The following is a 57,037-nucleotide window of genomic DNA, read 5'->3' on the forward strand; positions in this document are numbered from 1 at the left end:
TGGAGAACATCACGCACGCCGCGCGCACCGCCCCGCCCCGTCGGCTGACCGGCCGGGGCGCTCCGCTCGGGGAGATCTTCTCGCGCCGGCTCCGGTGGGCTCTCGCCGGTGTCGCGGCGGCCGTGGCCGCCCTCGCCGTCGCCTCCTGGCTCACCACGGGCGACGATCCGCTGCACGCCACGTACCTCACCCTGCTCGATCTGTTCGCGATCGGTGACCCGGCGGTCGGCGAGACCCCCGCGCGCCAGATCCTCCAGCTCCTGGCGGGACTGGTCGGGCTTGCGCTGCTGCCGGTCCTGGTGGCCGCAGCGCTGGAGGCGCTCGGCGCGTTCCGCGGCGCCGCGGGCCTGCGCCGCCCGCCGCGCGGGCTGTCCGGCCATGTCGTCCTGCTCGGCCTGGGCAAGATCGGTACGCGCGTGCTGGCCCGGCTGCGCGAACTCGGCATCCCGGTGGTGTGCGTGGAGGCGGACCCCGAGGCGCGCGGCGTCGCGCTCGCACGCCGGCTGCGGGTGCCGGTCGTCCTGGGCGATGTCACCCAGGAAGGCGTCCTGGAGGCGGCCAAGGTCAACCGGGCCCACGCCCTGCTCGCGCTCACGAGCGCCGACACCACCAACCTGGAGGCCGCGCTGTACGCCCGTACCGTCGAGCCGGGTCTCTCGGTGGCGCTGCGGCTGTACGACGACGACTTCGCCACCGCCGTCTACCGCACCCTGCGCGCCGCGCACCCGACCGCGCAGACCCGCAGCCGGAGCGTCTCCACGCTGGCCGCCCCCGCCTTCGCCGGGGCCATGATGGGCCGCCAGATCCTCGGCGCGATCCCGGTCGAACGCAAGGTGCTGCTCTTCGCGGCGCTCGACGTCGCCGGTCACCCCCGCTTCGAGGGCCGCACGGTGGCCGAGTCCTTCCGCCCCGGTGCCTGGCGCGTCATCGCCCTGGACACCGCCGAGCCGGACGAGCGCCGCCCCGATCTCGCCACCGCGCGCGACGACGGCAGCGGCCCGGGGCTGGTGTGGGACCTCCACGCCGGCTACGTCCTGCGCCCGACGGACCGCGTCGTCGTCGCGGCCACGCGCCGCGGCCTGGCGGAACTCCTCGGCCGCCGCCCGGCCCCGCGCGGGACGGCCTGACCGATCCGGGCCGGTCACGCTGCGTACCCACCCGAACGCACTAGCCGACATGCCCGCGGCATCAGCTTCACTTAACGTGGCAGTCAGCTACACAGCGTAGCCGGGGGGCATCAGGAGGAACACCATGGTTCAGAACTACGGCGAAGGCGGCACGCCGAACGTACGCGCCGACCTCAAGGGCATGCAGTTCCCGGCGACGAAGGAGCAGATCGTCGAGCGCATGTCCAAGAAGGGACCGGAGCGCGCGGAGACCGCCAGGAAGCTGCCCGACCGCCAGTACGAGAGCATCGAGGCGGTACAGGCCGAGCTGAAGAAGAACGGCTCCAGCTGACCCACCTCCGGCCGGGCGGCCCGAGCGCCCCGCCGTCGCGTGTGAGCCCCCGCCCGCTCCTGGGCGGGGGCTCACACGCGCGTGCCGGGCGCGGCCTCCCCGGTGGAACCGCCGACGACCAGGGCGTACGCCTCGGCCAGAGAACGGAGCGTCGAGGCCTCCAAGGTGGCCTCGGCGCACTCCTTGATCGACGTCAACAGCGCCGCGCGTGCCTCGAATTGGAGCCTCTGCTCCTTCTCGGAAATCGCCATGCCGGCACCGTAACCCGCGGTCCGGCCGGCCGCACCGGGTCACAGCGTGACGATCGTGGTCTCCGTCGCCTTGACGCTCGTCCATACCGACGTCCCGTCCACGAGGCCGAGTTCGGCGGCGGACCGGGGGGTGATCTCCGCGACGAGGTCGGGGGCGTGGTCCGAGGTGATGAGGACGCGCAGCCTGCTGCCGCTCGCCGTGATCTCCCGGACCGTGCCCGGCCAGACGTTGCGCGGGCTGCCGCTGGGCTTGTCCCGGTGGACGGAGACCGCCTCCGGGGCGATGATCGCGAGGGCGTCGGTGCCCGGAGTCAGGGGGTCCGCGACGATGATCGTCGCGCCGCCGGGAAGCCGGAGGCCGTCGGTCGTGGCCGTACCCGGCCAGGCGTTGCGGCCGAGCATCCGGGCGACCCACGGGGAACGGGGGTGGCGGGTGACCTCGGCGGGGGGCGCGTCCTGGACGGCGCGGCCGTCGTCGAGGACGAGGACCCGGTCGGCGAGCGAGACGGCCTCCACAGGGTCGTGGGTGACGATCAGGCAGACGCCCGCGAAGCCGTCGAGATGGGACCGCAGGGTGTGCCGGACGTGGGCGCGGGTGGTCTGGTCGAGTGCGGCGAGGGGCTCGTCGAGGAGGAGCAGCCGGGGCCGCGCGGCCAGGGCGCGGGCGAGGGCGACCCGCTGGGCCTGGCCCCCGGACAGCTGGGCGGGCCTGCGGTGGGCGAGATGGCCGACACCGAGCCGGTCCAGCCACCGCTGGGCGTCGCGGCGGGCCTCGCCGCGCGGGACGCCATGTGCGCGGAGCCCGTACGCCGTGTTGGCGAGGGCGGTGAGATGCGGGAAGAGGGCGCCGTCCTGCGGGACCCAGGCGACTCCCCTGCGGTGCGGCGGAAGTCCGGTGACGTCGGTGTCGCCGAGCCTGAGGTCCGCGTGGGCGCGTGGGGTGAGGCCGAGAAGCGCGCGCAGGAGTGTGGTCTTTCCCGCGCCGTTGGGGCCGACGACGGCGATGGTGGTGCCCGGTTCGGCGGCCAAGGTGAGCTGGTTGAAGCCGGTGACCTCGGCGTGCAGCGGCCAGCGTTCCTTCGCCCGTACCGCCTCTGCCTGCTCGCCGGCCGGGGGCGTCCCGTCGGGAAGCGCCGAGGCGGCCGGTTCCTCCACCGCCGGTGCGGCGGGGGTGCGCGGCCTCGTACCGGGTGTCCAGCGTCCGCGCAGGGCGATGAGCACCCCCATCGCGATCGCGAGCAGCAGCAGGGAGACGGATGTCGCGGCCTCCGGCTGGTCCTGCAGCAGCAGGTACACCTCCAGCGGCAGCGTCTGGGTGGTGCCCGGCAGGTTGCCCGCGAACGTGATCGTCGCGCCGAACTCGCCGAGCGCCCGCGCCCAGGTCAGCGCCGCCCCGGCGAGCAGTCCGGGCGCCACCATGGGCATGGTCACGGTGAAGAACACCCGTACCGGCGAAGCGCCGAGCGAGGCCGCGGTCTCCTCGTAGCGGGGCCGCAGCCCGCCCAGCGCGCCTTCGAGGCTGATCACCAGGAACGGCATCGCCACGAAGGTCGCCGCGAGCACGGCGCCGGAGGTGTGGAACGGCAGGGTGATGCCGAACGACTCCTCCAGCCACGGCCCGAGCAGCCCGCGCCGGCCGAACGCGAGCAGCAGCGCGACACCGCCGACGGTGGGCGGCAGCACCATGGGCAGCAGCACGAGGGAGCGCACCAGCGCCTTGCCGGGGAAGTCCACCCGGGCCAGCAGCCAGGCCAGCGGCACGCCGAGGAGGAGCGACAGCCCCAGCGACCAGAACGAGACGAGCAGCGAGAGCTCCAGCGCCTCGACGACGCCCGGGCTGGTCAGATGTGCGCCGAGTTCGCCCCAGGGCGTGCGTACGAGGATGCCGACGAGCGGCAGCAGCAGGAACGCGACGGCGATCAGCGCGGGTGCCGCGAGCGCCACCGGGGTGCGGGGGCCGGGCGCGCGGGTGCGGAGTCTTCGCATGGGAGTTCCTGTGCTCGTGGGTGTGGCGTGGGGCTGTCCGGTCCCCCGATCCGGACAGCCCCGTCATGGACGCGCGAGCCGCGGCTCGCGCGCTATGGCTCGCGCGTCACTGCTGTGCGCGTGACGACTGCGCGCGTTACGGCTTCTGGAAGCCGGCGTCCTGGAGGATCTTCTGCGCCTCCGGCGTCGACAGCCAGGCCACGAAGGCCGCGGCGGCCTCGGCGTTCTTGGACGTCTTCAGGGTGGCGGCCGGGTACTCGGCGATGGCGTTCTGCGCGTCCGGGATCTCGACCGCGTCGACCTTGTCCGGCGCGCTGGCCGCGTCGGTCTTGTAGACGAGTCCGGCGTCGGCCTCGCCCAGCTCGACCTTGCTCAGCACGGCGCGCACGTTGGGCTCCTGCGAGACCGGCTTCACCGTGATCTTCTGCGCGTCCAGGATCTTCTTGCTGTACTTGCCGGCCGGCACCTCGGGGGCGGCGAGGACGACCTTCAGCTTCGTGTCGCCGAGGTCCTTGAGCTCGTCGACGTTGTTCGGGTTGCCCTCGACGGTGGCGATGACGAGGCGGTTCTTGGCGATGACGGTCGGGACGCCGGTGTCGGCCTTCACGCCGTCCATGCTCTTGGTGTCGGCGGTGACCAGCGCGTCGGCGGGGGCACCCTGCTTGACCTGGGAGACCAGCTCCTGGGATCCGGCGAAGGAGAACGTGATCTTCGTGCCCGGGTTCTTCTTCTCGTACGCGGCGCCCGCGGCCTTGAACACGTCGGTGAGCGACGCGGCGGCCAGCACGGTCAGGTCGGCCTTGGGCGCGGCGGAGGCGGAGGATCCCGTGGACTTGCCGCCGGTGTCCTTCTGGGTGTTGTCCTTGTTGTTGCCGCAGGCGGCGAGCGGGACGAGGAGCGCGGCGGTGAGAACGGCGGCGGCGGCGCGGCGTCTGGTGAACGTACGGGTCTGGGACATGGGTGGTGAGCTCCTTGCGAGCGAGTCCGGTCGGCTGACGCCGCCCGAGCGGATGGGACGAGAGCCGCGCCGGTGACGGGCGACGCCGCTTGGTGGGGGACGGTGGCCGTGGGGAGTGGCTGTGGGGAGTGGGTGGCGCCGTGGGCCGTACGGATACGGCGGCGCGCGCGGGCCGACTGGCCGGCGGTCCGGTGCCAGCTGCTGCCGGTGGGCCCGTGCTAGCTGCGGTCGATGTGCACGCTGGTCGACTTCACGCGGGCGGTGGCCTGCATGCCGACTTCGAGACCCAGTTCCTCCACGGCCTCCCGGGTCAGCAGCGACACGAGTCGGTGCGGACCGGCCTGGATCTCGACCTGGGCGGCGACGTCGCCGAGCTTGACGGCGGTGACGATGCCCGGGAAGGCGTTGCGCGCCGAGGTGTACGTGCCGTCCTCCTCGCCGATGCCGCCCTGGGCGACCTCGATGGAGAAGGCGGCCAGATCACGGCCGTCGATGAGGCGGCGGCCCGCCTCGTCGCGATGGGTCGCGACGCGGCCGGCGTCCGCCCAGCGGCGCGCGGTGTCGGGGCTGACGCCGAGCAGACGTGCCGCCTGTCCGATGGTGTAGGACTGCATGTGCCACACCGTAGGGCCGTCTGCCTCGCATTTACAACTCATGGAATGAAACTCCATCGCAGATGCCACCCCCTTCAGAGGAACACACAAGCCCAAGATCGTTACCTCGGGTATGCCAGGCGATACGCAGATCGGGACTGGCGCCTGCGATGCGTGCACGAACGGTCGCACGCAGTGCGCCTAGTGTGCGGAGCAACAGCCGGTGAATCCGGCATTCCGCTCAACGATCAAGGCACAGGCACATGAGTCTCAGCATCCGTAACCAGATCCCCGGCACCGTCACCTCCGTCACCTCCGGCGAGGCCATGGCCACCGTCAAGGTCCGTCTGGCGGGCGGCCAGGACATCACCGCCGCCATCACCGTCGACTCCGTCAAGGAGCTCGGCCTCGCCGCGGGCTCCGAGGTCCGCACGCTGGTCAAGTCGACGGAGGTGGCCCTCGCCACCGGCCAGGTCGGCGGCCTGAGCATCCGTAACCAGATCCCCGGCACCGTGGCGTCCGTCTCCACCGGCCCGGCGATGGCCAGCGTCAAGGTCGACGTCGAGGGAGGCGACCTGACGGCCGCGATCACCAAGGACGCCGTGAGCGACCTCGGTCTCGCCGTCGGCACCTCCGTGGTCGCGCTCATCAAGTCCACCGAGATCTCCCTCGCCACCGCCTGAGTACCCGAGGACAGCGCTGACGGGCAGCGCTAGAAGGCCTCGCCCGGCAGCCGGCAGGCGGTGACCCAGATCCCCGTGATCCCGCTGATGTAGCGGGCACCGCAGCGGTCCGAGGGCACCACGAGATGACTGCCGGCCGGGCCGAGGTCCTCCCCGTCCATCCGGGTGGCCAGCAGCACCGGCGCGTCCCCGAAGTCGGCGTCGACCTCCGCCCAGGCCAGCACGGCGTGGTGGCCGTCCCGGCCCGCGACGGCCAGTAGGAAGCGCGCGCGCTCCTTGCGCCGTCGCGGGTCGAAGGCCGGGCGGGCGGCGCCGACGACCTCCCGGAGCAGCGCCCCCTCGAAGGTGTGGTGCTGCGGGCCGTTGACGGCGCAGTCGAAGACGACATCGGCCCGGTGCTGCTGCCAGCCCGCCCGCAAAGCGGCGACGTCCAGCGTGGCCGGGCGCTCCACTTCCCCGCCCAGAAGGAAGGATCCGGCGCCCTCCCCCCGGACGACGGATCCGGCGCCCCCTCCTGGGGCGATGGACCCGGCCTCCTTTCCCCGGACGACGGATCCGGCTTCCCCTCCCGGAGGGAAGGATCCGTTCTCCTCTCCCGGGAGGAGGGATCCGGTGCGTGCGGGGGCGGTACGGGTGCGGCTCATCGGGCTCCCCTGTCGGACGGGTCGGTGCGGCGACTGCCGCCAGAGATACCCCTCCTGCGAGCCGGTTAGCGCCTATCTCCTCGATTTTGTGAGCTTGCTACGAATGCCGCGCTGGCATCTTCGGTTCCATCCTCCGACCGCGCCCGCCGGTCCAGGGCGAGCCAGACGCGGTCCCTGGTCGCCGGGAGTTCGGTGAAGCGGATCCCGGTGGCGTCGCGCAGCGCGTTGGCGAAGGCCGGGGCGACCGGGTTGAAGGGGCTCTCGCTCATCGACTTGGCCCCGAGCGGCCCGATCGCGTCCGACGTCTCCATGAAGTGGACCTCGGTGCGCGGGACGTCGGCGTACTGCGGCAGCCGGTAGCGGCGGAACGCGGCCGTGGTCACCTCGCCCCGCTCGTCCACCCGTACGGTCTCGAACAGCGTCGCGCCCAGCGCCTGGGCCACGCCGCCCTCCACCTGGCCGCGGCACTGCATCGGGTTCATGACCTTGCCCGCGTCCGCCGCGTGCACGCTGCGCAGGATCCTCATCTCGCCGGTGTCCGGGTCGACCGCCAGGCGGAACCACTGCGCGTTGAAGGCGACCGAACGCGGGGAGCCGGTCCAGTGGCCGTCCGCCGCGATCTCGTCGAGCTTGCCCTTGTCGTACGCGGCCTCGTACAACTCCTTGAGGGTCACGACGCGGCCCGCGCAGTCGAAGGCCTCGGCCTCCAGCTTGCACAGGTGCCGGGCGACGCCCGTGTGGCGGGCCGCGAAGGTCTTGAGGCGCTCCGCGAGCGAGTCCGCCGCCAGCATCACGGCCTTGCCCGCCACCACCGTTCCGGCGGAGCCGAAGGCCCCGGTGTCGTGGCGGACCACGTCCGTGTCCGACTGGCGGACCGTGATCCGGTCGACGGTGGTGTTCAGCGCGCCGGCGGTGATCTGCTTGTGGACGGTGGTGGTGCCGTTGCCGAACTCGGCCGTGCCGACCGCGATGTCGTACGTGCCGTCGCGCAGCAGGCTGACCCTGGCGTCGGCGAAATGGCCGCCCGGGGGGCCGGTCGCGATCATCGCGACCGCCGAGCCCGTGCCGGTCAGCCACCCCTCCGGGACGTCCTCGTGACTGCGGTCCTCGGCGATGGCCTTGCGGACGACGTCCATGCACTGCTTCATCCCGTACGAGGCGATGAAGAGGTCCGGCTCGTGGCCGATCGGGGTGACCATGTGGTCGCCGGCGCCGATGACGTTCTTCTCACGCAGTTCGAGCGGGTCCATGCCGAGCTTGATGGCGAGCTCGTCCATCACCGATTCGAGGGCGAAGAGGACCTGGCCCAAGCCGTAGCCGCGGAAGGCGCCGGCCGGTACGCCGTTGGTGTAGACGGAGTACGCCTCCACCTCCTTGTTCGGCGCCTTGTAGACGGCGAAGGACTCGCCGACGCTGTGGAACATCACCGCCGGGCCGTGGTTGCCGTAGGCGCCTGTGTTGGAGAGCACGCGGATGCGCAGCGCGGTGAGGGTGCCGTCGGCCTTGGCGCCGATCTTGATGGTGATCTTGAAGGGGTGGCGGGTGGTGGCACCGTAGAACTGCTCGGCCCGGGTGAACTCGAGTTTCACCGGGCGCCGCAGCTTCAGGGCGGCGAGGACCACGATGTCCTCGGTGAGCATCTCCTGCTTGCCGCCGAACCCGCCGCCCACGCGGCCCGCGACGACGCGGACCTCGTCCTCGCCCAGGTCGTAGAGGGCGCACAGTGCCCGCCGGGTCAGGAACGGCGCCTGGGTGGAGGAGCGGACGGTGATGCGCTCGCCGTCGCCGTCCTCCTTGGGCTCGAAGTACGCCACGCTGCCGTGGGTCTCCAGGCTGGCGTGCTGCACGCGCTGGGTCTGGAAGGTCTCCTCGTGGACGACGTCCGCCTCCGCGTACCCCTTCTCCATGTCGCCGATGGTGTTGTGGACCTCGCCGCACACGTTGTTCTCGGCGCGGAAGATCCCCGATTCGGGGCCCTTGGGGTGGAGGACGGGGGCGCCCGGGAGCATGGCCTCCTCCGGGTCGGTCACGTACGGCAGTTCCTCGTACGTGACGACCACGCGGCGGCAGCCCTCCTCGGCGGCCTGTTCGCTGTCGGCGACCACGGCGGCCACGCGCTGGCCGACGAAGCGGACCACGTCGTCCAGGACGCGGGTGTCCATCGGATCCTCGGTGGGGTGTTCGTGCCTGGCCGAGGAGTACAGCCGGTCGGGGGCGTCGTGATGGGTGAACACGGCGTGTACGCCCGGGACCTGGAGGGCGTCGGTGGTGTCGATGGAGACGATGCGGGCGTGCGGGTGCGGGGAGCGCAGCAGTTTCATGTGGAGCAGGCCGGGCACCTCGACGTCGAAGGTGTAACGGGCCGTGCCGGTGACGACCAGGGGGCCGGCGGGGGCGCCCAGGGACTTGCCGACGGCCTCGCCCGCCTCGGGCCTCTCGGTGTGCTTGACCCCGCGCACGGCGTCCTCGATGGCGCGGTAGCCGGTGCAGCGGCAGATGTTGCCCTTGAAGGCGCGCGGCAGGTCGTCGAGTTTGCCGTCGTCGTGCTCGGTGCCCTGCTCGGCCTGGAGTGCGGCGGTGGTCATCAGGAAGCCGGCGGTGCAGAAGCCGCACTGGAAGCCCTGGGCGTCGAGGAACTGCTGCTGGGCCGGGTGGAGTTCGCCGCCCTGCCGGGCGAGTCCCTCCACCGTCGTGACCTCGCGGCCCTCGGCGCGTACCGCCGGGTAGAGGCAGCTGTGCACCGGCTCGCCGTCCACGTGCACCGTACAGGCGCCGCAGTCGCCCGCGTCGCAGCCCTTCTTGACGCCGAACCAACCGCGTTCGCGCAGGTACGTGCGCAGGCACTGGCCGGCGCGGGGCTCGGCTTCGAAGGGCTGGTCGTTGACCTGGATGCTGAAGCTCATCGCACACCGTCCTGGGGGAGCTGGGTGAGTTCGCGGCGGATCTCCTCGGCGTAGCGGTACGTCATGTGCCGTCGCCATTCGGGCAGTCCGTGGATGTCGTCGAACCAGTCGGCGTCGCCCACGGCCGCGTCGATCGCGGCGCTCAGTTCGCCGCGGTCGACAGGCAGCGGGAACCAGAGCCGGAAGGGCCGTACGGTGGCGGCGGTGATGGTCACCGCCATGGAGCCGTCCATCGGGTCGAGGGTGCCGATGATCAGCGCGCCCGAGCGGCCGAGGCCGTACAGCGACGCCTGGCGGAAGGCCGTACGGCCGGCGAGCGCCCGCGCGGGCAGGGTGACCGAGCGCAGCAGCTCGCCCTCGCGCAGGTCCTTCTTCCCCGCCCCGATGACGAAGTCCGCGGCCTTGACGCGGCGCAGTGAGCCGTCCTGGGCGTGCAGCAGGCATTCGCCGTCGAGCGCCGCCGTCAGCGAGATCATCGGCCCGGCCGGCAGACCGTTGCAGAGGTTGCCGCCGACGGTCGCCATGTTCCAGATCTTGAAGGAGGCGAGGAAGGCCCGGCAGCACTGCTCGATCAGCGGAGCCGCCACCGCGGAGGACTTCCGCCCGAAGCGGGAGAGCTGCGCGATCGTGCACGTGGCCGCGATCTCCACCGATCCGTCGGGGAGCTGCTGGATCGGCACCCAGCCCATCCGGCCGAGGTCCACGAGGCGCCGCAGATGCGGCTGCGGTTCGGAGAAGAGATACGTGCCGCCGCCGAGCCAGGCGTCACCCGGCCGCCAGGGCTCGCGGCGTCGTGCGTCGCGCACGTCCAGCACCGTGTTCAGATCCATGGCTCCCCCATGCGACTGTCCGTTTCGAGTCAGTGAAGCAACGCGGGGCGGGCAGACACGACTGGTGCGCGGCACGGAAAACCACCACGGCCCCCGGGCATGCCCTGGTGAATTCACCAGGAGACCTTCGGGGCGGCTGGCCTGGCATTTACCATGTAGGAACTCACACTCGCCTGGTGAATGTGAGATGCCGGGTGACCTGCCCGGCAGTCGCGCAAGGAGTCAGGGCATGCACGTCGGACATCTACTCCAGCTCGAGAGCCTCGATCTCACCCTGCTGTGGGGCGAGCAGCACCACCTCGAACGGGAAGTCAGCGGAGTCACCGCCACCGACCTGGAGGACCCGGCCCGGTTCCTCCAGCAGGGCGAGCTCGTGCTGAGCGGGCTGGTGTGGTGGAGCCCGGGCGCGGGGCGCCCGAAGACCGACCGCTTCGTCTCGGCGCTGCGCGCGGCGGGTGCCACCGCGCTGCTGGCCGGCGAGGAGACCCACGGCACGGTCCCCGACGATGTCGTGGAGTCCTGTCGCGAGCACGGGATCGCGGTGTTCGCGGTCCCCGCGCACACCAGCTTCCGTGCCATCACCGAGGCGGTCTACCTGCGCCAGTGGGGCAATCTCAGCCGCCGCCCCACCCCGCACTACGCCCTGCCCGAGAACGTACGCACCGAACTCAGCAGGCTCCTCGACCGCGGCGCCGGACCGGACGAACTGCTGGACCGCGCGTTCGCGCATCTGGGTCCGCTGCCCTGCTACCTGCTCACCGCGAGCGGGCGTACCGTCGCACGCACCCCGTCCGCACCCGCGCTCCCGGTCCGGCGCGCCGCCGAGAGCCTCGAAGCGCCGTCGGGCGTCACGCTGCGCGTGCAGGCCGAGAGCAGCCCGTACGACGCCTGGCACCTGCATCTTCCGGACGTCGGCCAGGCCCCGCCGCGCGTCCTGCACGAGATTGCCGACGTCATCGCCCAGCACCGCCACAGCCGCAGTCACGACCGGGGCCAGGGTGGCACGGGCGGTCAGCGGGAGGCCGACCTGCTCATCTCGCTGATCGACGCCCCGTCGTCCCACGTGGCCACGATGGACGGCGCGCTGCGCGCGTGCGGGCTGCCGGCGGAGGGTCCCTACCGGGTGGTGGTCGCCACCCGGAGCTCCGACAAGCAGCACTGGGCCGCCGATGCGCTGGCGGAGGCTCTGCACCACTTCCCCGCATCGCCGTTCGCCCTCTCGCTGCGCTCCGGCGAGGCCGTCGCCGTCCTCCACACCGGTCCCGACGGGAAGCGGCCCGCGCTGGACGAGCTGTGGCCCCTGTTGCACGCCTGCCACCCTGCTCCCCTGCACGCGGGACTCAGCGGCCCAGCCACCGCGCCCGACGGGCTGGGAGCCGCCCTGGTGCAGGCCCGTTACGCCCTCGCGGCGGCCAGGTCGGCGGCCCCGGACAGTGCCCGGGTCACCGCCGTCGAGGACCTGGACTCGCTCGGCTCACTCCTCGCCGGGGTGCCCTCCGACGTCCGGGCGGCGTACAGCGCGCGGACCCTCGGGCCGCTCGGCACGGGCGACAGCGCCTCGCACAGCATGCTGCTGGAGACCCTGGAGGTCTTCCTCGCGCACAACTGCTCCTGGGCGCGGACCGCGGAGGCGCTGCATCTGCACGTCAACACCGTGCACTACCGCGTCGAGCGGATCGAGGCGCTCACCGGGCGCGATCTGTCGCGCCTCGACCACAAGCTGGATCTGCGCGCGGCTCTGATGTGCCGGTGACGGGACAGGCGGTCCCTACGAGTCGGGCGGCCGGCCGAACGGGCCGGGCAGACCGGACGGGCCGGGCAGACCGGACGGGCCGGGCAGGCCGCGCAGGCCCGGCGGACCGAACGGGTCGGACCGGCCAAGTGGGTCGAGCGGTCACGGGAGGTCGACATGGACGTTCGTCGACTTCACCCGGGCGGTGACCGTCACCCCGACCTCGATGCCGAGCTCCTCGACCGACTCCCGGGTCACCAGCGACACCAGCCGGTGCGGCCCGGACTGGATCTCCACCTGCGCGACGATGTCGTCGGCGGTCACCGCGGTGACGATCCCCGCGAAGGCGTTGCGGACGGAGGTGACCACCCCCTCCGGAACGGGGTGCAGCCCCGCCCCGCGTTCCTGCGCGAACGCCGCCAGGCTCACCCCGTCGATGACCCGGTTGCCCGCCCCGTCCCGGTCCATCCGAAATCGCCCGCCGTCCGCCCACCGGCGGACGGTCTCCGAACTCACGCCCAGCAGCTCCGCTGCCTGCCCAATGCTGTACGACGGCACACCCGGAACTCTAGAGGAGCAGCCGCCCGGCCTGTTCGCCCAGCCAGGCCAGCAGGGCACTCACACGCTCGTCGCCGGCGGCCGGGGCGGCCAGCAGGACGTACGCACTGCCGTCGGGCTCGAAGCCGTACGGGGCGAGCAGCCGGCCGGCCTTCAGATCGTCGTGGACGAGCGCGAGCGGACCGATGGCCACACCGAGGCCGCTCGCCGCGGCCTGGAGGCTCAGAGAGAAGTGCTCGAAGGTCTGCTCGGGCGCGGCGGGCAGGTCCGCCCCGGCGCGGGTCGCCCAGTCGTCCCAGGCCGTCGGCCGGGTGCGGGTGTGCAGCCGGGGCAGCCCCGCCAGATCCGCGGGCGAGGAGAGACGGCGGGCGTGTTCCGGCGAGCACACCGGTCCGATGAGTTCCGCGAACAGGGGATGTGCGGGCACGCCCTCCGGAAGCGCGAAGTCGTCGCGCCGGATGGCGACGTCGATGCCCTCCCGGTCGAACGGGACCGGGCCCCCGGAGGCGACGAGGTGGAGGTCGAGCCCGGGGGCGGCTTCGGCGAGCAGGGGCAGCCGGGGGATCAGCCACCGCATCAGCAGCGTCGGTTCACAGGAGAGCACGAGGGGGCGGCCGGGCTCGGCGGCCGCGCGCGCCCGTCTGGCCGCGGCACTCAGCGCGCCGAGCGCGTCGCCGACGTCCCGGGCCAGCGTGCGCGCGGCCTCCGTCGGGACGACCGCGCGGTTGCGCCGTTCGAACAACGGGGTTCCCAGGGCCTGTTCGAGCTGCCGGATCTGCCGGCTCACCGCGCCGTGGGTGAGGTGGAGCTCCGCGGCGGCCCTGGTCACGGAGCCGTGCCGTACGGTCGCCTCGAAGGCGACAAGGGTGCCCAGCGGTGGCAGATCGGCCCACGTCATGTGTGAGATTTTCTCACACATGACGTGAGAGACGGTCGCTTTACATGTCCGGTGCTCTGCCGGGAGGCTGACCGCTCGGAAGGCCCTCCGAAGATCACCGACCCGAAAGGCCCGCACCATGCACGAGGTCAGCCCCGCTCACACATGCGCCTCGTCCCCCGGCGCCGAGAGCGCCGCCGAGGGCACCGCGGTCCCGCGGGTCGCGATTCTGGCCGACGACCTGACGAGCGCGGGTGACGGGGCAGCGCCGTTCCGGGCGGCCGGCTTCCCGGCCCGGATCGGGCTCGCGGACCCGGACGACGTGGCGCGCGCGGGCGGGGTGGCGGCGTTCGATCTGGACACGCGGGGGCGGACAGCCGAGGTCGCGGGCGCGGTGACCGGCGCGGCGGCGCGGGCGGTGGCCGGTGCGGACGTGATCGTCAAGACCGTCGACTCGACGCTGCGCGGGCATCTGGCGGTGGAGATCGAGGCCGCCCTGACCGCGAGCGGGCGTACCACCGCGGTGATCGCACCCGCGTTTCCGGCGCAGCGGCGGACCACCGTGGGTGGCGTACAGCTGCTGGGAGGACGGCCGGTGCACGAGACCGCGTTCGCTCACGACCCCGTCCGCCCGGTGCGCTGCGCCGATCTGACGGTCCTGATTCCGGGTGCGGTACGGGGCGGCGCGGGCGCCCGTCTCGTCCTGGCCGACGCGTCCTCGGACCGGGACCTGGACGAGCTGGTCGCAGCGGTCCCGGACCCCGGAAAGGTGCTGTGGGTGGGGTCTCCGGGCCTTGCCGCGGCGCTCGCGCGGCGCCTGGGTCCGGGGCCCGGGAGCCCCTCCCCCGCGTCTCCCCCGGCCCGGCGGCGCGTACTGGTCGTCGTCGGCAGCCTCCACCCGGCCGGGCGGGAACAGGCGGCGCGGTTCGCCGCGCGGGACACCGGCGCGCGGGTGTGCGTCACGGACCCGGCGGCGGTGGAGCGTACGCGGCGGGAGCTGTCCGGCCGGGGGTGCGCGCTGCTGCACGGTCCCGAGGGGCGTACGGCCCGCTCCGTACCGGACACCCTCGCCCGGGCCGTCGTCGCTCTCGCGGCGCACGACGCCTTCGACGCGCTCGTCCTGACCGGCGGGGAGACCGCCCGCGCCGTCCTTCTCGCCCTCGGTGTCCGGGAGATGGAGCTGCTCGGCGAACCGGAAGCGGGCATCGCGCTCGGCCTGCTCGACAGCCCCCGGCGGCTCCCGGTCGCCCTCAAGGCCGGCGGCTTCGGCGATCCGGACACGCTCCGCCGCCTCGCGGGGCTGATGGGGAGTCCGGAATGACGCCCCCGGCAGGGTCCGGAAGCCAGGCCCCGGTCCTGCTCACCGTGCTGCGCGCCGGGCGCGCACCCGGGCGGCCGCCACCGCCCTGGAACGAATGATTCCGGCCGCTGCCGCGACCACGCAGGCCCTCTTGTCGCTCTCTCGTTTCCCCCGGAAAGTACCTGGCATGGCGATCGTTGTACTGCTGGGAACACTGGACACCAAGGGCGAGGAGTACGGCTGGCTGCGGGAACGCCTGCTGCTGCAGGGAGTCGAGGTGATCGTGGTCGACGCCGGTGTGATCGGCGAGCCACGGATCGGCGCGGACGTTCCGCGCGCCGATGTGGCCAGGGCGGCGCAGGCCGACCTGGCCCGGTTACGCGCGGAGGGGGACCGCGGCGCGGCCGTGACGACGATGGCCCGCGGTGCCGCCGAGACCGTCCTGCGGCTGCATCGGGAGGGCCGACTGCACGGGGTGCTTGCCATCGGCGGCAGCGGCGGGACGTCCATCGCGACCCGCGCGATGCGCGCGCTGCCGCTCGGCGTTCCGAAGGTGATGGTCTCCTCGATGGCTTCGGGCGACGTCTCGGCGTACGTCGGCTCCTCGGACATCACGATGATGTACAGCGTGGTGGACATCGCCGGGATCAACAGCGTGTCGGCCCCGATCCTGGCGAACGCCGCGGACGCCGCCGCCGGGATGGCAAAGGGCTTCGCGGCCGCGTCCCGGGCGTTGCGCCCGGCCGAACTCGCGGCGGGCGAAAGGCCGTTGGTGGCGGCGAGCATGGCGGGCGTGACGACGCCCGGCGTGGACGCGGCACGCGAGCGGCTGACCGAACTCGGCTATGAGGTGCTGGTGTTCCACGCCAGCGGTGCGGGCGGGCGCACGCTTGAGTCGATGGCCGAGCAGGGGCTGTTCGCGGGGGTCCTGGATCTGACGCTCAGTGAACTCGCCGACGATCTGTGCGGCGGCATCCTCTCCGCCGGGCCCGACCGGCTCAGTGCGGCGGGGCGCCGCGGTATTCCGCAGGTCGTGAGCCTGGGGGCGCTGGACATGGTGAAGTTCGGCCCCATCGACACCCTCCCGGCACGGCATCTGCGCGAGCGCGACGTACGGGTGCACAACCCGTCCATCACGGTCATCCGCACGACCGTGCGGGAGTGTGCGGAGCTCGGCACGCTCGTGGCCGCCAAGTTGCGGGACGCGAGCGGTCCGACGGCGGTGTGCGTACCGCTGCACGGTCTGTCCACGCTCGGAGCGCCGGACGGGCCGTACCACGATCCGGCCGCCGACGAGGCGCTGTTCGAAGCCGTACGGGAGGGGCTGCGGGGGAGCCCCGTGGACGTACTGGAATTCGGCACGCACATCAACGATCCGGCGTTCGGCCGCGCCGCGTCGGATCTGCTGCACCGGATGATCACAGAGGCGGGCGCCGCTCCCGCCGTGAGCGCGTAGTCGCGTAGTACCGCACCCTCCGCACGAGAAGGCCCCGACCTGGGTCGGGGCCTTGTGGGGTGCGGAGTGTGTCACCGCACGGAGTGTCACCGCAGAGGACCAGCGCCGGGGCCCGATCGCGCGCTCGCGCGCGTCCGACCCTGCTCCCCCATGCGGTCCATGGCGGTCATCGCCAGGCCGAGCAGCAGAGCCAAGGCGCCGACGATGACGTTGCTGACGATCGCCCGGGTCGTGGCGAAGTCGCCGGCCACGACCCACGGGGAGATGATCGTCCATGCACCGATGGCTATCGCGCACCAGGCCATGGCGTGGGTGCGCTCGTACGCCGTACCGAACCCGCCGCCCATGCACAGGACGTAGGCGACGCCGGTGATCAGGTTGCACACGGCCAGGTTGGTGAGGCCGATGGGGAAGCCGCTGAACCCGACGATCCACGGTGAGGCCGCCAGGTACAGGCCCGTGAGCAGGGCCAGTGTCTCGATCCCCTGAGCCCGGGGCGTGGTGGTCGCCCGTTCGAAGCGGGCGCGCATCTCGGCCAGGTCGGGGTGTTGCTCGATGCTCGGGTGGGTGGTCATCTGGGCGCCTCCTGTCGGAGCCTTTATCTGCCCTTTACTGCAATGTTGTCATGTAACCCGTTTCGCGCAATTCGCGGTGTGGAGGTGGGGGCGATGCGGGCGAGCCCGTTTCGTACGAAGGGTGAGGGACGGGAATCGACACAGCGTTCCCGGGGCCGGTGGCCGTGCCCGGCGGGCCGGCTCATCCGGGGGCCGGGGGCAGCGGCACCCACCCCGCAGCTCACCACCCCCGCCGTCCTCCCCCGTACTCGGGCCCCCGCAAGCGGGTCACCAGGGCGCGGCGGAGGGCGCGGTCCTCGGGGGTTTCCGTGGAGAGGTCGAGCTGGATCGTGTCGACGCCCGCCGCCCGCAGCAGGCCCACCCGCTCCGCGACGCTCTCCGGCGAGCCGACGTACGCCGCGGCGAGGGAGCGGCGGATGTAGGCCTCGACATCCGCCGGGGCGCCGCGTTCGCGGTCGCGGTCGAGTTGGACCGCGTCCGTCCAGCGGGGGCTGTCCGGGCCCGAGGTGAGGCGCAGGGCGTCGTGGGCGATGCGGCGGGCCCGAGCCGAGGCCTCCTCGTCGCTCGGAGCGAGGATGACCGTGATGTGCCGCCAGATCCGCAGCGTACGGCCGTGCGCCACGGCCGCCGACCGGATCGCGGCGATGCGCCGCCGCGTGTCGGGCAGCGGCAGCCGCGGGATGGCGTACACCTCGGCGTGGCGCACGGCGAGGTCGCTCCCCTCGGGCGAGGAGCCCCCGAAGGACAGCAGCTCGCCGCGCGGACGCGGGCGCAGTCCGCACACGGCGTCGCGGACGCGGTAGAACTCCCCCTCGTGGTCGAAGGGCCCCTCCTCGGTCAGGGCGCGGCGGAAGACCTCCAGGTACTCCTCCGCCCGCCGGTAGCGGTCCGCCTTGCCGAGCCCGTCACCGTCGCGCAGCACGTCGGCGTCGCTCGACCCGACGATGAGGTGCGCCGCGGCCCGGCCGCCGGAGAGGCGGTCCAGGGTGGCCAGGGAGCGCGCGGCGACGGTCGGGGCGGTGGTGCCGATGCGGTGGGCGACGGCGATCCGGAGGCGGCTCGTGGCGGCCAGCGCCCACGAGGCCACCAGCCAGGGGTCGGGCCAGGAACTCGACTGCGTCACCAGGGCACTGTCGAGGCCGTCCTCCTCGTTCTCCCGCGCGGTGCGGGCCACGTGGTCCGGGTCGGCGGTGCGCTCACGCGGGTCGGGGGCGAAGCGCAGGGCCTGGCGCTCCTCGGGCGTGCGGCCGGTGACGGGAGCGGCACGGACTCCGCCCCGTATGTCGAGTTCCATAAACGTCATGACTCCTGTCTCGGGTCGCTCCGCTATGCGGCGGGGCCCAGGCGGGCCAGCGTCTCCAGCACCTTGGCGCGGCTGACGAAGACCTCCGGTCGCAGCGAGACGTACAGCTGGATGGTGGTCACACCGGGCCGGTGGTAGCGCAGGATGCGCTCGCGGCACTCCTCGGGCGAGCCGCTGATGAACAGCCCCTCGACGACCTCGTCGGGCAGCGCCTTCTGGGCCCCTTCGTGATCGCCGGCGGCCCACCGCTGGTGCGACTCGCGCAGCGCCTCGCCGTGGCCGAGCCACTCGTGGAACTTGCGGTACGGCTCCCGGTTGAGGATCCACGCGAGGAAGGGCCGGGTGGCGCGGTGCGCGTAGTCGGTGTCCTCGGTGGGACACACGAACACCTTGACCACCAGCTCCTTGCCGGGCGGCTGGGGTCCCACCGCGTCCAGGATCTTCGGTACGTCGTCGGGGAAGAGCAGGTTGGTGACGGCCCCGTCCCCCTCGCCGAAGCCGAGCCGCAGCATGCCGGGGCGCAGAGCCCCGAGGATGACCTTCGCCGGCGGCGAGGGCGGATGCGGCAGCCGGTAGCCGGTGATGGAGAAGGTGTCGAAGTCACCGGCGACGTACTCGCCGCGTAGTGCGCGCGTGACGAAGCGCAGGACGTCCCTGGTGCGTTTGAAGGGTTCGTCGAACGGGATGCCGTTGATGTCGGTGACGTGCGCCGGTACCGACGAGCCGATCCCCAACAGCAGTATGCCCGGGGCGAGTTGGGCCAGCGTGGCGGCGGTCTGGGCGAGCACGGCCGGGCCGCGGGTGTGGACGGGAACGATGCCGGTGGCGATGCGCAGCGTCGGGGACCAGGCGGCGGTGGCGGCGAGCGGTGTGAAGGCGTCGGTGCCGCCGCCCTCCGCGCTCCACACGTCGGTGTAGCCGAGCTCCGGCAGCCGTTCGATGATGAAGCGGTGCTGGTCGATGGTGAGTCCGGGCAGCGGGAGGGTGATTCCCCAGTTGGGCCGGTGTGTCGTCATGACGCCATCCACACCGTCGTCAGGTCGAGGAACCAGGCGCGTGCTTGCCGACCGGGAGGTCTTTGGTCCAGCGGAACCGGACTCGGCCGATCTTTGGCAGGTTGACCACGCCCCACCGTCGATGCACGCGCTTGATGTTCAGATCTCGTCCCTGAGGGATGTCCACCGACATGAGGGACCGGAAACGGCCCTTGAAGTTCGGTGCGTCCGCCCGGCCGTCCCAGCAGTGCTTCCATGCCTGGAAGTACGTCTTCAGTACCGCCTGGGCGGGCTGCGCGGGGAGGATGGCGAGGAAATCGAGATCCTTACGGGCCTGGCGTATCGCGGCGTCCGCGTTCGCGAGCGTGCGCTCATCCTTCGGCATCATCTGCCACCAGGCGTGCAGCAGGTTCCACATGGTGCGGGCCGCGTGCGCCTGATCGTCAGCCGTCAACACCTCGGCAGGCGACAACGCAAGCCGGGCACGGTACCCGAACTGACGCTTGACCCTGGTGTCTTGACTCACAATCACAAGCGAATCATTCGGTTTATGTCACCACGGTGGAATCCCAATCCCGATGTGCGTACCGGCCGACACGTCGTCCACAACTTGCACGTCCACTTGGTTTTCGTCACCAAGTACCGGCGGGGCGCCTTCACCGACGCCATGCTGACAAGATGCGAAGAGATCATGCGGGAGGTGTGCGAGGACTTCGAGGCCGAGCTGAACCAGTTCAACGGCGAGCACGATCACGTGCACCTGCTGGTGAGCTATCCGCCGAAGGTCCAGCTCTCCAAGCTGGTCAACTCCCTCAAGGGCGTCTCCGCCCGGCTGCTGCGCAAGGAGTACGACACGCACGTCCGCCGGTACCTGTGGGGCGGGCGTTTCTGGTCCGGCTCGTACTTCGCCGGATCGTGCGCAGGGGCCCCGCCCGCCGCTGTACGTCAGTACATCGAGCAGCAGCAGCGCCCCGTAAGCTGAGGTCAACAGTACGGCCCCATGCGGACGTGCGGGTCAGAGCAGTTCCGGGATGCGCTTCACCCTGCCGATGGCCATCGCCCAGAACGCGGAGCGCCAGCCCGCCGTGCCCGCCAGCAGTCCGCCGAGCGGTACGCCGACGACCTGTCCGCAGGAGAACAACGCCATGCCGAGACCGAGCGCGCGGCCCCGTACCCGGTCCGACGAGGTCTCGGCGATATGGGCCCAGATCGCGGGTCCGGCCGCCGCCGCGGCCAGCCCGGCCACCGCCCGGGAGACCACCAGCAGGGTCGGCCGGTGGAGAGGGCGGCGGCGGCGTTCGACACCACGAACAGCACCGTCCCGGCGAGCAGGGCCCGGCGGCGGCCCAAGCGGTCGCCGAGCAGCCCCAGGAAGGGTGCGCTGATCGCGTACACGAGGACGTACGCGGTGACGCTGGACGCCGCGGCGGCCTCGCTGACGGCGATGTCGTCGGAAATGGTCGGCAGGAGGGGAGAGACGAGGAACGTCTCGGTCCCGAACAGGAACAACAGCGCGAACACGCCCGCATAGCGCAGCCGGTCGAAGCCTTCGCCGTGCCGGGTCTTGCCTGTCTCACTTGCGGGGGCGTCGGAGACGCTGCTCAAGCGGATCACCACCTTGTCGAGCGACGGTCGGTATGGACCGGGCCATCGTCGGCGGGCCGCGCGGCGCCAGCCAGACAGGCGTTCATCCTGTGATCCCGGCTCACAGGCTGGGGGGTGTCCGGTGGATCAGGCTGGATCAGCGAGCCCAGCATGATCCACCGGACGCCCCCTGGGGAGCCGGGGAAGTATTGCGGCGGCCCAGGCCCAGGGGTAGACCGGGGCCGCCGGGGGCCTCCGAGGGGTGGCGGAGTGCCCGAGGAACACCGTGGGGGTCGACGAGAGGAGGTGTCGAAGTCCCGGGTGGTTCACGTGCAGTAAATATATATACCGCGCAGTAGGCAAGTTGCATGAAAAATTTCATGCACGCTGTCAGCGCGATGGCACGCACCGTGTTCGAAGGACGTCCGGTGACATGCCGGAACGTCCCGGGAATCGGTGCCGGAGGAGGAACTCAGTACTCGAGGAAGAAGTCGTGCTGCTCGGCGGCCTGCTCGTACTTCTCCAGACGCAGCTGCGTGCGCTCGGGGTCGGCGTCGGCCATGGCCTGGAGGATGGCCGCCGACAGCACCCCCGGGGCGGCGTACGAGTCGAAGACGAGACGCGATCCGGTGCCGGCGGTGAACGCCACATCGGCCTCCTCCACCAGCGGCCCGAGGGTGAGGTCCGTGATCAGCGCGACGCGCAGGCCCGTACCGCGCGCGGCCCGGACCGCCGCCAGGGTCTCCTTGGCGTGTCTGGGCATGGCGAAGGCGAGCACCCAGGTGCCGCCCGCCTCCCGCGACTGCAGGAGCGCGTCGTTGGCGACGCTGCCGCCCCGGGACACCAGGCGTACGTCCGGATGGATGCGCCTCGCCGCGTACGCGAAGTACTCGGCCAGCGAGACGGAGATCCGCAGGCCGAGGATCGTCAGAGGTACCGACCTGGCCAGTTCCCGGCCGAGGTCGAGCAGCTGGTCGGTGTCGGCGAAGACGCGCCGCAGGCTCTCCAGGTTGTCGATCTCGGCGTCGACCGCCGCCTGGAGCTCGTTGCGGCGGTCCTGCTCCCTCGTCGTGTCGGGGGTGCCGGCGACGGCGCTGAGCGCGATGGGCTGGAGCGCCTCCCGCAGCGCGGGGAACCCGCTGAGGCCGAGCGAGGTCGCGAAGCGGGTCACCGACGGCTGGCTCACGCCCACCCGTTCGGCGAGGTCCGTGATCGACAGGAACGCGGCCTCGGTGAGGTGGTCGGTGATGTACTGCGCGATGCGCCGTTGCGCGGGCGACAGACGGTGGCCACCGAACAGGGCGCGGACCTGGTCCACGGGGGCCGGCCCGTCGTCCGCGTACCGCTTTCCCGGCGTGATCGCGGACGCCTGCGCGCGCGCCTGCTGATCTGATGGCACGGCGTGCCTCCTTCTCGTCCCCATCGTCCTCAACTTAGCCCACTCGCCGTTGTCCGGCGGGTCAGGTTCAGCCCGCTGCGGGGATCGAAGAGGTGCGTACCGGAGGTGTCCACCCACAGCTCGGCCCGGCTCCCCTGGCGGATCCTGGTCGCGGGGGCGATCCTGGCGACGATCTGTCCCGCCCCGCCACCCGTCCCGGTCGCTGCCCCGGTGCCTGTCCCGTCGAGGCCGGAGTCGGCGGCCAGTTCCCTCAGTTCCGGGGTGACGGCCGGCTCCCAGCCCTCCCCGGTGAGGTACGCGTAGACGTCCGAGCCGAGGGACTCCAGTACGTCCACGGTGGCGGTGAACCTCGTCCCCGCCGGGCCGGCGTCGACCAGGGCGCCGTCCTCGAACGCCTCGGGCCGCAGGCCCACGACGAGCTCCCGCGGCGCGTGCGCCCGCTCCAGACGGCGGCGGACCTCGTCGTCCAGCGGGAGGTCGCCGATCGCCGTGCGCAGCGTGTTCTCCTCCAGGGTGGCGCGCAGGAAGTTCATGGCGGGTGAGCCGATGAAGCCCGCGACGAAGAGATTGACCGGCTCGTCGTACAGGTGCTGAGGGGCCCCGGCCTGCTGGACGACGCCGCCGCGCAGCACGACCACCCGGTCCCCGAGCGTCATGGCCTCGGTCTGATCGTGGGTCACATAGACGGTGGTGGTGCCGAGGCGCTGCTGGAGCCGGGAGATCTCGGTGCGCATCTGGACGCGCAGCTTCGCGTCCAGATTGGACAGCGGCTCGTCCATCAGGAAGGCCTGGGGGCTGCGGACGATGGCGCGGCCCATCGCGACCCGCTGGCGCTGGCCGCCCGACAGGTTCGCGGGTTTGCGGTCGAGATGCGCGGTCAGGTCGAGGATGCGGGCGGCCTCCTCCACCTTGCTCCGGATGGTGGCCTTGTCGACCTTGGCGAGGCGCAGGGCGAAGCCCATGTTGTCCCGCACGCTCATGTGCGGGTAGAGGGCGTAGCTCTGGAAGACCATGGCGATGTCGCGGTCCTTGGGCGCCTTGTCGTTGACGACGCGACCGCCGATGCGCAGGGTCCCCTCGGTGATGTCCTCAAGTCCCGCGATCATGTTGAGTGTCGTCGACTTACCGCAGCCGGAGGGCCCGACGAGGATGACGAACTCCCCGTCGGCCACGGTGAGATCGACGTCCCGTACGGCCACGGAGCCGTCGGGGTACCTCTTGGTGATGCCTTCGAGCACGATCTCGGCCACGGGCCGGTCACCCTTTCCCTTCAGCCTTTGACGGCCCCGGAGGTCAGTCCGGCGACGATGCGCCGCTGGAACAGCAGGACGAAGACGACGATCGGCACGGTGATCACCATCGCGGCGGCGGCGATCGAGCCGGTCGGCTGCTGGAACTGGCTGCTGCCGGTGAAGAAGGCGATCGCGGCCGGGACCGTGCGCGCCGTTTCCGTCGAGGTCAGCGAGATCGCGAAGAGGAAGTCGTTCCAGCAGAAGATGAAGACGAGGATCGCGGTGGTGAACACGCCGGGCGCGGCCACCGGCGCGATCACCAGCCGGAACGCCTGGGCGGGGGTGGCCCCGTCGACCTTGGCCGCCTTTTCGAGGTCCCAGGGGATCTCCCGGAAGAAGGCCGAGAGCGTGTAGATCGCGAGCGGGAGCGAGAAGGTCATGTACGGGATGATCAGCCCCGGCCAGGTGTCGAAGAGGCCCAGCGCGCGTTCGATCTCGAACAGCGGGGAGACCAGGGAGATCGGCGGGAACATCGCGATGAGCAGGGACATCGCGATCAGCAGCCGTTTGCCGGGGAAGCGCAGCCGGGCGATGGCGTAGGCGGCCATGGTGCCGAGGACGACGGCGATGGCGGTGGCGATCAGGGCGATGCCGATCGAGTTGACGAGGGCCCGCGTGAATTCCGAGGTCCGGAAGATGCCCCGGTAGTTCTCCAGGGTCCATTCGGACGGGATGACGCTTCCGTCGTTCAGGGTGGCGGGGTCCTTGAAGGAGAGGGCGGCGATCCACCAGACCGGGAACAGGGCGTACCCGATGACCACGATGTTCGCGATCGTCCAGCCGGTGAGCCGTCTCCTGTCCCCCATCAGCGTCCCGCCTCCCGCGATCCGGGGGCCGCGGCCCCGAAGAGTCCGACGAAGGCGAAGGCGATCAGGCCGACGCAGAGGAAGATCAGTACCGAGACCGCCGATCCGATGCCGAGGTTGAGCGCGGTGAACAGGTTGTCGTAGCCGAGGATGGAGACCGAGCCGGTGCCGTGGGAGCCCGAGGTCAGGACGTAGACGCTGTCGAACACCCGGAAGGCGTCCAGGGTGCGGAAGAGCAGGGCCACCAGGATCGCGGGCTTCATGAGCGGCAGGGTGACCAGCGCGAACCGCTGCCAGGCGCCCGCCCCGTCCACCATCGCGGCGCGCAGGGTCTCCTCGGGCACCAGGGCGAGTCCGGCGAGCAGCAGCAGGGCCATGAAGGGCGTGGTCTTCCAGACCTCGGCGAGGATGATCAGACCGATGGCGGGCCACTTCTCGGTCAACGGGGCTTCGCCGGCCGGGAGGAGGGCGGCGAGGTAGCCGGTGCCGGGGGTCCAGGCGTACTGCCAGGAGAACGCGGCGACGACGGTGACGATGCCGTACGGGACGAGGACGGCGGTGCGTACGGTCCCCCTGGCGACGAGGGTGCGGTGCATCACCAGGGCCAGTGCCATGCCGAGGACGAGTTCGACGGCGACCGAGACGACGGTGATGAACACGGTCACCCAGAACGCCTCCCACCAGAACGGGGAGGACAGGACGGCGCCGTAGTTGCTCAGCCCCACGAACCGCGCCTCGGCCGGGAAGCGCAGGTCGTAGCGGTGCAGGGAGAGGTGGACGGCGTAGCCGAGCGGGTAGGCCGTCACGGCGAGCATGGCGAGGACGGCGGGTGCGCACAGTGCGAGGCCGAGTCTGCGCTCCTGGCGTGCGCCCGCGGAGAGCTTGGCCGGTCGGCTCATGGGATCAGCCCCTTGGACCGCAGGGCGTCCTCGGTCTGGCGGCCGATGGTGGCGACCGAGCGGCGCGGTTCGATGGCGGCGGGCGGGGAGAGGGTGTGGGAGATCACGATGGAGACGTTCTGGTACGCCGGGGTCTGGGGGCGGACGCTGGCGTTCTCCAGGGCGGCGAGGACGGTGTCGGCGAAGGGGTAGCTCTTCTTGAACTCGGGCTCGGAGTACAGCGCGCGCAGGGTGGGCGGCAGGCCGCCGTCGACGGCCGCGGTGATCTGGTTCTTCCGGTTGCGCAGGCAAAGGGCCGCCTCGAACGCCTGCTCAGGGCGCCGGGAGTGGGCGCCGATCGCGAGGTTGATGCCGCCGATGGTGGGTTTCGCGGCGCGGCGGGCGTCCACGCGGGGATACGGCGCCCAGCGGAAGTGCCGGAACAGCTCGGGGTTGTTCGACCGCATCGACGGATACACGAACGGATAGTTGAGTTCGAAGGCCGCCGTCCCGGACTCCATCGCCAGCCGGTTCTGATCCTCCATCTGGTTGGGCAGGGAGGGGTCGGCGGCGGGTGACACGGCCAGCTCGCGCATGACCGCGGCCGCCTCGACCGCGGGCGGTCCGAGCGCGGGGGCGGTGGCGGTGGCGTTGAGGACGGAGCCTCCCGCGCTCGCCACGAGCGTGTTGAACCAGACCGTCAGGCCCTCGTACTGCGCTCCCTGGATCTCGACGTGGTGGGGTTTCCCCCGCTCGGCCAGCTCGCGGGCCATGGCCAGCATCCGCTCCCAGGTGCGGGGCGGCTCGGGTACGAGATCGGCGCGGTACCACAGCAGCTGGACGTTGGTGTTGTACGGGACGGCGTACAGCGTCCCCCGCCAGGTCGCCGAGCGCAGCGGGACCTCCAGGGTTCCCACGCTGGCTCCGGCGCGGCTCGCGCCGGTCCACGGCAGGACCCACCCGGCTTCGGCGAACTCCGGGACCCAGGTGACGTCCAGGCCCATGATGTCGATCGCGTCGTCCCCGGCGGCCAGCCGGCGCACCAGCTGCTGGCGCTGGCCGTCCGCGGTGCGCGGCAGCTTGTTGTAGACGATCCGGTAGCGCCCGCCGGAGGCGCGGGTGCAGCTGCTCGCGGCGCTCGCCAGCGCTCCCGAGTCATCCGGGAAGTTGTACCAGTTGAGCACGGTGGGGCCGGTGCGCTCGGACCCGCACGAGGTCAGCAGCGCCGCCAGCAGGGGCAGCACGGCGAGGCACCGCGAGTACGTACGCATCACGTCGACCGTAGCCGCGGGGGCCGCGCGGGCGGCCGCGACGGGGCGGCGGCATCGCGGCACGGCCACCCGAACGGCCGGGGGTCGGCTCACACGAACGCGCAAGGAGAGACGCAAGGGGACGATGCACGCGGAATAGGCCATTGCCGGTGAGCCCTGAGTGACGTCGCACGCACGCTCGGCGACGGGCCGCGGCAGAGGGCCCACCCGGCCGCCATCCGGCGCATATGCCGGAACCGGCGTGCGGACGGGGGCCGTTCGGCACCCGGGCCGGGCCCGTCTGTTTCGCGCCGGGGCGCGGTCCGCGGGGACACAACGGGGCAGACGCGGCGCCCGGCGGTCTCCTAACCTCCGGGGCCATGCGCATCACACACCTGAGACGTTTCGGCCTGTCCGCGATACTCGCCTCCGCGCTGGTCTGCTTCGGCATGACGCAGCCGGCCGCGGCCGAGACCCCCGATCTGAGCTTCACCGTCGACCAGGCCACCTCGGCCCCCGGCTCGACGGTCTCGCTGACGATGACCCTCACCAACAACCAGGCCACGGACGTCTGGTTCGTGTACCAGTCGGTCCAGCCGACGTGGCCCACGACGCAGCGCAAGGACCTCAAGTACAGCTTCGTCTCGTGCACTTCCGAGGGCGCTTCCTGCACGGGCACGGGCACCACGGGGCTCGGCGTGAACTACGAGATCCCGCTCGCCCCGGGAGCCAGCCGCACGGTCACCCTGACGTACCAGATCGCCGCCGACTCCGGCTGCAACGGCAACATCGGCTTCTACTCGTACCTCTACTACGAGTACAACAACGGCCAGAACGTGAAGGACGGCATCTACAACACCCCGGAGACCAGGGTGACCTGCCCGGCCCCGGCCCCGGCCCTCTAGCCGGCCACCGGACCGGCGGTGGTGGACCCCACCGCCGCCGGACTGGCCGAAAATCGCGGCCGCCCGGTCCCGCAGCTTGTCCGAACCACTGATGACCGCAAGCGTTTACCCTCCGTACCCGCACGGTCTCACCTCGTACGGAGAACCGGTGGCCCCGTCCGGCCCCATCCCGACACGTACGCTTTTCCGTCAATTTTCACGGTAGGCACACAGAAACCACACGCAGACAGCACTATGTGACGGGTAAGGGCACAACAGCGCGGCGCTCCACGCGAGCGGCCGCGCCGTTGCGCTGGGGGGGTTATGGGGAGGGACTTCACCGCATGAAGCGGACCCGCGCGAAGCGGAGCTCACGTACGACCGCACTCACCGTCGGAGCGCTCATCGTCGCCCTCGGCATACCGACGGCGGTCGCGGCGCCGGTGCGGGCCGAGGACCAGACGCCCCGCGTCGAGCTGCGGGTGCTGGTGGTGTCCGACGGCGGCCCCGCCACGGACGCCATCGCCGCCGAACTCGACGGCGCGGGCACGCCGTACACCGTCGTGGACCTCGGCGCCCCGGGCCGCCCGGTGATCGACGCGACGTTCCTCGCCGACACGGTCGACGGCCGGCCGCGCGCCAAGTTCCAGGCCGTCGTCCTGCCGAACGACGATCCGTTCCCGGCGGGCTCGCCGGAGATGGCCGCCCTCGTCTCGTACGAGAAGACGTACGCGATCCCGCAGGTCGACGCGTACACGTACGCCAGGCCGCAGGCCGGGCTCGAGTACCCGCTCACCGGTTACTCCGGACCCCTGGACGGCATCACCGCCCAGGTGACGGCGGCGGGCAAGGCCGGGCCGTTCGGCTACCTCGACAACGCGTTCACCTTCGAGAACAACGACCCGGCCGTGAACGAGAGCTGGGCCTTCCTGTCCCGCCCGCGAGCGGGCGCGGACTTCACGACGTACGTCGAGGCGCCGGCGCCCGGCACGACGACCAAGGGCTCGCTCGTCGGCGAGTACCGGCACGACGGGCGCCGCGAGCTCGTGGTGACCTTCGTGTACAACCAGCACCAGCGGCAGTTCAGGCTGCTCGCGCGCGGCATCGTCGACTGGATGACGCAGGGGGTGCGCCTCGGCTCCTCGCGCAACTACTTCTCCGTCCACGTCGACGACGTGTTCGCCGCCGACGACCGCTGGGACACCGCGCTCAACTGCACCCCCGGTGACGTGGACTGCCAGCCGGGCCAGGGCACGCCGAACCCGATCAGGATGACGCCCGCCGACGTCCGCACCGCCGCAGAGTGGTCCCGCGCCCGCAGGTTCACCCTGGACTTCGCGTACAACGGCGGCGGCAGCGTCGAGCACCGGGAGGACAACGGCGGGGCCGACCCCGCGGCGGACCAGCTGATCGCCGACCGCGACGCGTTCCGCTGGATCAACCACACCTACGACCACCCCTACCTGGGCTGCGAGCAGGACGTCAGCGTCGTCCCGTGGAAGTGCGCCACCGACGCCGGCGGCGCTACGCGCTACGTCGGCCGGGCCGAGATCTCCCGGCAGATCGCCGAGAACCGGCAGTGGGCGGAGCGCGCGGGACTGCCCCTGGAGAACGGTGAGCTGGTCACCGGCGAACACTCCGGCCTGAAACTGCTCCCGCAGCAGCCCGAGGACAACCCGAACCTCGCCCCGGCGCTCGCAGACAACGGCATCACCTGGCTCGGCTCCGACAACTCCCGCGATCCGGTGCAGCGTCGGGTCGGATCCGCGCTGACGGTGTCCCGCTACCCGATGAACGTGTTCTACAACGTGGGCCGGGAGGCGGAGCAGGTCGACGAGTACAACTGGATCTACACCCGCCGGGCCCAGGGCGGCAGCGGCATCTGCGAGGACCTGTCGACGACGACCACGTGTCTCGACGCCCCGCTGGACCCGGCGACCGGCTACACGGACTACATCGTGCCGCTGGAGACCCGGATCGCGATGGGCCACGTGCTGGCCAACGACCCCCGGCCGCACTTCATCCACCAGTCGAACCTGGCCGAGGACCAGATCGCCTACCCGGTCCTGGACGCGATCCTCAACCAGTACGCCACTCTCTACGCGGACAACACCCCCCTGGTGAACCTCCGGATGAAGGACATCGGCGCGGAACTGCGCGAACGCGCCGCCTGGAACGCCGCGGTGAAGTCCGGCCAGGTCACCGCCCACCGGATCGGCGACTCCGTGACCGTCACGGCCCCGGAGGGCATCGCGGTGAACGCCACCATGCCCACCGGGACGACGCACGGTACCGACGCCTTCGGGCAGCCGTACGCGGGCACGGTCTCGGGCCGGGTCTCCCCGGCAGCCGGGCAGAACGGCGTGACGCTGGACCTGCCGTCCGCCCCGGCGGCCGGGGCGGGCGGAACGGTCTCCACGACGGCGGACACCGGCGCGCGAGGCGCGGCCGCGCCGGGCGCCCCCGTGCCCGCCGGGGTCGTGACGCCGGTGCTGCCCGGCGCCGCCCAGCGGCGCTGATCCAGGCCGCGCACCAGCTCATCGCGAGGACGCGGGTTCCGTACGCCGGCAGGCGTACGGAACCCGTCGCTCCCCTCCACACCCTTTCTGCCGTGGAGCCCATCCATGCACGTTCAGTACCGCGCGCCGCGCAGTGGCGCCGCACGGGTCACCCTGCTCACCGAAGGCACCTACCCGCACAGTCACGGCGGGGTGAGTGTCTGGTGCGACCAGCTGGTGACCGGGATGCCCGATATCGATTTCGACGTCATCGCGGTGACCGGGACCGGGCGTGAGTCCGTGGTCTGGGAGCTGCCGCCCCATGTGGCCGAGCCCGTCTCGGTGCCCATGTGGGGTCCCGCTCCCGCCGGTTCACCGCCGCGCGGGCGGCGGGAGCGGCGGCTGATGGCCGCGTACGAACGGTTCCTGACCGCCCTGCTCGACCCGGCCGCCGAGGACGGCTTCGGCCCCGCGCTGTACGAGATGGCCCGCGCGGCGCGGGACGGGACGCTGAGCCCGGCCCTGCGCGGCGACCGCGCGCTGCGGGTGCTGACCGCCGTGTGGAACCGGCCCGGTCTCGAGGTACGCGAGGCCAGGCCCAGCCTGCACGACGCGGTCACCGCGACCGGGCTGCTGGAGCACGCCCTGCGCCCGCTCGCCGCCCGCCCGCCCGAGCAGGGCGTGGCGCACGCGGTCAGCGGGGGCGTCGCCGTGCTGCCGGGTCTCGCCGCGCTCGAACTCCACGGCGTGCCCCTGCTGTTGACCGAGCACGGGGTCTATCTGCGCGAGCGCTACCTCGGCTACCGGACGGCCCCCTACCGCTGGCCGGTGAAGGCGGTGCTGCTCGGCTTCTTCCGGCTGCTCGCGGAGGAGACGTACCGCCGCGCGGCGCTGATCACCCCCGGCAACCGCTACAACCGGCTGTGGGAGGAACAGGGCGGCGCCGACCCCCGCCTGATCAGGACGGTCTACAACGGCGTCGACCCGGCGGCCTTCCCGCCCGCCGGTCCTGAGCCGGCAGCCCCCACCCTCAGCTGGGCGGGCCGGGTCGACCCGATCAAGGACCTGGAGACCCTGATACGGGCGTTCGCGCAGGTCCGCGCCCAAGTCCCGGGGGCCTCGCTGCGGTTGTTCGGCGGGACTCCGCGCGGCGGCGAGGCCTATCGCGAGCGCTGCGAGGAGCTCGCCGCGTCCCTCGGCCACGGTGACGCGGTCACCTTCGAGGGGCGGGTCGACGACATCAGGGACGCGTACGCGGCGGGCAACGTCGTGATGCTCTCCAGCATCAGCGAGGGCTTCCCGTTCACCCTGATCGAGGCGATGTCGTGCGGCCGGGCCACCGTCTCCACCGATGTGGGAGGGGTGCGGGAGGCGGTCGGCGGGACCGGACTCGTCGTACCACCGCGCGATCCGGGCGCCATGGCCGCGGCCGCGCTGGAGCTGCTCGCCGATCCGCCGCGCCGCGCGGCCATGGGCGAGGCGGCCCGGCTGCGCGTGATCGAACAGTTCACGCTCCGTCAGACCGTCGACACCTTCCGGGCCATCTACCTCGAACTGTCCGTCCGCGGCGGCTCCCCGCTCGACGGCCCGCTCAGCCCGGACCTCGCGGGCGATACGGCCCTGAGGAGCGTGGCGGGATGAGCGGCCCCCTGCCCCTCGCACCCGACGGCGGCCAGGGCGACACGCTGGCCCTGCGGCTGGCCGCCGACGCCACGCTCGCCCTGCGCGTGCCGCCGGCGGCCGACGATCCGGTGGACCGGCTCGCCGCCGAGCTCGCCGACCGGATAGGCCCCGCGGTGCACGCGTACGAGGTGGCCGCGCTGCTGGAGTCGGAGGGACTGACCGGTGAGCAGATCCAGGAGCGCTACGGCCACCGGGACCTCTTCTCCCTCGCCGCCGACCTGTACCGGCGGGTGCCGCGCAGCTTCCCCGAGCCGCCGCCGGCGGCCGATCCCTGGGCGCCCGACCATGTCCGGTGCGCGCTGCGCGGGGCGCTGTTCGCCCTGCCGGGGCTGGCGTATCTGCTGACCGGGCGGCTGTGGCACAGCGAGCAGGGCGTGTACGCGCTGGTCGCGGCAGGGCTGCTGTCCTGGGCGTGGGGGCAGGGCCTGAGCCACCGCGCGTATCTGCGGCTGGCGGCGGGGCGCCGGGAGGCGGGCCGGACGCTGCTCGTCGGCGCGGCGGCCGGTGCCCTGCTCGCCTCGGCGGCCGGGGTGGCCATGGCGGGGGCCGGGCCGGCGGCGCTGTTCGCCGTCGGACAGTCGCTGTACCTCGCGGCGGCCGGGGTGCTGCTGGTGTGCGGGAGGGAACGCGTGCTGCTCGCCACCCTCACGCCCCTGCTCGCGGGTGCGGCGGTGCTGCCCTGGTGGGACCCTGGGGTGGTGCTGCGGATCGGGCTGCCAACGCTGACGGTGCTGATGTCCGCCGCGGCGGCGGGACACGCGATCCGGGGCATGCTCGGGGCCGACGCCGCACCGGGCGCTGCACGGCCACGGTTCCGCGACTCGCTGCCGTACGGGCTGTTCGGCCTGGGCGCGGGCGTCCTGGTCGTGTTCGTGGGCCGGGAGCAGCCGCTCGCCGTCATCGCGCTGACCCTCAGCATGGGCCCGGCGGAGTGGCTGCTGTACCGCTACCGGGGTCTGTCGGTGGCGGGGCTGCGGGCGACCGCGACCGGGGCCGCCTTCCGGCTGCGGTCCGCGCGCACCCTGGCGATCTGCCTGGGCGCGTACCTCCTGCCGCTCGTACCGGCGGCGCTGCTGACCGGGGCACGGCCCGCCCCGCTCCTGACCGTCGCGGGTCTGCTGTGGACCGCCCTGCTGCTCCAGGCGTTCGGCATCGCCTGGCCCCCGGCCACGGTGACGCTCGCCGCGGCGGCGGGCGTGGGCACGGCGGCCCTCCTGGGCGGCGGTCCGCCACCCGCACTGGCGCTGCTGCTGTGTTGCGGTGCCGCTGCCGGGCTTCTCGTCGTCGGTGTGCTGTGGCTGCTCGGCCGCCCTACCGCACACGCCTGATCACCCCCTGATCACACACCTTCTTTGAAAGGACCGTCAGTTGACATCCGCACCGCTCGCCGCCGTCACCGGAGCCGAGGGCTTCATCGGCTCCCATCTGACCGAGGCGCTCGTGACCTCCGGGCACCGCGTGCGCGCCATGGCGCAGTACAACTCCTTCTCCTCCTACGGCTGGCTGGAGACCCTGGCACCCGAGATCCTCGACCAGGTCGAGATCGTGCTGGGCGACGTCCGTGACCCCGGCTCGGTCCGCGCCCTCGTGGACGGCGCCGACGCGGTGTACCACCTGGCCGCGCTGATCGCGATCCCGTACTCGTACCAGGCCCCGCACAGCTACGTGGACACCAATGTCACGGGCACGCTCAACGTGCTGGAGGCGGTGCGGTCGCTGGGCACCCCTCGCCTGGTGCACACGTCCACGAGCGAGACGTACGGGACCGCGCGGACCGTGCCCATCACGGAGGACCACCCCATCAACACGCAGTCCCCGTACGCCGCGTCGAAGGCGGGCGGGGACCGGCTCGCCGACAGTTACCACGCGAGTTTCGACACGCCGGTGGTGACGCTGCGTCCGTTCAACACGTACGGCCCCCGGCAGTCGATGCGGGCCGTGATCCCGACCGTCATCGGTCAGGTGGCCGCCGGTTCGCGCAGCATCACGCTCGGCGATCTGCGGCCCACCCGGGACTTCACCTTCGTCAAGGACACCGCGCAGGCGTTCCTCGCCGTCGGCACCGCCCCGGCCGAGGCCGTGGTGGGCCGGACCTTCAACGCCGGTACGGGCGGCGAGATCTCGGTGGGTGACCTGGTGCGGCTCGTCGGAAAGGTGATGGACGCCGACCTCGACGTGACCGAGGACGAGCAGCGCATCCGGCCCGCGAACTCCGAGGTGATGCGCCTGGTCGCGGACGCCACCCGGCTGCGCGGGGCGACCGGGTGGGCGCCGGAGCACGACCTGGAGCAGGGCATCGCGCGGACCGTCGAGTTCTTCCGCGACCCCGCGAACCTCGCCCGGTACAAGACCGACATCTACAACATCTGACCGCGTCACCGACCGTCCACAGCTACTGACCGCCGTACCCACAGGGGGCTCCCATGCACGCAGTGATACTCGCCGGAGGCAAGGGCATCCGGCTGCGTCCGTACACCACCGCGCTCCCCAAGCCGCTCGTGCCGATCGGGGACCAGCACGCGATCCTGGAGATCGTGCTGCGCCAGCTCGCTTCCGCCGGCTTCACCAGCTGCACCATCGCGGTCGGCCACCTCGGCCAGATCATCCGCGCCTATGTCGGCAGCGGTGAGCGGTGGGGGCTGAGAGTCGACTACGCCACCGAGGAGAGCCCGCTGGGCACCATGGGCCCGCTGCTGACGATGACCGACCGGCTGCCCGAGTCGTTCCTCGTGATGAACGGCGACATCCTCACCGATCTCGACTACGCGGACGTGCTGCGCCGGCACCGTGACTCCGGCGCAGCCCTGACCATCGCCACGTACGCGCGCAAGGTGCGCATCGACTTCGGGGTGCTGACGACGGACGCGGGCAAGGTGGTGGGCTTCGCCGAGAAGCCCAGCATGGACTACCGCGTCTCGATGGGCGTGTACGGCCTGTCGCGCGACACGCTCGCCGGGTACACCCCGGGGCTGCCGCTCGGCTTCGACGAGCTCGTGCTGGACCTGCTGAAGACCGAGAACCCGCCGCACGCCTACGAGTTCGACGGCTACTGGCTCGACATCGGGCGGCCCGACGACTACGACCGGGCCAACGCCGAGTTCACCACCCAGAAGTCACTGCTGCTCAAGGGAGCCTGAACACCTCATGCGCATCCTGGTCCTGGGCCACACCGGGTATCTGGGCGGGCACGTCATCGAGCGGCTGCGCGCCCTTGACGGCGTGCGGCCGGCCGGCGGCGGCCGCTCCCCGGCGTCGGAGTTCCGCGCGGACCTCGCCACAGCCGACACGGGGCGGCTGGCCGAGGCGCTCGCGGACTTCTCCCCCGACGCGGTCGTCAACTGCGTCGGGGCCGTGGGCGGCGACGCGGTGACGCTCGCCGAGGTCAACGCCCGCGGGCCCGCCGTGCTGTGCGCGGCGCTGCGGGAGGCCGCGCCCGGGGCCCGGCTGGTCCATCTGGGTTCGGCCGCGGAGTACGGGGCGACCGAGCACGGGGTACGGGTCACCGAGGCGGCCCCCACCCGGCCGGTCGCCCCGTACGGCGCGACCAAGCTCGCGGGGACGGTCGCGGTGACCTCCTCCGGGCTCGACGCCGTCGTCCTGCGGGTGGGCAACCCGGTCGGGCCCGGCGCCCCGGCGCAGAGCCTGCCCGGCGGCACCGCGCTGCGGCTGCGCCGGGCGGGCACGGGCGAGGACGCCGTCGTCCGCTTCGGGGACCTGTCCGCGTACCGCGACTTCATCGATGTACGGGACCTGGCCGAGGCGGTCGCCCTGGCCACGACCGCCCCCGGTCCGCTCCCCCGCGTCCTGAACATCAGCGGCGGACGGGCGGTGCCGATCCGGGCGCTGGTGCACGGCCTGGTGGAGGCGTCGGGCTTCCGGGGCCGGACCGAGGAGGCGGGGACGGTCGGCGGCTCGGCGCGCTCGGCCGGGGTGGACTGGCAGTGCTCCGACATCACGGCGGCCGGCGACGCCCTCGACTGGCAGCCCCGCTTCCGGCTGACCGACTCCCTGGGCTCGCTCTGGTCGTCGGTGTCCTCGCGACCGGAACTGGACCCGGTGCCGTGACGCCCCTCCTGGTGGTTCGTGGGCTTGCGTGCCGCGTGGGGGTCCCCCCAGGACGAAGTCCTGGGGGGAGGAACGGGTTGGCCACGAACCACCCACCGGCCCGCGGACGGGCACGTACCGCAGGTGGCACCGCGCGGTGCCGATCGCGGGCGGTGGCTGAAATCTCCGCGAACGGACTCGTCCCATGACCCTGCTCATCCCTCTCTACATCCACCCCGCCCAGGACCCCGACGCCTGGCGGCTGCTCGCGGCCGCGTCCGAGCGGGTGTACGGCGTGGTGCTGAACGCCGCGAACGGGCCGGGTGCCGCGCCCGATCCGGCGTTCGTCTCCGCCGCCCGCGACCTGCGCGCGGCGGGCACGCGCGTGCTCGGCTACGTCGATATGGACTACGGCGCGCGCCCGGACTCCGCCGTGCTCGACGACCTCGACCGGCATCGCACCTGGTACGGCACCGACGGCTGCTTCTTCGACCAGGTGCCGGCCGACCGGTCCGCCCTGCCCGGCTGCCGGCGCCTCGTGCGGGCGGCGCGGCAGCGGGACGCGACCACGGTCGTCCTCAATCCGGGGGTGCACCCGGCGCCCGGCTATGCCCGTATCGCCGATCTGCTCGTGACGTTCGAGGGCCCCTGGCCGGTCTACCGGTCCGCCTTCACCCGGCCGCGCTGGACGGCCCGGCACCCGCCGGAGCGGTTCTGCCATCTGGTGTACGGCGTACCGCCCGCGCTCTCGAGCGTCGCCGAGCGGGCGGCCCGGGAGCGGGGGGCCGGGGTGTCCTGCGCGGTCGCCGGTACCCTGCCCAATCCTTGGGCGGCGCCGCCGCCCGGCCTCTTCGGAGACGCCTGGTGACCGTTTCCACCCGCCGCCCCTGGCTGTTCGTCGCCCTCGCGGTCCTCCTCCTGCTGCCGGTGGGGTGCACGTCGGACCACCGGCCCTCCCCCGACCGGCCCCGGTGGCAGCCCCGGCCCGGCACGCCCTGGCAGTGGCAGCTGAACGGCCGCGCGGACCCGGCGGCCGCCGACGTTCCCGTGTACGACATCGACGGCTTCGAGAACTCGGCGGCCGATGTCGCACGGCTGCACCGGGACGGCCGCAAGGTCATCTGCTACGTCAACGCCGGTGCGTGGGAGGACTTCCGCCCCGACCACGCCGACTTCCCGGCCGGCGTGCGCGGGCGGCCGAACGGCTGGGACGGCGAGCGGTGGCTCGACATCCGTCGGCTCGACGTGCTGCGCCCGCTGCTGGAGAAGCGCTTCGACATGTGCCGCGACAAGGGTTTCGACGCGGTGGAACCGGACCTCATGGACGCCTATCTGAACGACACCGGCTTCCCGCTGACGGCAGCGCACCAGCTCGCGTACAACCGCATGATCGCGCGCATCGCGCACGACCGAGGCCTGGCGGTGGGGCTCAAGAACGATCTTCCGCAGATCCCGCAGCTGGTGCGGGACTTCGACTTCGCGGTCAACGAGGAATGCGCCCAGTACGACGAGTGCGCGAGGCTGACCCCGTTCATCGAGGCGGACAAGGCCGTCTTCCACGTCGAATACGCCCTGAGCACGCCGGAATTCTGCGATGAGGCCCGTCGTCTCGGGCTGTCGTCGATGCGCAAGAGGCTCGAGCTGGACCGGTGGCGGCAGCCGTGCTGAGCTTCCCGCTCAGACGTCCGGGCGCAGGAACCGGCGCAGTTTCGTCAGCGGCCAGGTGTTGATGATGTCGTCCTTGGTCAGCCAGCCCCGCTGGGCGGTGGCCACTCCGTAGCGCATGTACGGCAGGTGCGTGGTCGAGTGCGCGTCCGAGTTCACGGCGAACTTCACCCCGTACCCTTTCGCCCGCAGGATGTCCTCGTCGTTCAGGTCGAGCCGTTCGGGGTGGGCGTTGATCTCCAGGGCGGTGCCGGTCCTCGCGCAGGCCTCGAAGACCGCGTCGAAGTCGGCGTCGATGCCGGGGCGTTTGCCGATGCGGCGGGTGGTGGGGTGGCCGATGACGGCGACGTACGGGTTCTCGCAGGCGCGGATGAGTCGGCGGGTGAGCGCCCGCCGGCTCTGGTTGAAGTGGGAGTGGACCGAGGCCACGCAGAGGTCGAAGTCCGCCAGGAACTCGTCGGGCCAGTCCACGTCCCCTTCCGGGCCGATGTTGAGTTCGGTTCCGTGCAGCAGCCGCATCCCCCGGTGTTCGCGGTCGAGTTCGCGGACCCGTTCGCGCTGCGCGAGCATCTTCTCCTTGGTCATGCGCTGCATGGCGAGGTCGGGGGCGTGGTCGGTGACCGCGTAGTACGCGTAGCCGCGCCCGGCGGCCGCGGCGATCATGTCCTCGAGCGGGGCGAGGCCGTCGGTGAGGTCGGTGTGGGTGTGCAGGTCGCCGCGGATGTCCTTCTCGGTGACCAGGTCGGGCAGTTCGCCGCGCAGTCCGGCCGCGATCTCGCCGCGGTCCTCGCGCAGGGTCGGCGGGATCCAGGGCAGGCCGAGGCGTTCGTAGATCTCCTCCTCCGTCCCGGAGGTGATCTTCTTGCCGCTCTCGGCGTCGAAGAGTCCGTACTCGGACAGCTTGAGCTTCTTGCGCACGGCGATCTCGCGGGTGCGGATGTTGTGCGCCTTGGAGCCGGTGAAGTACTGCAGTCCGCCGCCCCAGGAGTCCGGCGGCAGGACCCGCAGATCGACCTGGAGGCCCTTGGTGGTGCGGATGGAGGTCTTCTTCGTGCCGTGGGCGATGACCTCGGCGGTGTACGGGAGGCTGCCGAGCGCCTCCATGAAGGGCGCCGACTTCTCCGCGGCGACCAGGATGTCGATGTCCCCGATGGTCTCGCGCATCCGGCGCAGCGATCCGGCGTAGGTGCAGCCCCGGCAGCCCTTGATCTGCGACAGCTCGGCGATGATCTGCTCGGCGGAGTCCATCGCGGCGTTGAGGAGGATGCGGCTGCCGGCCTTCTGCATGAGGGCGATGCCGTGCAGGAGGTTCTCCTCGGTCTTCTCGCCGAAGCCCTTGAGGTCGCGCAGCCGCTCGGCGTGGATGGCGTCCAGGAGCTGGTCGACGGAGGAGACCCCCAGTTCCTCGTGGAGGACCATGGCCTTCTTCGGCCCGAGCATCGGGATCGTCATCAGCTCACGGACGCCCGCCGGGATGGACTGCCGTCGTTCCTCCACGGCGGAGATCTGCCCGGAGGACAGATACTCCACGATCTTGTCGGCGATGGACTTGCCGACGTTGGGGATCTCCCGCAGTCCTTTGGCGTCGAGCTTGGAGACATCGGCGTGATAGCCGCCGACGGCGCGGGCGGCCTTCTCGTAGGACCGCACCCGGAAGGCGTCGCCGCCGGTGATCGCGATGAGGTCGGCGTACTCCTGGAGGAGCGCCTCGATCTCTTCGTTGACCCTGGCCATGCCTCCAGCGTCACACGGAGAGCGGCGGGGCGCTCCGCCGCGCGCGTCAGGGGCGGGCCGGGCGGTGTCGGTGGCGCCTCGTAGGGTCGGCCCGACGGTACGGACGGGCCCGAGGGCGGGGGAATCATGACGGAGTCGGTCATCACGGTGGCGGAGAGCGAGCTGCACCCGGCGATCACGCACGCCGGGACGCGGCGACTGCTGAGCGGGGCCGGGCTGCCGGCCGGGGGCGAGCGGCTGCGGTTCGGGGCGCTGGCGGCGAACCGGCCGGTGCCGGTTGCGGAGCTGGTCGACGCGTCCGCCGACCCTGGCGCGCTCGACGCGCACATCCAGGGGCTGCTGGCGATCGGCCGCCTCCTCACCCGGGGCGACGAGGCCGAGCACATCGTGCTGGACGGGGCCTCGGGGCGGGTGTTCAGCATGAACTTCTTCGCGGACGATCCGGACCTGGTGGAGGTCCTGCCCCTCGCCCCTTCGCTGGAGGCTCTCGCGCGCTTCCTGGTGGCCGAGGACGAACTCGTCTCGCGGTCCGGCCGGTTCGCGCGGTTCTCCGGGCAACACGGGGTGGACGCGGTGCGGGACGCCACCGCGCTGTTCCTCTCCGTCCTCGGTGCCGAGGACTGGCGCGGCGGCGGCTGGGGCAGTGCGGGCGACCCCGGGCAGTGGGACCGTACTCTTCCCGCGTTCTGGATGATCACCGCCCTGGTGCGGCCGCTCGCGCTGATGGCCGGGCCGGGCCGGGGGCTGCTGGTCGAGCTGCCGGAGGGCCTGCTGGAGGAGGAATTCGGGGACGGCGAGATCGCACGTTTCGACCCGGCCGACCTGCCCGAGGGCCTGCACCACGAACCGACTCGGCGATTCCTCTCAGGAACCGGGCTGCCCCGGGAGGCCGGCATGTTCGCGTTGTACGACGAGGCGCCGCTGCGCCCGTCACGCACCGAGGCGGCCGGTGAACGGTACGACGGCGGGCGCGACGTGGACGCCTCCCCCGGCGGCCTCGCGAGCGGCCACGGCCCGCTGTTCGCCCTGGGCGAGGTCGTCGAGGACTGCGAGGTCGTCGTCGACGGTCTCACCGGCGCGGTGCACGCCCGCTACTTCGACGGCGAGTGGCGACCGCTGAACGCCGATGTCTCGACGCTGGCGTTCACCGTGTGGATGCACCAGCGCGAGGAGACCCTCGATCACGTGCACGAGCTGACCTACGACATGTACCAGCAGCTCGCCGACACCATGATCTCCGTACTCGCCTCGCTGGACCCGGTGGCCTGCGCTCCGACGGACCGGGAGGGCGACTGGCGCTACTGGCCGGAGGTCTTCCACGACGAGGCCGGCGGCGTGCTGTGAGGGCGTGAACCGTTTCGCCCGGACCTCCGTAAGGCCGGTGCGGCGGTGTGGAAAGCCCGTCGCGTTCCCGAATACGGAGGATGCCGGCATGAGCAACATCAAGGTCAGCCCGGAGGAGATGCGGGAAGCCGCGTCCTGGATGGACAACCAGAAGGAAAGGATGCTGGACGCCGTCAGGGAGGCCAAGCAGAAGATCGACCACGTCGTCGACAACTCCTACGACACTCCGAAGTCCAAGGAGAAGTTCGCACCCATGTGGGACAAGTACCAGAAGGACCTGGAGACGGGCATCCAGACGATGCAGGAGATCGCCGAGTACCTGCGGAAGACCGCCGACGCGTTCCGCGACACCGACGACCAGACAGCGTCCGGAATCGGCTGATCCCACCGCGACGGCCGGGTTCCGGACGCCTCGAAGCGCTTCGGAACCCGGCCGGTCGCGCTGTGACGCCGCTGCACGACTCCCGGAGGCAGGTCAGGTATGGGCACTCCCATCCACATCCCGGTCGACGATCTGAAGGACACCCTCGCGAACCTCGCGGACATCCGTTCCCGCATCGAGGACAAGACGGGCCTGGAGCGGGTCGGCACCGAAGCGGATGTGGGCGATCGCCAGCTCATCGACGCGGTCAACAGCTTCGACAGCGCCTGGGCCAAGGGCCATGACCGGGTCCAGGAGAACGTGGACTCGTTCACCAAATCCACCCAGGGCATCATCGACAACTTCGAGCAGACCGACGCCGACGTGACCCAGAACATCGAGTAGAAGCAGGCCAGAGGCCTGCGCGTGAGGGGCACAACTCCCATGACACAAACGGCCGCTACGGCGCCGCCCGCCGCGGCACCGCGCCACTTCACCATTCGCTATCCGGACTCGTGGTGGAAGCTCGATCTCAATTCCCGCACCCGGGACGCCGACATCCGCCGCGGCATCCAGGCGCAGGCCGAGGGGTTGCAGGTCGAGCGCACCATGGTCGACACGATGATCCGCTCGGCCCGCAAGAGCGCACGCGAGGCCCACGCCCGGGGCGCGGTGCAGGCCGCCGGCATGATGGAGTACACCGACAGCGCCGAAGTGCTCACCGCGACCACGATCGTGATGCGGGTGCTGACCCCCGAGGACCACTCGTCCGACCTGTCGGAGCTGATGGTTCCGGTCGCGTTGAAGAACGCCAGGAACCCCCTGGGAAAGGGCACGGCCGCGAACACCGCGGAGGTCATCGAACTCCCCGGGATCGGCAGTGCGGGACGCGTCACCCAGATCGAGGACATCGACTTCTGGGGCCGTGGCACCGTGCGCACCGCGCTGATGCACACGGTCGTGCCCGTGCCGCACAGCCGGGACTTCCTGGTCGTCTCCAGTTTCACCCCCAACCTGAGCCTGGTCGACGCGTTCTTCGACGTGTTCGACGCGATCAGCGGCACCTTGCGGTTCCAGCCTTGACCATGACGGACGAAAGAGAGAGAGGTCGGTGCGATGGCTCGGCCCCCGGTGGGTGACTGGGCGGTCCTGGATCTCACTGAGGATCCGACCCCCGGCGACACACAGGTACTGACCAACCTGGCAGGCGAGTACAAGAAGGTCTTCGAGGAGGCGGAGTCGGCCTTCTCCGTCATCGCCCGTATCGAGTCCCAGGAACTCGGCCAGGGCAAGTCGATGGAAGCGCTCAAGGAAGTGCTCAAGGAACTGCCCAAGCAGGTGGGAGCCCTGCGCGACTCCTACGAGGCGGCGGCGAAGGCCGTCTCCGACTATGTTCCCCGCCTCGAAGACCATCAGCGTAAGGCCGAAATGGCCCTGAACGACGGCAGGGAGGCGAGGAAGGCACTGGACGAGGCGCTCGCCTCGCAGAGCGCCGCCGAGGCGAGCATCTCCGCCTTGGAGAGTGCGCCGAAGCCGCCGGACGACGACACGGAGGCCAAGGACAGGGCCGCCAACGCCCGTCGCGAAGCCGACAGCGCCGCCTCGTCGGCCAACAGCGCCGTCGACGCGGCCCAGGCCGATCTCGACGCCGCGAAGCGCCTCGCCGAGGACGCCAAAGGGCTGCGGGAGACGGACGCGAAGACCGCCGCCACCGCCTTGGGGCACGCCGAGGACCAGGCGGTCAAGGAGAAGAACTTCTGGGACAAGCTCTGGGACAAGATCGGCTCGGCGTTCGGGATCATGAGCGCCATCCTCGGTGTCATCTCCTTCGTCCTCGCGTTCATCCCGGGCATGCAGCCACTGGCGCTCGCCCTCGGTGCCGCCAGCCTGGTCTTCGGACTCGTACCGCTCGGCATCAACATCGCCCGGGGCGTGGTGACCGGGGACTGGGACATCGCCGGCATCGTCCTCGGCGTGGTGGGCACCGCCTTCGGCGGGTTCTCCGTGATCAAGGGCCTCATAGCGGCCGGGCCCGCCATCAAGACCTTTATCGGGGGCATCGGGCGGGGCGGCGGTAGCGGTTCGAGCGGTGCGGGCAGCGTGGCGGATGACATCGTGCGGCCGGGCACCGGTGGCAGCGGCGGTAGCGGTTCCAACGTCGGCGCGGCATCGGACGACATTCCGCTGACGAACCTGCCGCCCAGGCCGCCGCCGCAGACGCCCAGCGCCAACCCGCTCGACGACTTCGTCTTCCCGTGGCAGAACCGGCCGCCGAGCCCGGGCGGCTCGACCGGCTCCGGCGGCTCGGCCGGGTCGGTGGCGGACGACGTCGACATCATCCCTCCGAGGCCGGCGAACCCGACGCCGGGCTCCGGCAATTCGACGGTGGGTTCGACGGGGGGCAACTCCCCGGGGCCGATCCAGCAGTACTTCATCGACATGGGCAACGGGATCCGCGGCAACGTCCCCGGCGCGATCGGCGCGGGCATGTCGTTCGGCGGCAGCATCTACGCCCCGGGCGCGACCGCCGGCACGTTCGACGGCACGCTGCACGGGCCTCCGCTGGTGGGCAACCGGAACGACGACGGCACCTGATCCGGGAGCCGTCGGCGAAGGGCCGGCACACACGAAAGGGCTCCCGCACCGGATCCGGTGCGGGAGCCCTTTCGTGTGTCCGCCTCGCCGTCAGTGCTCGGCGTCGCCGGTCCCGGGCGGGGTTCCGTCGGCCACGGGCGCGGCGGGCTCGGGCTGAGGCTCGGCCCCGGCCCCGGCCCCGGCCCCGGCCTGAGGCTGCGGCTCGGACACCGGCAGGACCGCCTCCGGGACCTGCACGGTACGCAGCACCCCGTCACCCAGGTGCATGATGGCCCGTCCCACCCGGCCGGCACCGAGCCGGCTGCGCGGGATCTTGACGCCGATCAGGTCACCGTCGCTGACGTTCTGCGGGCTCAGCAGAATGCCCTGCCGGTTGCGACGGATGTCCGCCTGCCAGCCGGAGTAGCCGGAGGAGAGCCGTTCGAGCTGGCCCGACACGATCAGGCCCTGACCCATCTCGGCCCCGCTGCGCGCGATGCGGTTGAGCACGTTCTCGGCCTGGGTCTGCTGGAGCAGGTCCCCGTCGTCCAGGATCACCAAGACTCCGGTGTCCGAGGCCCGGCCGATGGCCGCCTCCAGCTCCTCGGGGTCGATGTCGGGCCCGTCGAAGAGCGCGAGGACCCCGGGCCTGCCCGCGAGGTCACGCAGCGGGGAGCTACGCGGCGTCGCGACCACGACCGGCGTACCGGCCGCCATCAGCGACAGGGCCATCGTCAGCAGGACGGTGCTGCGGCCGGAGCGGGACGGCCCGCCCACGAGGAAGGTCGGCGTCATCGCGAAGTCCGGTCCCACGGCGGTCAGTTCGTCACCGCCGACCCCTGCCATGGCCCACAGCGCCCCGGGCTGCCGCTGCGGCAGATACGCCACGGCCTGCTGGAAGGTGAGCCGGTCGGGCAGCAGATCCACCCGGAACGGCCGCGCCGGGGCCGGGACGTGGGCGTCCCGCTCCCGGCACGCGACGGCGATCCGCTGCACCTCCGCGGCCTGCGCCTGGCCGCTGCCGTCCGGGCCCAGCAGAGCGATCTGCACCTCGCACTTGTCCGTCGCGCGCAGCGCGCGGCCGGACGGAATCTCGTCCGGGACCGAGCGGGCGTGGATACCGATCATGGAGTACTCGGACTTCTCGTTGAGGCGCAGCACGAGCTTGTCCTCGGTGGTGGAGGCCATCCGGCTGGAGAAGAGCGAGCGGTCACCGGCGACCACCATGTGAACGCCGACGCTCGCCCCGTCCCGGAGCAGTGCCGACACCGCGTCGAACAGGCTCCCACCGTCGTAGTCGCTCAGCGTCTTGTCGAAGACCTCCCAGCGGTCCAGGAGCACCATGATGTGCGCCGGGCGCTCCTCGGGTGCGAGCGCCCCGCGCAGTTCGGGCAGGTCGGCGGCGCCCCGTGCGGCCAGGAGTTCCTGACGCCGGGTCACCTCCTTCATGAGCCGGGACAGCAGCCGTGCGACCCGTTCGGGCTGGGCACGCTGGACGACGGCTCCGCAGTGCGGCAGTGCCTCCAGGGCCAGCAGCGCGCCGTTGCCGCAGTCGATCCCGTACAGATGCAGATCGGCCGAGGAGTACGCGCGGGCCACCGATCCGGCGATGGTGCGCAGCGTCTGCGACCGGCCGGCGCGCGGGGATCCGACGATGTGCAGGTGGCCGAGTGTGGCGAGGTCCAGGACCACGGGTCGCTGCGCCTGGTCCTCGGGCACGTCCACCAGCCCGTAGGCGACCGGCGGCAGGTCGTAGGTGCCGGTGTCGGGGACGGGCGGCAGGTCGTCCGTGGTCAGGGTGGTGGGCAGGGCCGGGAGCCAGGGGCTGTGCTGCGGCGGAAGGTTCATGTCCTGGTTGGCGCCCCTGATCGCCTGGACGAGGTCGGCGAGGTCGGTGATCGCGTCGTCGGACTCGTCGCGCGCGGCGCGCGGGCGCGGCGGCAGCGGGTGGCCGAGGTGGCTCCAGCCGATCGGCACGACCCAGGGCGCCGGGATCGCTTCCTGTGCGACACCCGGCCTGCGGCCGCCGACCCGCCCGGCCTGGAACGGGATGAGGGAGTTCTGGCCGAGGCGCACATAGGCCCGGCCCGGTGTCGACTTGGAGATTCCGGCGGCCTCCGGCGAGGTCAGCACGTCCTGGCTCTCGGAGCTGTCGGTGACCCGCAGGGCGATCCGCAGGTTGGTGTTGGCGCGGATCTCGGGTGAGACCACACCGCTGGGGCGCTGGGTCGCCAGGATCAGGTGGATGCCGAGGGAACGGCCCCGCTGGGCGATGTTGACCAGGCCCTTCACGAAGTCGGGCAGGTCGCGGACCATCGAGGCGAACTCGTCGATGACGATGAGGAGCCGGGGCATCGGCGTGCGCTGCGGTTCGCGCCGCAGCAGGTCGACGTAGTCCTCGATGTCCTTGGCCCCCGCTTCGGCGAGGATGTGCTCACGGCGCTTCAGCTCCGCGGACAGGGAGGTCAGGGCCCGCTCGACGAGGTGGGCGTCCAGGTCGGTGACCATGCCCACGGTGTGCGGAAGGTCGACGCAGTCCTTGAACGCCGAGCCGCCCTTGTAGTCGACGAGCACGAAGGTCATGGCGTCGGGCCGGTTGGCCACCGCGAGCGAGGCGACGATCGTCTGGAGGAGCTCGGACTTTCCGGCGCCGGTGGTCCCGGCGATGAGGCCGTGCGGGCCGTCGCGGCGCAGATCGAGCGCGAACGGGCCGTCGAGGGAGATGCCGACGACGGCCGATGTCGTGCGGCCGCCCGACTTCCAGCGGCCCGCGATCATGTCCGGTGTGGGCCGGTCGAGCATCAGGACGTCCAGCAGCCGCGCGGCCGAAGGCAGTACGGCGCCCTCGTCGTCCGCGCCGCCGGTGTCCCGCACCGGGGCGAGCGCGCGGGCGACGGACCGGCACCATTCGGCGGACACGGTGTCCGCGCGCACCCCGGTGAGCGTGGCCGACCCCGACAGCCCGACACGCAGGGTGCCGCCCGGCTCCTCCACCACGACCGCCAGGCACTCCTCGGGAAGCAGGCGCTCCTCGACGTCCAGGCAGACGGCGTGCACGCCGACGGCCGGCCCGTCCCGGAGGATCTGCACCACTCCGGGCAGGGAGCGCAGCCGCCGGGCGCCGTCCAGGACGACGAGTACGTCGGGCTCGCGGCCCGTGCGCTGCTCGCGGGTCATCGAGGCGCGCGCGGAGATCAGGGCGGTGAGCTCGGCCACCCGGCGGGCCGCGCTCTCGGTGTCCGTACCGACGTTGGCGACGATGTCGCCGGTGTGGTGGCGTACGTGCGGCAGCCAGCGGACCCAGTTCCAGACCTCCTCGCCGTCGCCCCCGGTGGTGAGCACGTGGATGTGCAGGTCCTTCGGGCTGTGCAGGACGGCCGCCTGGGCGACGGTCCAGCGTGCCACGGCGCGGGAGGCGGGCCCGGCCCCGGCGATCCCGAGCACCTTGTGCTCGCGCAGGGCGACGGTCACCGGTACGTCGTAGGCGGCGACGGCGACCTTGCGCCGGTGCTCGTCCAGGGTGGGGTCCTCGAGCACGACCTCGGAGGGCATGTCGGCGGTGCCGACGCGCAGTTCGAGGAAGTCCGTGTCCTTCAGGCGCCGCTCCCACAGCCGGCGGCGCGGCCCCACGGCGGTGAGGAGCACGGCGGCGGGGTCGGGGAAGCCACGGCGGCGCGAGGTGCGTTCGGCGACCACGGCCTCCTCGGCGTCCTTCTCGATCCGGGCCTTCGTCTCCTCGTACTTGGCGAGCTGCTCGCCATAGGTCTCCTTGCCCTCGCGGCGGCTCATGAGCCAGGTGCCGATGACCATGACGGGCGAGAGCAGACCGAAGAGCAGGTAGGTGAGCCGGTTGAAGATCAGGACTCCGGCGATGGCCATCACGATCGGCATGGCCGCGGCGAAGTAGGGCAGTTGCCGCCTGGCGGGCTTCGTCGGCGGCGAGGGCAGCCTGAACTTGGTCTCGGCGACCGGCGGCAGCAGCCGCGGCGGGCGGTTGTAGTCCAGGCCGGTGCCGTCCTCGGAGCGCTGCAGGGCCGCGTCGGGCCGCTCCGGGGTGACGAGTTCGAGCACGCAGTCGCCCATGACGAGCTGTCCGCCGACGGGCCAGTCGGTGATGTCCTCGACGTCCTCGCGGTCCAGCTGCAGCGCGGTCGCGTCCGGTTGGGGCGCGACCGCGACCCGTCCGCCGGGGCCGACGCGCATCAGGGCGAAGATGCGGTGGGGAACGCCACGGACGATCTGCGGGGTGCCGTCGGCGGCGAGGCCCAGCCGGTACTCGCCGATGTCGAGCCGGTGCACCGAACCGGCCCCGGGGCCGCCTACGGTGCGCACTTCGACAAGGCCCCCCGGCTCCGCCGGCGGACGGCCCGCGGCGTGGCCGAGGCCGACCACGGCGCCGTCCCGCAGCGGCGAGTCCCGCAGCGTCATGTCCTCCGGAAGGACGACTCCGTCGAGGTGCAGTCCGGATCCGGTCAGGGGCAGCGGTGTGCCGCCCGTCTCCGCGAGGGCTTGCGCGATGGTGCCGACGGAGGTGTCGGGATCTGCGTCGAGTTGGACGTCAAAGGCGTGGCCGCCATCGTCGACCACGGTGAATATCAGCGGCACGATGCTTCTCCAGGGGAGCGGGAACCGGGCGTGAATCGGCTTTCGGCGCGCGTGGCACCGGATCCGGTTCCCCGGCCTTACGGACGCGGTCCTCATGTGGTTCACCGGTCCGGGGCCGGTTCACCGCCGGGATGTCCGCGGGCGGAGCGCCCCTGATCGCCCGAGTTGTCAAAGCCCTCCCGGACACGCAAGGTTTGTCCCCATGACGGTGCGGAATTGGCGGAGCGGTGACGTCGTTCTCGATCTGTACGAAGTGCTCGACGTCCTCAGCGGCGGGATGGGCCTGGTCTACCGGGCCCGGCACCGCGGCTGGAACACGGACCTCGCGGTCAAGGTGCCGGGCCCCCGGCAGGCGGCCACCGCGGCGGGGCGCGCCGATTTCGAGACCGAGGCGGGTACGTGGGTGGGGCTCGGGCTTCATCCGAACGTGGTCAACTGTCATTACGTACGCCGGGTCGACGGGCTCCCGTGCGTGTTCGCCGAGTGGGTCGCCGGGGGCTCGCTCGCGGAGCTCGTCCGGGACGGGCGGCTGTACGAGGGCCAGGGCGGCTCCCCCGCCCGCGTACTGGACATGGCCGTGCAGATCGCCTGGGGCATCGACCACGCACACCGGCAGGGCGTGATCCACCAGGACGTCAAACCGGCCAACATCATGGTCGACATCGACGCCGACTGGACTGCGAAGGTCACCGACTTCGGGCTCGCGGGTGCGCGCGCGGCGGCAGGGGAGCACGCCGCCGGGGCTCCGGACGCGAGCCTGCAGGCCAGTTTCGGCGGCATGACGCGCCAGTACCGCTCTCCGGAGCAGGCCGACGCGGTGGCCGGGGCGCGGGTCACCCTCACCCGCGCGACCGATGTCTGGTCGTGGGCGCTGTGCGTGCTGGAGATGTTCGTGGGCGGCCGGCCCTGGGAGCACGGGCAGTTGGCACCGGAGGTGTTCGCCGACTTCCTGGAATCCGGGCGGCCGCGATCGGGCGTGCCCGCGATGCCGCCCGCGCTCGTGGATCTGCTGCGGCGGTGTTTCGACGTCGACCCGGCCGCGCGCCCGCACCGGCTCGACGAACTGGCCGCGGCGGTCACCGGGATCTACGCGGACGCCGTCGGCTCGCCGTATCCCCGCGTCCCGCCCAAGGCCGCGGATCTGCTCGCCGACGGCCTGTCCAACCAGGCGCTCTCGCTCCTGGACCTGGACCGGGCGGACGAGTCCGAGCGGCTGTGGCGCGCGGCCATGGACATCGACCCGCACCATCCGTCGACGGTCTACAACTGGGCGCTGTACCGCTGGCGTCGCGCGAGACTCTCCGACGAACAGGTCGTGTCGGATCTGTGCACGGCGCGCACCATCCAGGGCGAGCGCTGGCAGGCGGACCATCTGCTCGGCCTCGTCCATGTCGAGCGCGGGGACCACGAGGCGGCCCGTGAGCTGCTGGCCGCCGCGCCCGAAAGCCCCGAGGTGGAGCTCGCACGTGCCGAGTTGGCGCGTCGCGGCAGCCCTCCGCGACCCGAGCGCCTGTCGGGCCACCGGGGTGCGGTGACGGCCATCGCGATCGACGCCACCGGCGAGGTGGCACTCACCGGCGGCGCGGACGGCCGCGTACGGGTGTGGGCACCGGCACAGAACCGCTGCCGGTACGAGCTGCCGCCCTCGGCGTCCTCCCCCGTCACCGCCGTCGCCGTCACCGGCGACGGCCGCAGAGGGCTCACCGCACACCGCGAAGGCCCCGTCGAGCTGTGGGACCTCGGCGACGGCACCCGTCTGCGCGTCCTGACCGCGCACGCGTCGGGAGTCCTCGACGTCGCCCTGACCGGCTCCGGCGCCGCCGTCGCGTACCACAGCGGGCTGGTCCAGGTGTGGGACCCGGGCACCGGGCGGCTGGTGCGGGAACTCACCCACCCGCCCACACCGTTCCGGAAGACCGACCCGGCCACCCGCCTGCTGTCGCCGGAGATCCACCACAGCCCCGCACCGGTCTCCCACGTCGCCATCAGCGAGGACGGCGGCTTCGTGGTGTCCGGCGCGCCGAGCGAGGGCGGTGTGGCGGTGTGGGACGTCGCCCGGGACCGAGCGGTGCACCAGCTGGTCACGTCCGCGGACATGCACCGCACCGGTATCGACCAGCTGGCGCTGAGCCCGGACGGGACATACGCCCTGCTGGCCGGCGGGGCGCTGGACGTACACATCTGGGAAACCAGGGCCGACCGGACCCGCGACACCGTGCCCAACCGGCTGAACCCCCACTCCACGGTCGTGCTGAACAGCGACGCCACGGTCGCGGTCTCGATCGTGAACGGAGGCATCGACCAGCCGCTGCAGGTCTGGGAGACGCGCTCCGGTCGCTGCCTGCGCACCATCGACGCCCGGTCCGGCGAGACGGCGGCCCTGGGCCTGCGGTGTGTGGCCCTCAGTGGTGACGGCAGGGTCGTCGTCCTCGGCGACGCCGGCGGCGGCGTCCAGGTCCACCACCTGCCCCGGCCCGGCTTCCGTGCCGGTTGGAGCTACGCGCGGCCACGGACAGCGGCGGCTCTCGAAGAGGGCGAGAAGAAGGTCCGGAGCGGGTACGAGCGCGCGCAGGAGCTGACCAGGCGCGGCATGACGGCGGCGGCCGCCGGGGTCCTGCGGGCCGCTCGGGCCGTTCCCGGCTTCGAGCGCCATCCCCGGCTGCGCGCGCTGTGGGGCGAGCTGGGCCGGGCGGCGGGCAGGCGCACCGATCTGCTGGGCATCTGGCGGCGCTACGACCTCAAGGGCGGGAGCTTCACCTTCACCCCCCGGGTCAGTCTGGCACTGAGCGACGACGCCGAGCTGATGGTGACCGGCGGGGCCGACGGGCGCGTCCGCGTGTGGGAGCTCCAGACCGGACAGGGCCTGCACGCGTTCCCCGAGCAGGTGGGCAACACCCATACGATCCTGATCGCCGAGGAGAGCGGCATCGCCGTCACCGCGGACTGGGCGGGCACCGCACACCTGTGGGACTTCGAGAGCGGGACCAGGCGCGCGCAGCTGTACGGGAACCGGGGGCGGGTCAAGGCGGTCTCGATGGACCGCAAAGGCCAGTACGCGCTGGTCGGCGACGCCGAGGGCGCGCTGTGTCTGTGGCGTCTGCGCCCGGCCGCCCGGGTCCGTACGATGCCGGCGCACGACGGCCCGGTCGGTTCCGTCCGGCTGAGCGACGACGGGACCCACGCCGCGTCGGCCGGTCGGAGCGACCGCACCGTCATGCTGTGGCGGACGGCGGGCGGACGCCGGCTGCACAGCTTTCCCGTCGGTCCCGGGCAGGTGGAGCTGAGGTTCGGACCGGACGGCAGGCGACTGTTCGTCAACACGACGCGTGGGCTGACGGCGTGGGACGTACCGAACTGCCGCCAGATGTACGCGATCGACACCGACTACTACCCGACCCTGGCCATGAGCGCGGACGGCCGGATCGGCGCGACCTGCGGAGTGGCCACCGTCCGGGTGTGGGAGGCGGACACCGGCCGCGTCATCCGCGAACTGCCCGAGAACTGCGAGACGTTCGACGTGAGCCCGGACGGGCGCTATGTGCTGACGGCCGGATTCGACAGGATCCTGCGGTTGTGGTCCGTCCGGTCGGGCATGTGTGTGCACACCCTCGCGCCCCATCCCGAAATCGTCACCTCGGTGCGCTTCACCTCCGACGGCCGGAACGTGGTGTCGACCGACGCCCGCCCGGCGATCCGGCTGTGGGAGCTGGACTGGGACTACCGCTTCACCGGGGAGGCCGACGCCCGGTGACCGCGCTGGTGACCGTCTCGGTGCACAGCGGCGCCGCGATCGAGGAGTACGTCTACCGCGAGCGGGTCACCTGCGAGGTGGGCCGGTCGGCCGAGTGCGCCATCCGGATCGCCGAGCGGCACCGCGGTGTGTCCCGGCGGCACTGCCGGCTGGACATCGACCCGCCCCTGCTGCGGGTACGGGATCTCGGCAGCAGCTACGGCACCCACGTCAACGGCGAGCGGCTCGGGCGGCTCACGGAACACCCGCTCGCGCACGGGGACGAGGTCCGCGTCGGTGACGTGACGCTGCGCATCGCGGTGGCCGAAGGACCGGACGACGCGGCGGGGACGACGCGGGAGGAACCGGCCGACCCCGCACCGGCGGTCGTGGGCGACTACGCGATCGTGCGCGAGCTGGGCCGCGGCTCCCAGGGCGTCGTCCATCTGGCACGTCATACGGGTACGGGGGAACTGGTCGCGCTCAAGCGCGTACGGGCCACGAGGACGGTCGACGAGCACGCGCGCTTCGCGTTCCGCCGCGAGTTCGAGAGCATCCGCGCCCTGCGCCACCCGAACATCGTCGAGTTCCGCGGCAGCGGCGACCGGCGGGGCGAGTTCTACTTCGTCTGCGAGTACTGTCCCGGCGGCGGTCTCGAACGGCTGGCCGCCCTGCACGGCGGCACGGTTCCGGTGGCCGACGCTCTGCACGTCGTACGGCAGGTGCTGTCGGGTCTCGCTCACGCGCACCGGGCGGTGGTGCCCGCGCCGACGCACGCGGACGGCACGGGCGGCACGCACACCACGGCACGTGGTCTGGTGCACCGCGATGTGAAGCCCGCCAACATCCTGCTGGCGCGAGCGGATGCCGGAGCGCGTCCCGTGGTCAAGCTCGCGGACTTCGGTCTGGCCAAGGCGTTCGAACACGCGGGCCTCTCCGGCCACACCAGGACCGGAGCCCTGGGCGGCACGATCCCCTTCACGGCACGTACGCAACTGCTCGGCTACAAGTACGCGGGCCCCGAGGTCGACGTATGGGCGGCGGCGGCCTGTCTGTACTGGCTGCTCACCGGCGCGACACCACGCGACTTCCCACCGCACAAGGACCCCGTCGCGGTCGCGCTGCGCGAGCCGGTCGTACGGATCAGGGAGCGCGACCCGTCGATTCCGCACCGGCTGGCGGACGTGATCGACGAGGCGCTGGTCGACACCCCGCGGATCACGATCGGCACGGCGACGGAGCTGGCCGGGGCGCTGGAGGCCGCCGCGCCGTGAGGGTCCTCGCTCCGATTCAGTCGGCCATGGCGACGTAGAGAGGGCTGCCGAGCAGCACCGTCATGCCGCCCCGAGGGGACAGCTCCGGGTACGGGTGCGGTCCGTGCAGCATCCGCTTCGCCACGAACTCGAACCGCTGCGCGGGGCCGCGGAGCGCGGCGTTGGCCTGTACGACCATGGCGAGGGCGTCGGCCGCCTCGTCGCCGGGCGCGAACTCGGCAAGCCGCTCGACCAGCACCGGCAGGAGCGAGGCGCTCAGCCGGGTCTCCGTCGGCGCGGCCACGACGGTCCCCAGCGCATGGCCCGTCGATCCGCCGAGGCCGACGACCGTCCGCTCGCTGCGGCCGCCGAAATACACGGCGTCGTCGCTGCCGACCGTGCCCCACTGCATGGGCAGGACCCCGTGCACATACTGCCCTGGCTCGTCCACGTCTCCGAGATCACCGTGGTCCTCGAGATGGCGCACCACGCGCTCCAGGCGCGCGACGCGGTCGGCGCCCGTCGTCTCGACGCTGCGCTTGGCACCGGCCACCTGCAGGCCGACGCTGAACTCCGTGACCCGCTTGCGCGACCAGGCCGGGTCGATCTGCGACAGCAGCATGTCGACCTTGGCGTCGCTGATGTACAGGTAATAGCGGAAGGACAATTCCGCCTCCTCCCCCGCGCGGTACACCGGATGCTACCCCCGCACCACCCGGACAACCGCCGTGCGCCACAGGTCCGCGGCCACTCGTGAACCGTCCGTGCGCCACACCTCCGCCGCCACTCGGACAACCGCCGCGCGCCACACCTCCGCCGCCGCTCGTGAACCGTCCGGGCGCCGGGTCCGTAGGGAGCCGTTGACTCTTCCCCCGGAACTCTCGTGACCTGACGAAGGTGGTCGCATGAACGTGTCCGTCATCCTGGCGGTCGTGATCGGCGTGGCGTTGCTCGGCGCCGTAGCCGCTCTTGTCCTCACCGAATTCAAACCGTCCGCCGCCGCACCGCCGCGCCCGGTCCGCGCCGAGGTCACGGGGCGCGAGGCCCTGGACACCATCGACCTGGGTCTGAGGAGCCTGGCCGCGGAGTGCGTCCGGGCGAATCGCCCGCTGCCCGACGCGTATGCCGTCGTCTACTCGGGAGACCGGCTCAGGCTGCGGCTGGCCGGCGCCGACCGGGCCGCACCTGGGCACTGGCGTGCGGAGGAGTCGGGCGAGCAGTGGGTGGTGGATTCGGAGCGGCTGGACGCGGCCGGTCTCGGCCCCGGCCTCGCGCACGAGCAGCCGTACTCACTGGCCGTCACCATCGGTCTGGACGACGGCGAACGGGTGCTGGTCGACCTGTCGCGGGCGTCCACGGCGATCGCCGTGACCGGCACCCGTACCGATGTGCAGAAGCTGGTGCGGTCGTTCCTCACCGAGTTGATCACCGGACCGGTGGGGCGCCGTGCCGAGGTGACCCTGGTGGGGTCGGCCGCCACCTCCGATCTGACCATCGGTCTCGGCCTGCAGTCGGCGCGGCTGCGCACGGCCGCCACCCTGGACGAGGCACTGGCCTGGGGCGTGACCGAGACGGCGGGGTCCACCGCGTCGTTTCCGTCCGCCGAAGCCGTCACCCAGGTGTTCCGGCTGATCGAGGGCAGCAGCCCGGTCGGCGTACAGGGCCACGCGCCCAGGCTGTTCATCCTGGAGGCCGCGCAGTTCCCCGAGGAGCAGCACGCCATGAAGCGGCTCTACGCGGGGGACGCGCTGATCGTCATCGGCGACGCGCCCGAATCCGGCTGGCGCTTCCAGGTCCTCGACGACGGCTCCCTCGACACCGGTCCGCTGGGTCTGAAGGTCTCCCCGCACGCGGGCCGGCTGGGCTGACCGGCGCGCGCCCGCGAAAAGAGACCACCGCCCCGCCGGGGTATGTCCGGCGGGGCGGGGGCCGACGGCGTGATGGAGCGTCAGAGCGTGTGCAGACCGCGATTGTCCAGCGCTTCTCGTAAGGCGCGCATCGCGTAGTACGTGCGTGACTTCACGGTTCCCGGAGGTACGCCCAGCACGCGCGCGGTCTGGTTCACGCTGCGGCCCATGTAGTGCACATGGAGCAGCACCTCCCGCTGGAACGGCTGGAGCTCCCTCATGGCGTCGACGACGATCTGCGTGGTGAGCGTGTGGTCGACCCTGTCGGGGACGGGCAGGTACATCACGTCCGAGTCGACGGCCTCCGGTGGGCGTGACTGCCGGGCCCGGTGGCCGTCTATGACCAGATTGCGGACGACGGCGAACAGCCACGGACCGAGCGCCTCGGCCGTGGGGTCGAGCTCGGCCTCGTGCTGCCAGGCACGGATCGCGGCCTCTTGCAGGATGTCCTCCGCGCGATGCCAGTCGCCGTTCAAAAGCCGGGCCGCGAAACGCAGCAATACGGATCCGTGCCGTTCATAAAGGGCCCTGAGGAATTCCTCGGTCGGTTCCGCGGGGCGGATTCCCGTGGTGTGCTCGATCGACGTCATGACGTCCGGCAAAGCGCTCCCCTCCTTCTGCGACTGAAAGTGGCAGCGTCAAATGCGCGGATAGCCGGCCGTGGGGTTGACGCGCATGAGCGGGTGCCGTTATCGATTCCGGGGTCCGGAACATTGGGCACATCTGCCACTTCGACCGGTACTCAATTTCTAGCGCCATTCGGGCGTACCGAATGGATCCGTTCCGCTACGCATCCGGCCCGATTCTGACCGTTTCAGAACGCCGTCCCGCCTGCCGATCGGCGCGACCGCGGGTAAGTCGCCCGTACGCGTGCCCGATCGGGCCCGTGCCCGCGCCCGTTTGCCGCCCGAGGCCACGGTGACGGGTGCCCGTTTGTGGGACACGGAGGGCCGGGGCGGCCGTTCGGAGGGGGATCTCCGGCCACCCCGGCCCGGTCGGTGCGCACGGTCCGCGCGACCGGTCCGCGCAGCCGGTCTACGCAGCCGGTTCGCCCTTCGCCAGCGATGCGACATCGGCCGGGCTCAGCGCCCGGTTGTAGGCGTGGACGTCGGTGATGCCGCCGCTCCAGAAGTCGACCGGCTTGCCGTCGAACTTGCCACGGCCGATGACCAGATTGCCCGCGGGCCGCTCGATGTTCCGTGCCAGGGCGTTGCCGGACAGGGCTCCGTCCACATAGATGCTGAGCGTTCCGGAGGCCGCCGAGTACGTACCGACGAGGTGGTACCAGCGGCCGAGCTGCGGGTCGCCGACGGTATTGGCCAGCGCGCGCTGGTTGATGAAGCTGAAGGCGAACCTCTTCTCCGTGTTGGTGTACTGCAAGTAGAAGACGCTGTGCTTGGTGCCGTCGATGGAGACGGCCGTACGGAAGCCCTTGTTGTCCAGCCGGACCCGGGCGGCCACGGAATAGTCACCGTTGGTGTTGAGGACCTTGCTTCCGACGACGGCGGCGTACTGGCTCTGGCCGTTCAGATACAGGGCATTGCCGCCCTTTTGAGGTGCTATCCCCTGCGCGGCGGAGCCGAAGATCGCTCCGCCCTGGAGCGTCGCGTCGTGGTTGCCGGCCGCGTCCGCGGCGATGGTGCCGGACTTCTCGTCCATGGGCCACCAGGCGACGCCCTTCATGTTCGGCTTCTTGCCCTTGTCCTTGGCGTCGGCGGCGGGGGCCTGCTTCGCCTCCGCGCCGTCGTCGCCTCCGCCGCCCATGGTGACGAGAACGACGGTGAGGGCGATGGCCAGTCCGACGATCAGACCGATGAGCGACCATCTGCGGGTCATGAGTCTCTCCAGGAGTTCCGGCGGATGTGTGCTGTGCCTGTGGCTGACGGACGCCGCGGAGAAGTGGTTCACCTGTTGCCATGCGTGTCGGTGTGTAGCCGGGTGGTTACGGTGTATAACCTTCGCTGACACGTTCGGCTGCCGAATGTGCGAACGGGAACGAAGGGAGGCGAGTGATGCGGTCCGAGGAGCGGCACCATCGCCTGCTCACGCTGGCGCGCCAGGAGGGTCGCGTCGAAGTCGCCGCCGCGGCCGCCGACTTCGGCGTGGCGCCCGAGACCATACGGCGGGACCTCAGCGAACTGGAGCGCCGGGGCCTGGTCCGCCGTACCCACGGGGGCGCCTACCCGGTCGAGAGCGCGGGTTTCGAGACCAACCTGGCGCAGCGCGTCACGATGCACACCGAGAACAAACGCCGCATCGCCGCGGAGGCGGTCAAGCTCCTCGCCGGGGCGGAGACCGTGTTCGTGGACGAGGGCTACACCCCTCAGATCCTCGCCGCGCAGCTGCCGACCGACCGGCCGCTCACCGTCATCACGGCATCGCTGTCGACCGCTGCCGCAGTCGCCGAGGCGCCCCACACCACCGTCCTCCTCCTCGGCGGCCGG

The 57,037-nt window shown here is 71.9% G+C and carries 49 protein-coding genes and 1 pseudogene (2 of these 50 running past the window's edge); 25 read left to right on the forward strand and 25 right to left on the reverse strand.

Translation table 11 applies throughout. The annotated features are described in order from the left end of the window. Window positions 1-1,127, forward strand: partial view of a potassium channel family protein gene (locus ABT342_RS13840; protein WP_351572033.1) — the 3' portion only. The gene continues 781 nt to the left of window position 1, outside the view; only the last 1,127 of its 1,908 coding nucleotides appear in the window; the start codon falls outside the window, past its left edge; it ends in the stop codon at window positions 1,125-1,127. A 124-nt stretch (window positions 1,128-1,251) separates the two neighbouring features. Next, window positions 1,252-1,458, forward strand: a complete 207-nt coding sequence (locus ABT342_RS13845) for a DUF2795 domain-containing protein (RefSeq protein WP_351571876.1) — start codon at window positions 1,252-1,254, stop codon at window positions 1,456-1,458. 71 nt (window positions 1,459-1,529) lie between these two features. On the opposite strand, the gene ABT342_RS13850 is transcribed toward ABT342_RS13845, so the two are convergent. The 4 genes from ABT342_RS13850 to ABT342_RS13865 form a co-directional block, all read right to left on the reverse strand. Next, the gene (locus ABT342_RS13850; protein ID WP_351571878.1) at window positions 1,530-1,709 is read right to left on the reverse strand and encodes a hypothetical protein; all 180 of its coding nucleotides are present in this window, start codon (window positions 1,707-1,709) and stop codon (window positions 1,530-1,532) included. Between the two features lie 39 nt (window positions 1,710-1,748). Continuing rightward, on the reverse strand, window positions 1,749-3,695 hold the full coding sequence (locus ABT342_RS13855) for an ABC transporter permease (protein ID WP_351571881.1): 1,947 nt from the start codon (window positions 3,693-3,695) through the stop codon (window positions 1,749-1,751). 136 nt (window positions 3,696-3,831) lie between these two features. Next, entirely contained in the window at window positions 3,832-4,653 is an 822-nt protein-coding gene (gene modA / locus ABT342_RS13860) for a molybdate ABC transporter substrate-binding protein (RefSeq protein ID WP_351571884.1), read from the reverse strand. Between the two features lie 218 nt (window positions 4,654-4,871). Further along, entirely contained in the window at window positions 4,872-5,267 is a 396-nt protein-coding gene (locus ABT342_RS13865; protein ID WP_351571887.1) for a TOBE domain-containing protein, read from the reverse strand. Between the two features lie 242 nt (window positions 5,268-5,509). On the opposite strand from ABT342_RS13865, the gene ABT342_RS13870 reads away from it, so the two are divergent. Continuing rightward, window positions 5,510-5,929 carry a TOBE domain-containing protein gene (locus ABT342_RS13870; protein ID WP_351571890.1) on the forward strand — a complete coding sequence of 140 codons (420 nt, stop codon included), beginning with the start codon at window positions 5,510-5,512 and terminating at the stop codon, window positions 5,927-5,929. Window positions 5,930-5,958: 29 nt separating this feature from the next. On the opposite strand, the gene ABT342_RS13875 is transcribed toward ABT342_RS13870, so the two are convergent. The 3 genes from ABT342_RS13875 to ABT342_RS13885 all read right to left on the reverse strand — a co-directional run bounded on the left by ABT342_RS13875 (window position 5,959) and on the right by ABT342_RS13885 (window position 10,306). Beyond that, a complete protein-coding gene (locus ABT342_RS13875; RefSeq protein WP_502965530.1) occupies window positions 5,959-6,393 on the reverse strand; it encodes a molybdopterin-dependent oxidoreductase in 435 nt (144 codons plus the stop codon). A 245-nt stretch (window positions 6,394-6,638) separates the two neighbouring features. Beyond that, window positions 6,639-9,476: a molybdopterin-dependent oxidoreductase gene (locus ABT342_RS13880; RefSeq protein WP_351571896.1), complete on the reverse strand. Its 2,838-nt coding sequence runs from the start codon at window positions 9,474-9,476 to the stop codon at window positions 6,639-6,641. Continuing rightward, window positions 9,473-10,306 (reverse strand): FAD binding domain-containing protein, encoded by an 834-nt coding sequence (locus tag ABT342_RS13885; protein WP_351571899.1) that lies wholly within the window; start codon window positions 10,304-10,306, stop codon window positions 9,473-9,475. Before ABT342_RS13885 ends, ABT342_RS13880 begins: the two co-directional genes overlap by 4 nt. A gap of 229 nt (window positions 10,307-10,535) precedes the next feature. On the opposite strand from ABT342_RS13885, the gene ABT342_RS13890 reads away from it, so the two are divergent. Continuing rightward, window positions 10,536-12,059, forward strand: a complete 1,524-nt coding sequence (locus ABT342_RS13890; RefSeq protein ID WP_351571902.1) for a helix-turn-helix domain-containing protein — start codon at window positions 10,536-10,538, stop codon at window positions 12,057-12,059. A gap of 141 nt (window positions 12,060-12,200) precedes the next feature. On the opposite strand, the gene ABT342_RS13895 is transcribed toward ABT342_RS13890, so the two are convergent. Continuing rightward, complete coding sequence (locus ABT342_RS13895) at window positions 12,201-12,596, reverse strand: TOBE domain-containing protein (RefSeq protein WP_351571905.1); 396 nt, start codon at window positions 12,594-12,596, stop codon at window positions 12,201-12,203. A 10-nt stretch (window positions 12,597-12,606) separates the two neighbouring features. Further along, the gene (locus tag ABT342_RS13900; protein ID WP_351571908.1) at window positions 12,607-13,494 is read right to left on the reverse strand and encodes a LysR substrate-binding domain-containing protein; all 888 of its coding nucleotides are present in this window, start codon (window positions 13,492-13,494) and stop codon (window positions 12,607-12,609) included. Between the two features lie 118 nt (window positions 13,495-13,612). On the opposite strand from ABT342_RS13900, the gene ABT342_RS13905 reads away from it, so the two are divergent. Both ABT342_RS13905 and ABT342_RS13910 read left to right on the forward strand, forming a co-directional pair. After that, window positions 13,613-14,794: a four-carbon acid sugar kinase family protein gene (locus ABT342_RS13905; protein ID WP_351571911.1), complete on the forward strand. Its 1,182-nt coding sequence runs from the start codon at window positions 13,613-13,615 to the stop codon at window positions 14,792-14,794. Window positions 14,795-14,960: 166 nt separating this feature from the next. Beyond that, window positions 14,961-16,229 carry a Tm-1-like ATP-binding domain-containing protein gene (locus ABT342_RS13910; protein WP_351571914.1) on the forward strand — a complete coding sequence of 423 codons (1,269 nt, stop codon included), beginning with the start codon at window positions 14,961-14,963 and terminating at the stop codon, window positions 16,227-16,229. Between the two features lie 86 nt (window positions 16,230-16,315). On the opposite strand, the gene ABT342_RS13915 is transcribed toward ABT342_RS13910, so the two are convergent. The 4 genes from ABT342_RS13915 to ABT342_RS13930 form a co-directional block, all read right to left on the reverse strand. Then, window positions 16,316-16,804: an SPW repeat protein gene (locus ABT342_RS13915; RefSeq protein ID WP_351571917.1), complete on the reverse strand. Its 489-nt coding sequence runs from the start codon at window positions 16,802-16,804 to the stop codon at window positions 16,316-16,318. A gap of 220 nt (window positions 16,805-17,024) precedes the next feature. Next, a complete protein-coding gene (locus tag ABT342_RS13920; protein WP_351571920.1) occupies window positions 17,025-18,107 on the reverse strand; it encodes an LLM class flavin-dependent oxidoreductase in 1,083 nt (360 codons plus the stop codon). Between the two features lie 23 nt (window positions 18,108-18,130). Further along, on the reverse strand, window positions 18,131-19,123 hold the full coding sequence (locus ABT342_RS13925) for an LLM class F420-dependent oxidoreductase (RefSeq protein WP_351571922.1): 993 nt from the start codon (window positions 19,121-19,123) through the stop codon (window positions 18,131-18,133). A gap of 19 nt (window positions 19,124-19,142) precedes the next feature. Beyond that, window positions 19,143-19,556, reverse strand: a complete 414-nt coding sequence (locus ABT342_RS13930) for a hypothetical protein (protein ID WP_502965528.1) — start codon at window positions 19,554-19,556, stop codon at window positions 19,143-19,145. 96 nt (window positions 19,557-19,652) lie between these two features. Here ABT342_RS13930 and tnpA point away from each other — a divergent pair, with 96 nt between their 5' ends. After that, window positions 19,653-20,084 (forward strand): IS200/IS605 family transposase, encoded by a 432-nt coding sequence (gene tnpA, locus ABT342_RS13935; protein ID WP_351571924.1) that lies wholly within the window; start codon window positions 19,653-19,655, stop codon window positions 20,082-20,084. A gap of 33 nt (window positions 20,085-20,117) precedes the next feature. On the opposite strand, the gene ABT342_RS13940 is transcribed toward tnpA, so the two are convergent. The 7 genes and pseudogenes from ABT342_RS13940 to ABT342_RS13970 form a co-directional block, all read right to left on the reverse strand. Beyond that, a complete protein-coding gene (locus tag ABT342_RS13940; RefSeq protein ID WP_351571926.1) occupies window positions 20,118-20,363 on the reverse strand; it encodes an MFS transporter in 246 nt (81 codons plus the stop codon). Window positions 20,364-20,422: 59 nt separating this feature from the next. Then, a pseudogene (locus ABT342_RS13945) lies at window positions 20,423-20,719 on the reverse strand (MFS transporter); the annotation flags it as partial. Window positions 20,720-21,158: 439 nt separating this feature from the next. Beyond that, window positions 21,159-22,085, reverse strand: coding sequence for a MurR/RpiR family transcriptional regulator (locus ABT342_RS13950; protein WP_351571929.1), 927 nt, complete (start codon window positions 22,083-22,085; stop codon window positions 21,159-21,161). A gap of 29 nt (window positions 22,086-22,114) precedes the next feature. Next, on the reverse strand, window positions 22,115-23,335 hold the full coding sequence (locus ABT342_RS13955) for an ABC transporter ATP-binding protein (RefSeq protein WP_351571932.1): 1,221 nt from the start codon (window positions 23,333-23,335) through the stop codon (window positions 22,115-22,117). 20 nt (window positions 23,336-23,355) lie between these two features. Continuing rightward, entirely contained in the window at window positions 23,356-24,183 is an 828-nt protein-coding gene (locus tag ABT342_RS13960) for a carbohydrate ABC transporter permease (RefSeq protein WP_351571935.1), read from the reverse strand. Continuing rightward, window positions 24,183-25,082, reverse strand: coding sequence for a carbohydrate ABC transporter permease (locus ABT342_RS13965; RefSeq protein WP_351571938.1), 900 nt, complete (start codon window positions 25,080-25,082; stop codon window positions 24,183-24,185). The genes ABT342_RS13960 and ABT342_RS13965 overlap by 1 nt, the downstream gene beginning before the upstream one ends. Continuing rightward, the gene (locus ABT342_RS13970; RefSeq protein ID WP_351571941.1) at window positions 25,079-26,332 is read right to left on the reverse strand and encodes an ABC transporter substrate-binding protein; all 1,254 of its coding nucleotides are present in this window, start codon (window positions 26,330-26,332) and stop codon (window positions 25,079-25,081) included. The genes ABT342_RS13965 and ABT342_RS13970 overlap by 4 nt, the downstream gene beginning before the upstream one ends. A gap of 359 nt (window positions 26,333-26,691) precedes the next feature. On the opposite strand from ABT342_RS13970, the gene ABT342_RS13975 reads away from it, so the two are divergent. From ABT342_RS13975 to ABT342_RS14015, 9 genes are all read left to right on the forward strand, one after another. Beyond that, window positions 26,692-27,216, forward strand: a complete 525-nt coding sequence (locus tag ABT342_RS13975; protein WP_351571944.1) for a hypothetical protein — start codon at window positions 26,692-26,694, stop codon at window positions 27,214-27,216. 323 nt (window positions 27,217-27,539) lie between these two features. Further along, complete coding sequence (locus tag ABT342_RS13980; RefSeq protein WP_351571947.1) at window positions 27,540-29,714, forward strand: hypothetical protein; 2,175 nt, start codon at window positions 27,540-27,542, stop codon at window positions 29,712-29,714. A 105-nt stretch (window positions 29,715-29,819) separates the two neighbouring features. Then, window positions 29,820-31,334 carry a GT4 family glycosyltransferase PelF gene (pelF, locus tag ABT342_RS13985; protein WP_351571950.1) on the forward strand — a complete coding sequence of 505 codons (1,515 nt, stop codon included), beginning with the start codon at window positions 29,820-29,822 and terminating at the stop codon, window positions 31,332-31,334. Continuing rightward, the gene (locus ABT342_RS13990; RefSeq protein WP_351571953.1) at window positions 31,331-32,704 is read left to right on the forward strand and encodes a hypothetical protein; all 1,374 of its coding nucleotides are present in this window, start codon (window positions 31,331-31,333) and stop codon (window positions 32,702-32,704) included. Before pelF ends, ABT342_RS13990 begins: the two co-directional genes overlap by 4 nt. A 40-nt stretch (window positions 32,705-32,744) precedes the next feature. Then, window positions 32,745-33,746, forward strand: a complete 1,002-nt coding sequence (locus ABT342_RS13995; RefSeq protein WP_351571955.1) for an SDR family NAD(P)-dependent oxidoreductase — start codon at window positions 32,745-32,747, stop codon at window positions 33,744-33,746. Between the two features lie 53 nt (window positions 33,747-33,799). Then, a complete protein-coding gene (locus ABT342_RS14000) occupies window positions 33,800-34,513 on the forward strand; it encodes a nucleotidyltransferase family protein (protein WP_351571958.1) in 714 nt (237 codons plus the stop codon). A 7-nt stretch (window positions 34,514-34,520) separates the two neighbouring features. After that, a complete protein-coding gene (locus ABT342_RS14005; RefSeq protein WP_351571961.1) occupies window positions 34,521-35,441 on the forward strand; it encodes an NAD-dependent epimerase/dehydratase family protein in 921 nt (306 codons plus the stop codon). A gap of 184 nt (window positions 35,442-35,625) precedes the next feature. Beyond that, on the forward strand, window positions 35,626-36,288 hold the full coding sequence (locus ABT342_RS14010; protein WP_351571963.1) for a spherulation-specific family 4 protein: 663 nt from the start codon (window positions 35,626-35,628) through the stop codon (window positions 36,286-36,288). After that, window positions 36,282-37,088, forward strand: a complete 807-nt coding sequence (locus ABT342_RS14015) for an endo alpha-1,4 polygalactosaminidase (protein WP_502965531.1) — start codon at window positions 36,282-36,284, stop codon at window positions 37,086-37,088. The genes ABT342_RS14010 and ABT342_RS14015 overlap by 7 nt, the downstream gene beginning before the upstream one ends. Before the next feature lie 9 nt (window positions 37,089-37,097). Here the strand turns inward: ABT342_RS14015 and polX are convergent, their stop codons facing one another. Continuing rightward, complete coding sequence (gene polX, locus ABT342_RS14020; RefSeq protein ID WP_351571966.1) at window positions 37,098-38,819, reverse strand: DNA polymerase/3'-5' exonuclease PolX; 1,722 nt, start codon at window positions 38,817-38,819, stop codon at window positions 37,098-37,100. A 126-nt stretch (window positions 38,820-38,945) separates the two neighbouring features. On the opposite strand from polX, the gene ABT342_RS14025 reads away from it, so the two are divergent. The 5 genes from ABT342_RS14025 (at window position 38,946) to ABT342_RS14045 (ending at window position 43,119) form a co-directional block, all read left to right on the forward strand. Next, window positions 38,946-40,163 carry an SUKH-4 family immunity protein gene (locus ABT342_RS14025; RefSeq protein WP_351571969.1) on the forward strand — a complete coding sequence of 406 codons (1,218 nt, stop codon included), beginning with the start codon at window positions 38,946-38,948 and terminating at the stop codon, window positions 40,161-40,163. A gap of 88 nt (window positions 40,164-40,251) precedes the next feature. Beyond that, complete coding sequence (locus tag ABT342_RS14030) at window positions 40,252-40,545, forward strand: WXG100 family type VII secretion target (protein ID WP_351571972.1); 294 nt, start codon at window positions 40,252-40,254, stop codon at window positions 40,543-40,545. 99 nt (window positions 40,546-40,644) lie between these two features. Further along, complete coding sequence (locus ABT342_RS14035) at window positions 40,645-40,929, forward strand: hypothetical protein (protein WP_351571975.1); 285 nt, start codon at window positions 40,645-40,647, stop codon at window positions 40,927-40,929. A 39-nt stretch (window positions 40,930-40,968) separates the two neighbouring features. Beyond that, entirely contained in the window at window positions 40,969-41,607 is a 639-nt protein-coding gene (locus ABT342_RS14040) for a hypothetical protein (protein ID WP_351571978.1), read from the forward strand. Between the two features lie 33 nt (window positions 41,608-41,640). After that, a complete protein-coding gene (locus ABT342_RS14045; RefSeq protein WP_351571981.1) occupies window positions 41,641-43,119 on the forward strand; it encodes a hypothetical protein in 1,479 nt (492 codons plus the stop codon). 90 nt (window positions 43,120-43,209) lie between these two features. Here ABT342_RS14045 and ABT342_RS14050 read toward each other — a convergent pair whose 3' ends face one another. Then, window positions 43,210-47,703 carry an FtsK/SpoIIIE domain-containing protein gene (locus ABT342_RS14050; RefSeq protein WP_351571984.1) on the reverse strand — a complete coding sequence of 1,498 codons (4,494 nt, stop codon included), beginning with the start codon at window positions 47,701-47,703 and terminating at the stop codon, window positions 43,210-43,212. A gap of 202 nt (window positions 47,704-47,905) precedes the next feature. Here ABT342_RS14050 and ABT342_RS14055 point away from each other — a divergent pair, with 202 nt between their 5' ends. Continuing rightward, a complete protein-coding gene (locus ABT342_RS14055; RefSeq protein WP_351571987.1) occupies window positions 47,906-51,454 on the forward strand; it encodes a WD40 repeat domain-containing serine/threonine protein kinase in 3,549 nt (1,182 codons plus the stop codon). Beyond that, a complete protein-coding gene (locus ABT342_RS14060) occupies window positions 51,451-52,707 on the forward strand; it encodes an FHA domain-containing serine/threonine-protein kinase (protein ID WP_351571989.1) in 1,257 nt (418 codons plus the stop codon). The genes ABT342_RS14055 and ABT342_RS14060 overlap by 4 nt, the downstream gene beginning before the upstream one ends. Before the next feature lie 16 nt (window positions 52,708-52,723). Here ABT342_RS14060 and ABT342_RS14065 read toward each other — a convergent pair whose 3' ends face one another. After that, window positions 52,724-53,353, reverse strand: a complete 630-nt coding sequence (locus ABT342_RS14065; protein WP_351571991.1) for a DUF7019 family protein — start codon at window positions 53,351-53,353, stop codon at window positions 52,724-52,726. A 238-nt stretch (window positions 53,354-53,591) separates the two neighbouring features. Here ABT342_RS14065 and ABT342_RS14070 point away from each other — a divergent pair, with 238 nt between their 5' ends. Further along, window positions 53,592-54,554: a hypothetical protein gene (locus tag ABT342_RS14070; RefSeq protein ID WP_351571993.1), complete on the forward strand. Its 963-nt coding sequence runs from the start codon at window positions 53,592-53,594 to the stop codon at window positions 54,552-54,554. A gap of 80 nt (window positions 54,555-54,634) precedes the next feature. Here the strand turns inward: ABT342_RS14070 and ABT342_RS14075 are convergent, their stop codons facing one another. Further along, complete coding sequence (locus ABT342_RS14075) at window positions 54,635-55,183, reverse strand: sigma-70 family RNA polymerase sigma factor (protein ID WP_351572039.1); 549 nt, start codon at window positions 55,181-55,183, stop codon at window positions 54,635-54,637. Between the two features lie 445 nt (window positions 55,184-55,628). After that, window positions 55,629-56,429 (reverse strand): LamG domain-containing protein, encoded by an 801-nt coding sequence (locus ABT342_RS14080; protein ID WP_351571995.1) that lies wholly within the window; start codon window positions 56,427-56,429, stop codon window positions 55,629-55,631. 176 nt (window positions 56,430-56,605) lie between these two features. On the opposite strand from ABT342_RS14080, the gene ABT342_RS14085 reads away from it, so the two are divergent. Continuing rightward, window positions 56,606-57,037: the 5' portion of a DeoR/GlpR family DNA-binding transcription regulator gene (locus tag ABT342_RS14085; protein ID WP_351571997.1), read on the forward strand. 330 nt of this gene lie beyond the right edge of the window; 432 of the gene's 762 nt are visible here — the first part of the coding sequence; the start codon lies at window positions 56,606-56,608; the stop codon falls past the right edge of the window.

It is taken from the genome of Streptomyces sp. NPDC000410 (genome assembly GCF_040300305.1).
Lineage (GTDB): Bacteria > Actinomycetota > Actinomycetes > Streptomycetales > Streptomycetaceae > Streptomyces.

What these genes read in the sequence shown, in the direction of transcription:
- ABT342_RS13845 (WP_351571876.1), top strand. Translation starts at nt 1,252, where the DNA reads ATGGTTCAGAACTACGGCGAAGGCGGCACGCCGAACGTACGCGCCGAC.
- ABT342_RS13850 (WP_351571878.1), bottom strand. Translation starts at nt 1,709, where the DNA reads ATGGCGATTTCCGAGAAGGAGCAGAGGCTCCAATTCGAGGCACGCGCG.
- ABT342_RS13855 (WP_351571881.1), bottom strand. Translation starts at nt 3,695, where the DNA reads ATGCGAAGACTCCGCACCCGCGCGCCCGGCCCCCGCACCCCGGTGGCG.
- modA (WP_351571884.1), bottom strand. Translation starts at nt 4,653, where the DNA reads ATGTCCCAGACCCGTACGTTCACCAGACGCCGCGCCGCCGCCGCCGTT.
- ABT342_RS13865 (WP_351571887.1), bottom strand. Translation starts at nt 5,267, where the DNA reads ATGCAGTCCTACACCATCGGACAGGCGGCACGTCTGCTCGGCGTCAGC.
- ABT342_RS13870 (WP_351571890.1), top strand. Translation starts at nt 5,510, where the DNA reads ATGAGTCTCAGCATCCGTAACCAGATCCCCGGCACCGTCACCTCCGTC.
- ABT342_RS13880 (WP_351571896.1), bottom strand. Translation starts at nt 9,476, where the DNA reads ATGAGCTTCAGCATCCAGGTCAACGACCAGCCCTTCGAAGCCGAGCCC.
- ABT342_RS13885 (WP_351571899.1), bottom strand. Translation starts at nt 10,306, where the DNA reads ATGGATCTGAACACGGTGCTGGACGTGCGCGACGCACGACGCCGCGAG.
- ABT342_RS13890 (WP_351571902.1), top strand. Translation starts at nt 10,536, where the DNA reads ATGCACGTCGGACATCTACTCCAGCTCGAGAGCCTCGATCTCACCCTG.
- ABT342_RS13900 (WP_351571908.1), bottom strand. Translation starts at nt 13,494, where the DNA reads ATGACGTGGGCCGATCTGCCACCGCTGGGCACCCTTGTCGCCTTCGAG.
- ABT342_RS13905 (WP_351571911.1), top strand. Translation starts at nt 13,613, where the DNA reads ATGCACGAGGTCAGCCCCGCTCACACATGCGCCTCGTCCCCCGGCGCC.
- ABT342_RS13910 (WP_351571914.1), top strand. Translation starts at nt 14,961, where the DNA reads ATGGCGATCGTTGTACTGCTGGGAACACTGGACACCAAGGGCGAGGAG.
- ABT342_RS13915 (WP_351571917.1), bottom strand. Translation starts at nt 16,804, where the DNA reads ATGACCACCCACCCGAGCATCGAGCAACACCCCGACCTGGCCGAGATG.
- ABT342_RS13920 (WP_351571920.1), bottom strand. Translation starts at nt 18,107, where the DNA reads ATGACGTTTATGGAACTCGACATACGGGGCGGAGTCCGTGCCGCTCCC.
- ABT342_RS13925 (WP_351571922.1), bottom strand. Translation starts at nt 19,123, where the DNA reads ATGACGACACACCGGCCCAACTGGGGAATCACCCTCCCGCTGCCCGGA.
- tnpA (WP_351571924.1), top strand. Translation starts at nt 19,653, where the DNA reads ATGTCACCACGGTGGAATCCCAATCCCGATGTGCGTACCGGCCGACAC.
- ABT342_RS13960 (WP_351571935.1), bottom strand. Translation starts at nt 24,183, where the DNA reads ATGGGGGACAGGAGACGGCTCACCGGCTGGACGATCGCGAACATCGTG.
- ABT342_RS13965 (WP_351571938.1), bottom strand. Translation starts at nt 25,082, where the DNA reads ATGAGCCGACCGGCCAAGCTCTCCGCGGGCGCACGCCAGGAGCGCAGA.
- ABT342_RS13970 (WP_351571941.1), bottom strand. Translation starts at nt 26,332, where the DNA reads ATGCGTACGTACTCGCGGTGCCTCGCCGTGCTGCCCCTGCTGGCGGCG.
- ABT342_RS13975 (WP_351571944.1), top strand. Translation starts at nt 26,692, where the DNA reads ATGCGCATCACACACCTGAGACGTTTCGGCCTGTCCGCGATACTCGCC.
- ABT342_RS13980 (WP_351571947.1), top strand. Translation starts at nt 27,540, where the DNA reads ATGAAGCGGACCCGCGCGAAGCGGAGCTCACGTACGACCGCACTCACC.
- pelF (WP_351571950.1), top strand. Translation starts at nt 29,820, where the DNA reads ATGCACGTTCAGTACCGCGCGCCGCGCAGTGGCGCCGCACGGGTCACC.
- ABT342_RS13990 (WP_351571953.1), top strand. Translation starts at nt 31,331, where the DNA reads ATGAGCGGCCCCCTGCCCCTCGCACCCGACGGCGGCCAGGGCGACACG.
- ABT342_RS14000 (WP_351571958.1), top strand. Translation starts at nt 33,800, where the DNA reads ATGCACGCAGTGATACTCGCCGGAGGCAAGGGCATCCGGCTGCGTCCG.
- ABT342_RS14005 (WP_351571961.1), top strand. Translation starts at nt 34,521, where the DNA reads ATGCGCATCCTGGTCCTGGGCCACACCGGGTATCTGGGCGGGCACGTC.
- ABT342_RS14010 (WP_351571963.1), top strand. Translation starts at nt 35,626, where the DNA reads ATGACCCTGCTCATCCCTCTCTACATCCACCCCGCCCAGGACCCCGAC.
- polX (WP_351571966.1), bottom strand. Translation starts at nt 38,819, where the DNA reads ATGGCCAGGGTCAACGAAGAGATCGAGGCGCTCCTCCAGGAGTACGCC.
- ABT342_RS14025 (WP_351571969.1), top strand. Translation starts at nt 38,946, where the DNA reads ATGACGGAGTCGGTCATCACGGTGGCGGAGAGCGAGCTGCACCCGGCG.
- ABT342_RS14030 (WP_351571972.1), top strand. Translation starts at nt 40,252, where the DNA reads ATGAGCAACATCAAGGTCAGCCCGGAGGAGATGCGGGAAGCCGCGTCC.
- ABT342_RS14035 (WP_351571975.1), top strand. Translation starts at nt 40,645, where the DNA reads ATGGGCACTCCCATCCACATCCCGGTCGACGATCTGAAGGACACCCTC.
- ABT342_RS14040 (WP_351571978.1), top strand. Translation starts at nt 40,969, where the DNA reads ATGACACAAACGGCCGCTACGGCGCCGCCCGCCGCGGCACCGCGCCAC.
- ABT342_RS14045 (WP_351571981.1), top strand. Translation starts at nt 41,641, where the DNA reads ATGGCTCGGCCCCCGGTGGGTGACTGGGCGGTCCTGGATCTCACTGAG.
- ABT342_RS14055 (WP_351571987.1), top strand. Translation starts at nt 47,906, where the DNA reads ATGACGGTGCGGAATTGGCGGAGCGGTGACGTCGTTCTCGATCTGTAC.
- ABT342_RS14070 (WP_351571993.1), top strand. Translation starts at nt 53,592, where the DNA reads ATGAACGTGTCCGTCATCCTGGCGGTCGTGATCGGCGTGGCGTTGCTC.
- ABT342_RS14075 (WP_351572039.1), bottom strand. Translation starts at nt 55,183, where the DNA reads ATGACGTCGATCGAGCACACCACGGGAATCCGCCCCGCGGAACCGACC.
- ABT342_RS14080 (WP_351571995.1), bottom strand. Translation starts at nt 56,429, where the DNA reads ATGACCCGCAGATGGTCGCTCATCGGTCTGATCGTCGGACTGGCCATC.